The 56,438-nt window shown below is 64.8% G+C and carries 50 protein-coding genes, 1 tRNA gene, 1 other RNA gene and 1 pseudogene (1 of these 53 running past the window's edge); 16 read left to right on the top strand and 37 right to left on the bottom strand.

The features are described from left to right. On the bottom strand, nt 1-62 hold the start of the coding sequence (locus AB4074_RS07540; RefSeq protein WP_441412819.1) for an aspartate kinase. 1,285 nt of this gene lie to the left of the window's left edge; only the first 62 of its 1,347 coding nucleotides appear in the window; the start codon lies at nt 60-62; its stop codon lies beyond the left edge, outside the window. A gap of 251 nt (nt 63-313) precedes the next feature. On the opposite strand from AB4074_RS07540, the gene AB4074_RS07535 reads away from it, so the two are divergent. Both AB4074_RS07535 and AB4074_RS07530 read left to right on the top strand, forming a co-directional pair. Beyond that, nucleotides 314-1,270 (top strand): ABC transporter ATP-binding protein, encoded by a 957-nt coding sequence (locus tag AB4074_RS07535; RefSeq protein WP_441412818.1) that lies wholly within the window; start codon nt 314-316, stop codon nt 1,268-1,270. Next, on the top strand, nt 1,267-2,448 hold the full coding sequence (locus AB4074_RS07530; protein WP_441412817.1) for an ABC transporter permease: 1,182 nt from the start codon (nt 1,267-1,269) through the stop codon (nt 2,446-2,448). The genes AB4074_RS07535 and AB4074_RS07530 overlap by 4 nt, the downstream gene beginning before the upstream one ends. A gap of 60 nt (nt 2,449-2,508) precedes the next feature. On the opposite strand, the gene recR is transcribed toward AB4074_RS07530, so the two are convergent. The 4 genes from recR to AB4074_RS07510 all read right to left on the bottom strand — a co-directional run bounded on the left by recR (nt 2,509) and on the right by AB4074_RS07510 (nt 7,044). Then, the gene (gene recR, locus AB4074_RS07525; RefSeq protein WP_028265726.1) at nt 2,509-3,108 is read right to left on the bottom strand and encodes a recombination mediator RecR; all 600 of its coding nucleotides are present in this window, start codon (nt 3,106-3,108) and stop codon (nt 2,509-2,511) included. 162 nt (nt 3,109-3,270) lie between these two features. Beyond that, nucleotides 3,271-6,405 (bottom strand): DNA polymerase III subunit gamma and tau, encoded by a 3,135-nt coding sequence (locus tag AB4074_RS07520; protein ID WP_441412816.1) that lies wholly within the window; start codon nt 6,403-6,405, stop codon nt 3,271-3,273. A 33-nt stretch (nt 6,406-6,438) separates the two neighbouring features. After that, an RNA gene (gene ffs / locus AB4074_RS07515) (signal recognition particle sRNA small type) lies at nt 6,439-6,535 on the bottom strand. Nucleotides 6,536-6,720: 185 nt separating this feature from the next. After that, complete coding sequence (locus AB4074_RS07510) at nt 6,721-7,044, bottom strand: hypothetical protein (RefSeq protein ID WP_441412815.1); 324 nt, start codon at nt 7,042-7,044, stop codon at nt 6,721-6,723. A 310-nt stretch (nt 7,045-7,354) separates the two neighbouring features. Between AB4074_RS07510 and AB4074_RS07505 the strand changes: the two genes are divergently transcribed. Continuing rightward, nucleotides 7,355-7,439: transfer RNA gene (locus AB4074_RS07505), tRNA-Ser, on the top strand. 116 nt (nt 7,440-7,555) lie between these two features. Here AB4074_RS07505 and AB4074_RS07500 read toward each other — a convergent pair. Then, nucleotides 7,556-8,455 carry a LysR substrate-binding domain-containing protein gene (locus AB4074_RS07500; RefSeq protein ID WP_441412814.1) on the bottom strand — a complete coding sequence of 300 codons (900 nt, stop codon included), beginning with the start codon at nt 8,453-8,455 and terminating at the stop codon, nt 7,556-7,558. A 125-nt stretch (nt 8,456-8,580) separates the two neighbouring features. On the opposite strand from AB4074_RS07500, the gene AB4074_RS07495 reads away from it, so the two are divergent. Beyond that, nucleotides 8,581-12,072 carry a proline dehydrogenase family protein gene (locus AB4074_RS07495; RefSeq protein ID WP_441412813.1) on the top strand — a complete coding sequence of 1,164 codons (3,492 nt, stop codon included), beginning with the start codon at nt 8,581-8,583 and terminating at the stop codon, nt 12,070-12,072. A 60-nt stretch (nt 12,073-12,132) separates the two neighbouring features. On the opposite strand, the gene AB4074_RS07490 is transcribed toward AB4074_RS07495, so the two are convergent. Further along, entirely contained in the window at nt 12,133-13,044 is a 912-nt protein-coding gene (locus AB4074_RS07490; protein ID WP_441412812.1) for an oxygenase MpaB family protein, read from the bottom strand. A 108-nt stretch (nt 13,045-13,152) separates the two neighbouring features. Further along, the gene (locus tag AB4074_RS07485) at nt 13,153-14,619 is read right to left on the bottom strand and encodes an MFS transporter (protein WP_441412811.1); all 1,467 of its coding nucleotides are present in this window, start codon (nt 14,617-14,619) and stop codon (nt 13,153-13,155) included. A gap of 97 nt (nt 14,620-14,716) precedes the next feature. Between AB4074_RS07485 and AB4074_RS07480 the strand changes: the two genes are divergently transcribed. Together AB4074_RS07480 and AB4074_RS07475 are read left to right on the top strand one after the other, a co-directional pair. Then, a complete protein-coding gene (locus AB4074_RS07480) occupies nt 14,717-15,097 on the top strand; it encodes a MarR family winged helix-turn-helix transcriptional regulator (protein ID WP_441412810.1) in 381 nt (126 codons plus the stop codon). Nucleotides 15,098-15,408: 311 nt separating this feature from the next. Further along, nucleotides 15,409-15,909 (top strand): annotated as a pseudogene (locus AB4074_RS07475) (M23 family metallopeptidase); the annotation flags it as partial. 122 nt (nt 15,910-16,031) lie between these two features. On the opposite strand, the gene AB4074_RS07470 reads toward AB4074_RS07475, so the two are convergent. After that, complete coding sequence (locus AB4074_RS07470; RefSeq protein WP_441412902.1) at nt 16,032-16,310, bottom strand: hypothetical protein; 279 nt, start codon at nt 16,308-16,310, stop codon at nt 16,032-16,034. 66 nt (nt 16,311-16,376) lie between these two features. After that, nucleotides 16,377-16,664, bottom strand: a complete 288-nt coding sequence (locus AB4074_RS07465; protein ID WP_441412901.1) for a hypothetical protein — start codon at nt 16,662-16,664, stop codon at nt 16,377-16,379. A 125-nt stretch (nt 16,665-16,789) separates the two neighbouring features. Here AB4074_RS07465 and AB4074_RS07460 point away from each other — a divergent pair, with 125 nt between their 5' ends. Beyond that, nucleotides 16,790-17,275, top strand: a complete 486-nt coding sequence (locus AB4074_RS07460) for a glutathione peroxidase (protein WP_441412809.1) — start codon at nt 16,790-16,792, stop codon at nt 17,273-17,275. Here AB4074_RS07460 and AB4074_RS07455 read toward each other — a convergent pair. Genes AB4074_RS07455 through AB4074_RS07445 form a run of 3 tightly spaced genes read right to left on the bottom strand, consistent with a single transcriptional unit; the run spans nt 17,272 to nt 21,131 of the window. Next, a complete protein-coding gene (locus AB4074_RS07455; protein ID WP_441412808.1) occupies nt 17,272-18,948 on the bottom strand; it encodes an amidohydrolase in 1,677 nt (558 codons plus the stop codon). The two genes, AB4074_RS07460 and AB4074_RS07455, sit on opposite strands and share 4 nt — an antisense overlap. A gap of 49 nt (nt 18,949-18,997) precedes the next feature. After that, nucleotides 18,998-19,636: a TetR/AcrR family transcriptional regulator gene (locus AB4074_RS07450; protein WP_441412807.1), complete on the bottom strand. Its 639-nt coding sequence runs from the start codon at nt 19,634-19,636 to the stop codon at nt 18,998-19,000. A gap of 22 nt (nt 19,637-19,658) precedes the next feature. After that, on the bottom strand, nt 19,659-21,131 hold the full coding sequence (locus AB4074_RS07445; protein WP_441412806.1) for an APC family permease: 1,473 nt from the start codon (nt 21,129-21,131) through the stop codon (nt 19,659-19,661). Nucleotides 21,132-21,322: 191 nt separating this feature from the next. Between AB4074_RS07445 and AB4074_RS07440 the strand changes: the two genes are divergently transcribed. Further along, nucleotides 21,323-22,264, top strand: a complete 942-nt coding sequence (locus AB4074_RS07440) for a metallophosphoesterase (RefSeq protein ID WP_441412805.1) — start codon at nt 21,323-21,325, stop codon at nt 22,262-22,264. 4 nt (nt 22,265-22,268) lie between these two features. Here AB4074_RS07440 and AB4074_RS07435 read toward each other — a convergent pair whose 3' ends face one another. Then, nucleotides 22,269-23,852 carry a stealth family protein gene (locus tag AB4074_RS07435; protein WP_441412804.1) on the bottom strand — a complete coding sequence of 528 codons (1,584 nt, stop codon included), beginning with the start codon at nt 23,850-23,852 and terminating at the stop codon, nt 22,269-22,271. Between the two features lie 44 nt (nt 23,853-23,896). Beyond that, entirely contained in the window at nt 23,897-24,805 is a 909-nt protein-coding gene (locus AB4074_RS07430; RefSeq protein WP_441412803.1) for a hypothetical protein, read from the bottom strand. 170 nt (nt 24,806-24,975) lie between these two features. On the opposite strand from AB4074_RS07430, the gene AB4074_RS07425 reads away from it, so the two are divergent. Next, a complete protein-coding gene (locus AB4074_RS07425) occupies nt 24,976-25,275 on the top strand; it encodes a type II toxin-antitoxin system VapB family antitoxin (protein ID WP_059388531.1) in 300 nt (99 codons plus the stop codon). After that, nucleotides 25,268-26,002, top strand: coding sequence for a LytR C-terminal domain-containing protein (locus tag AB4074_RS07420; protein ID WP_441412802.1), 735 nt, complete (start codon nt 25,268-25,270; stop codon nt 26,000-26,002). Before AB4074_RS07425 ends, AB4074_RS07420 begins: the two co-directional genes overlap by 8 nt. Nucleotides 26,003-26,066: 64 nt before the next feature. Here AB4074_RS07420 and AB4074_RS07415 read toward each other — a convergent pair whose 3' ends face one another. From AB4074_RS07415 to AB4074_RS07345, 15 genes are all read right to left on the bottom strand, one after another. Further along, the gene (locus AB4074_RS07415) at nt 26,067-26,708 is read right to left on the bottom strand and encodes a TetR/AcrR family transcriptional regulator (protein WP_441412801.1); all 642 of its coding nucleotides are present in this window, start codon (nt 26,706-26,708) and stop codon (nt 26,067-26,069) included. A 114-nt stretch (nt 26,709-26,822) separates the two neighbouring features. Further along, nucleotides 26,823-27,521, bottom strand: a complete 699-nt coding sequence (locus AB4074_RS07410) for a DsbA family oxidoreductase (RefSeq protein WP_441412895.1) — start codon at nt 27,519-27,521, stop codon at nt 26,823-26,825. Between the two features lie 197 nt (nt 27,522-27,718). Beyond that, nucleotides 27,719-28,249, bottom strand: a complete 531-nt coding sequence (locus tag AB4074_RS07405) for a GNAT family N-acetyltransferase (protein WP_441412800.1) — start codon at nt 28,247-28,249, stop codon at nt 27,719-27,721. A 120-nt stretch (nt 28,250-28,369) separates the two neighbouring features. Further along, nucleotides 28,370-29,704 (bottom strand): MFS transporter, encoded by a 1,335-nt coding sequence (locus AB4074_RS07400; protein WP_441412799.1) that lies wholly within the window; start codon nt 29,702-29,704, stop codon nt 28,370-28,372. 123 nt (nt 29,705-29,827) lie between these two features. Continuing rightward, nucleotides 29,828-30,301, bottom strand: coding sequence for a heme-degrading domain-containing protein (locus AB4074_RS07395; protein ID WP_441412798.1), 474 nt, complete (start codon nt 30,299-30,301; stop codon nt 29,828-29,830). A 148-nt stretch (nt 30,302-30,449) separates the two neighbouring features. After that, nucleotides 30,450-31,316: a TolB family protein gene (locus AB4074_RS07390; protein ID WP_441412797.1), complete on the bottom strand. Its 867-nt coding sequence runs from the start codon at nt 31,314-31,316 to the stop codon at nt 30,450-30,452. A 162-nt stretch (nt 31,317-31,478) separates the two neighbouring features. Further along, entirely contained in the window at nt 31,479-32,477 is a 999-nt protein-coding gene (locus AB4074_RS07385; protein ID WP_441412796.1) for a sugar phosphate isomerase/epimerase family protein, read from the bottom strand. A 48-nt stretch (nt 32,478-32,525) separates the two neighbouring features. Continuing rightward, the gene (locus AB4074_RS07380; protein ID WP_441412795.1) at nt 32,526-33,710 is read right to left on the bottom strand and encodes a Gfo/Idh/MocA family protein; all 1,185 of its coding nucleotides are present in this window, start codon (nt 33,708-33,710) and stop codon (nt 32,526-32,528) included. Between the two features lie 9 nt (nt 33,711-33,719). Continuing rightward, nucleotides 33,720-34,856, bottom strand: a complete 1,137-nt coding sequence (locus AB4074_RS07375) for a Gfo/Idh/MocA family protein (protein ID WP_441412794.1) — start codon at nt 34,854-34,856, stop codon at nt 33,720-33,722. After that, the gene (locus AB4074_RS07370; RefSeq protein ID WP_441412793.1) at nt 34,853-35,614 is read right to left on the bottom strand and encodes a sugar phosphate isomerase/epimerase family protein; all 762 of its coding nucleotides are present in this window, start codon (nt 35,612-35,614) and stop codon (nt 34,853-34,855) included. The genes AB4074_RS07375 and AB4074_RS07370 overlap by 4 nt, the downstream gene beginning before the upstream one ends. 48 nt (nt 35,615-35,662) lie before the next feature. Then, nucleotides 35,663-36,556 carry a carbohydrate ABC transporter permease gene (locus AB4074_RS07365; RefSeq protein ID WP_441412792.1) on the bottom strand — a complete coding sequence of 298 codons (894 nt, stop codon included), beginning with the start codon at nt 36,554-36,556 and terminating at the stop codon, nt 35,663-35,665. After that, the gene (locus tag AB4074_RS07360; protein ID WP_236814834.1) at nt 36,556-37,518 is read right to left on the bottom strand and encodes a carbohydrate ABC transporter permease; all 963 of its coding nucleotides are present in this window, start codon (nt 37,516-37,518) and stop codon (nt 36,556-36,558) included. Before AB4074_RS07360 ends, AB4074_RS07365 begins: the two co-directional genes overlap by 1 nt. 10 nt (nt 37,519-37,528) lie before the next feature. Next, nucleotides 37,529-38,845, bottom strand: a complete 1,317-nt coding sequence (locus AB4074_RS07355; protein ID WP_441412791.1) for an ABC transporter substrate-binding protein — start codon at nt 38,843-38,845, stop codon at nt 37,529-37,531. Nucleotides 38,846-38,979: 134 nt separating this feature from the next. Next, nucleotides 38,980-39,780 (bottom strand): hypothetical protein, encoded by an 801-nt coding sequence (locus AB4074_RS07350; RefSeq protein ID WP_441412790.1) that lies wholly within the window; start codon nt 39,778-39,780, stop codon nt 38,980-38,982. Next, the gene (locus tag AB4074_RS07345) at nt 39,777-40,874 is read right to left on the bottom strand and encodes a Gfo/Idh/MocA family protein (protein WP_441412789.1); all 1,098 of its coding nucleotides are present in this window, start codon (nt 40,872-40,874) and stop codon (nt 39,777-39,779) included. Before AB4074_RS07345 ends, AB4074_RS07350 begins: the two co-directional genes overlap by 4 nt. Nucleotides 40,875-41,060: 186 nt before the next feature. Here AB4074_RS07345 and AB4074_RS07340 point away from each other — a divergent pair, with 186 nt between their 5' ends. Together AB4074_RS07340 and AB4074_RS07335 are read left to right on the top strand one after the other, a co-directional pair. After that, nucleotides 41,061-42,281 (top strand): ROK family transcriptional regulator, encoded by a 1,221-nt coding sequence (locus AB4074_RS07340; protein WP_441412788.1) that lies wholly within the window; start codon nt 41,061-41,063, stop codon nt 42,279-42,281. Between the two features lie 82 nt (nt 42,282-42,363). Beyond that, nucleotides 42,364-43,560 carry an MFS transporter gene (locus AB4074_RS07335; protein WP_441412787.1) on the top strand — a complete coding sequence of 399 codons (1,197 nt, stop codon included), beginning with the start codon at nt 42,364-42,366 and terminating at the stop codon, nt 43,558-43,560. A 211-nt stretch (nt 43,561-43,771) separates the two neighbouring features. On the opposite strand, the gene aceB is transcribed toward AB4074_RS07335, so the two are convergent. Beyond that, nucleotides 43,772-45,424 carry a malate synthase A gene (aceB, locus tag AB4074_RS07330; protein ID WP_441412786.1) on the bottom strand — a complete coding sequence of 551 codons (1,653 nt, stop codon included), beginning with the start codon at nt 45,422-45,424 and terminating at the stop codon, nt 43,772-43,774. 400 nt (nt 45,425-45,824) lie between these two features. Next, nucleotides 45,825-47,141 (bottom strand): isocitrate lyase, encoded by a 1,317-nt coding sequence (aceA, locus tag AB4074_RS07325; RefSeq protein WP_441412785.1) that lies wholly within the window; start codon nt 47,139-47,141, stop codon nt 45,825-45,827. 155 nt (nt 47,142-47,296) lie between these two features. Between aceA and AB4074_RS07320 the strand changes: the two genes are divergently transcribed. After that, nucleotides 47,297-48,808 (top strand): helix-turn-helix domain-containing protein, encoded by a 1,512-nt coding sequence (locus tag AB4074_RS07320; protein ID WP_441412784.1) that lies wholly within the window; start codon nt 47,297-47,299, stop codon nt 48,806-48,808. 114 nt (nt 48,809-48,922) lie between these two features. On the opposite strand, the gene AB4074_RS07315 is transcribed toward AB4074_RS07320, so the two are convergent. The 3 genes from AB4074_RS07315 to AB4074_RS07305 are packed head-to-tail and all read right to left on the bottom strand — an operon-like array spanning nt 48,923 to nt 50,482. Further along, nucleotides 48,923-49,513 (bottom strand): dihydrofolate reductase family protein, encoded by a 591-nt coding sequence (locus AB4074_RS07315; protein ID WP_441412783.1) that lies wholly within the window; start codon nt 49,511-49,513, stop codon nt 48,923-48,925. Between the two features lie 38 nt (nt 49,514-49,551). Further along, nucleotides 49,552-50,085 (bottom strand): DUF6036 family nucleotidyltransferase, encoded by a 534-nt coding sequence (locus AB4074_RS07310; protein WP_441412782.1) that lies wholly within the window; start codon nt 50,083-50,085, stop codon nt 49,552-49,554. A 31-nt stretch (nt 50,086-50,116) separates the two neighbouring features. Continuing rightward, nucleotides 50,117-50,482, bottom strand: a complete 366-nt coding sequence (locus AB4074_RS07305; RefSeq protein ID WP_441412781.1) for an iron chaperone — start codon at nt 50,480-50,482, stop codon at nt 50,117-50,119. Nucleotides 50,483-50,843: 361 nt separating this feature from the next. Between AB4074_RS07305 and AB4074_RS07300 the strand changes: the two genes are divergently transcribed. From AB4074_RS07300 to AB4074_RS07290, 3 genes are all read left to right on the top strand, one after another. Then, complete coding sequence (locus AB4074_RS07300; protein WP_059388549.1) at nt 50,844-51,545, top strand: queuosine precursor transporter; 702 nt, start codon at nt 50,844-50,846, stop codon at nt 51,543-51,545. 219 nt (nt 51,546-51,764) lie between these two features. Further along, nucleotides 51,765-52,451, top strand: a complete 687-nt coding sequence (locus AB4074_RS07295) for an ABC transporter ATP-binding protein (protein WP_441412780.1) — start codon at nt 51,765-51,767, stop codon at nt 52,449-52,451. A 2-nt stretch (nt 52,452-52,453) separates the two neighbouring features. After that, nucleotides 52,454-53,992: a DUF6297 family protein gene (locus tag AB4074_RS07290; RefSeq protein WP_441412894.1), complete on the top strand. Its 1,539-nt coding sequence runs from the start codon at nt 52,454-52,456 to the stop codon at nt 53,990-53,992. A gap of 124 nt (nt 53,993-54,116) precedes the next feature. Here AB4074_RS07290 and tgt read toward each other — a convergent pair whose 3' ends face one another. After that, the gene (gene tgt, locus AB4074_RS07285) at nt 54,117-55,451 is read right to left on the bottom strand and encodes a tRNA guanosine(34) transglycosylase Tgt (RefSeq protein ID WP_441412893.1); all 1,335 of its coding nucleotides are present in this window, start codon (nt 55,449-55,451) and stop codon (nt 54,117-54,119) included. Between the two features lie 51 nt (nt 55,452-55,502). Continuing rightward, nucleotides 55,503-56,228, bottom strand: a complete 726-nt coding sequence (locus tag AB4074_RS07280; RefSeq protein ID WP_441412779.1) for an SRPBCC domain-containing protein — start codon at nt 56,226-56,228, stop codon at nt 55,503-55,505. Nucleotides 56,229-56,438: the final 210 nt, after the last annotated feature.

The raw sequence follows: 56,438 nt of genomic DNA, 5'->3' as shown, positions 1-56,438 counted from the left end.
TTGGTCTTGGCAGTCTGCGCGGTCAGGTCTTCGGTTTTCACATCGGTAGTGGGCAAACTCATGCGCGCACCCTCACTGCTCAATTGGGGATCATACGTTGCGTGGCCAGATAGCGGCACGGCTACGTGGCTTATGTGGCCAGTTTATCGCCGGGCGCGGCGGGCGGGGGAATTGTGACCAAATCTCGGCCCTTGGGTGCGTGCCGGGCAGTTTCGGGTTGGCGTACGATCAAGAAATACGCAGCCTGGGGGCATGTGGGCTCACGGGAATTGAAGCGTACTTGTTCTGTTTGGGGGAAACAGGTGAGTAGAGGATGTCCATAGCTGAAAGTTCAAGCGTCCCGGTGAGCGGCGCCCTCGGAGTATCCGCGGAAGGCGTCTCACGCCGCTTCGGTACGGTCCACGCCGTCGAGCACATCGATTTCCATGCCGCGCCAGGGAAGGTCACGGCGCTCATCGGTCCCAACGGCGCAGGCAAAACGACGCTCCTTCTCATGCTTGCCTCGCTTCTGCGGCCCGACTCCGGGACCATCCGGATCAACGGCCTGGATCCCCTGCACGACAGCGCCGCCGCGCGGCTTCGGATCGGCTGGATGCCGGACACTTTGGGGGTGTGGGAGTCCTTGACCGCACGCGAAATCCTGGTCCAGATGGCGCGCTTCTACCGTCTGCCCAAGTCCGGTATCGCCCAGCGTGTTGCCGGGTTGCTCGAACTTGTCCGGCTGGACACCCTTGCCGACCAGCCGGCCCGGGTCCTCTCCAGAGGCCAGCAACAACGGCTCAGCCTGGCCAGGGCCCTCATCCACGACCCCTCCGTGCTTCTGCTCGACGAGCCGGCGTCCGGCCTCGACCCGGGATCCCGCGTGGAGCTCCGAAACCTGCTGCGCCGCCTGGCCGGGGAAGGGAAAGCCGTGGTGGTTTCCTCCCACGTGCTCAGTGAACTCGATGAAATCGCGGACGGAGCGGTGTTCGTCAGCCAGGGCCGCACCGTGAAACAGCAGACCCTCGAGGAGGCCGCCCTGCAGGGCCGACGCTACGCCATCACAGCCCTCGACAACGCGGCCCTCATAGCAAAGCTCAGCGAACTGGGGCTGGAACACCGCGTGGAGGCGGGCCGCCGCCCGTCGGTCACCTTGCTGCTGACGCACGACGACGGCGCTGCCGCCCTCTTGGCCGAACTCGTCCGGTCCGGCATCGGCGTGGTTTCCTTCGCCCCGGCAGCCGGTGCCCTCGAAGAGACGTACATGAACCTGGATACGGAGAGGCAATGAGCAACGTGAATGACACCGTGCCGGGCCCTGCGGGGCCGCGGGGAGCTACGGGCGGCGGGAACGCCGTCGTCGGCTATCTTGGCGGGATCCGCGACGTCGTGGTCCTTGAGATGAAACAGCGGTTGCGTTCCCGCGGCTGGTACATCATGTTGGGCATCTGGTTCTTTGTGATCGCGGTGGTGACGTGGCTGACCTGGCTCGCATGGAACGCCAGCATGGAAACGCGGCGTTCCACAATGCCGCCGTCGGCACTGGCGCAGCAGGATGGGGCCGGGTCCATGATCTTCGAGGTCGTCCTGGCTTTCGTGCTCCTGTTTGCCCTGCTCGTGGCGCCCGCGCTGTCCGCCAATGCCATCAACGGAGACCGGGCCGGAGGCACACTTGCCATCCTGCAGATCACTTTGCTGACTCCGGGCCAGATTCTCTGGGGCAAGGTCTGCGCGGGATGGCTCGCGGCACTCGCCTTCCTCGCAACGAGTGCCCCGTTCCTTGTCTTCGGAATGTTCCAAGGCGGGCTGACCCCGGGGCACGTCGTGGTTTCCTTGCTGATGCTGGCGGTGGAACTGGCCGTTGTCTGCGGGATCGGAGTGGGGATTTCCGCGCTCGCGGGGCGGCCCTTGTTCTCGATCGTGGTGACCTACTTGGTAGTCGCCGCACTGGTGGTCGGATCGTTGATTTCCTTCGGACTGGGAACGCAACTGGCGCAGGGCGCGGTATTGGCCAACTCTCCCGTTGGCCGTGGCGTCTTGTATGCGCCCGTGCAGCCGAATCAGCAGGGACAACCGCTTGAACCGGCGCAACCGGCCTACACCTGCGAGGGTCCCTTGGTTGAGCACCCGGCCGCCCGGACCGAACGCGTGGCGTGGATGCTCGCGTTGAACCCCTACGTGGTGGTGGCCGACGCCATTCCGTATCCGGACCGGAGCGGATCGGTGTTCTACTCGGTCGGCATGATCGAAGGCATCAGCCAGGGTGCCAGGTCCGCGCTCGCCGGGCCGGACCACTCCTACCTATGCGCAAACGGCGTGCCGCAGCCGCAGTACCTCAAGCAGACGACGCCCTTGTGGCCACTGGGACTCGGCCTGCAACTGGTCCTGACGGGGCTGCTCATGTGGCTCGGCTGGCGTTCGCTGCGGACGCCCGCAGGCCGGTTGGCCAGCGGGACGCGGATCGCGTAAGCCGGGCGGGTCGCCTAAGGGTCCGTAGCGGCGTCGGGGGCGTTCCGGGAAGCGGGGTGCCTACATGAGGGCGTTGCGGCGACCCTCGAAGGCCCTTCCCAGGGTAACTTCGTCCGCGTACTCCAGGTCTCCGCCCACCGGGAGGCCGGAGGCAAGCCTGGTGACGGTAATGCCGATCGACTTCAACATGCGGGCCAGGTAGGTGGCCGTCGCTTCGCCTTCAAGGTTGGGGTCGGTCGCGATGATGATTTCCTGGATGGCGCCGTCGTTGAGCCGGGTCAGAAGCTCGCGGATACGGAGTTGCTCGGGTCCGATTCCGGCGATCGGATTGATGGCGCCGCCGAGGACGTGGTACCGGCCGCGGAAGGACCGTGTGCGTTCCACCGCCAGGACATCCTTGGATTCTTCGACCACGCAGATCACGGAGGGGTCGCGGCGCGGATCGCGGCAGATGTTGCACAGCTCCTGCTCGGTGACATTGCCGCAGACCGTGCAGAACTTCACGCGTTCCTTGACTGTGGTGATGGCCGCGACCAGCCGCTTCATGTCCTCGGGATCGGCCTCAAGGATGTGGAAGGCCAGGCGCTGCGCTGACTTCGGCCCGACGCCGGGGAGCCGGCCGAGCTCGTCGATCAGCTCTTGTACTGCGCCTTCGTACACAATGTCCTCGTTCGTTTGGTGTGGACGCCGTCGCTGTTCGGCGGGCGTCGCGGTTTGGTGGCACCTTTCTGGGGCGCCGGCGGGCTCTTAGACAGGGTTCCTTGAGGTTCCCCGCCGAACACCTTGCGGGCCCACGCAGGGTGTTGGGACGGCGTCTCGTTGTTAGCGGCGCATGCTGTCCAGCGACCGTTCTTCCAGTAGCTTTCCGCCCAGAATACGCTCGACGGCTGCGCGTCCAAAGACTCCCGACTCCTCGATGGTTTCATCGTCGGCACTCGGAATGTCCTCCACCACGCTGCCAGGCGCGACGGTAGCCCGTGCCGGTGCTTTCTCACGGCCGGCCATGGCTTCCGGGCTGTTCGAAAGCCGTTGGTAGAGGCTCTGCTTCCCGGTTCCCGAAGGCACCGGCACTGTTGCGGGGGTTGATCCTTGGGCAGGCGCAGGCGAAGGCGCGGGGGCAGGCGGAGTGGGAGCGGCTTGTGCGAGTGCTACGACCGAAGGCGCGGGTTCGGGCGCCGGCGCGGTGGCCGGTGCCGGCACTGAAGCCTGCGGCCGGTTTGGAATCTGCGCGGCCGCAGGTTCATAGACAGGACTGGGTGTCGCCGGGGCGGATGAATTGGCCTGACCGTCAGAACCGGCAGAGATGCCCGAAGCCGCGGAGCCATCGTTGGACTCGGTGCCGACCACCCACGATCCCGGCGCGTGCTCGACAGCTCTGGACCATGGATCTTCCGGGACCTTGGACTTCTTCTCCGAAGATGCTTGGGTGGAGCGCTTGCTCTTGGGGGCAGAGGTGGCGGGGACGGAGCTGTTCTGCGCCGAATCAGCGCGGGGCGAAGCGGCTGGCGATGGTGCGGCTACCGGGGCTGCCGTGCTGGCCGACGATCGGGCGGCGGGGCCGGCCGTGGGCACGGCGGCGAAGCCCGGAGGAGCTGCCGGCTCCCAATCCATGGGCGGTTCTTCGTCAAGCGGGAGAGCGTCTTCGTCGCTCGGGGGACCCCAATCATCGTCCGAGTACGAGTAGTCCGCGGCCGGGTCTGTCGGTGCCGTTGGGGACGACGCAGCTGCTGCGGCGGACGACGTCGGGGCAACTGCCGAAGCGGAAGCCTGCGCAGGGGAAACGGTTTGGGTCGGAGCGGCCTCGGGGGCTGGTGCCGCGACGGCCTTTTCTGCTTCCGGGGCGGCAGGGCTTTGTGCCGCAGGGGCAAGTCCCCATGCGCTGTCCACGGCGGATGACACAACGGGAGAGGCGCCACCCCCTACAGCGGGCGTCGGGTCAGCCGGTGCTTTTGGGTTTGGTTCAGAGCTACCTGAGCTGTTGCCGCCGACTACCGAAGTGATCTGGCAGTCGATGCCGATCGTCTTGTGGATTGCCTGGCGAAGGTTCTCGGCATGGTCTGCTCGGCTGAAAGCGCTCGCAAGGCCGTCAGTGCTGAATGCCAGAGTCAGAAGTTGGCCGTCGAACTGCGCAACCTGTGCGTTCGCTCCGACCAGAGCCCAACTGCTGCGCTTGATCTTGGTCAGCGTCTGGAGGATCTCGGGCCAAGCCCGCCGGATCACCTCGACATCGGCGCCCCCGGCGGCGGGCCGGGAGGGCTGTGCGGGCGCTGGAGCTTGTGCGGGGGCTGACGCCTGGGCCCGGGCAGGCTCGGGCGTTTGGCGTGGCGCGGCCGTTTGAGCTGGTGCGGCCGAGGACTGGGTCCGGTCCTGATCTGCCGCTGGTTGAGCGGATGGCGCCTGGGCAACGGGGCGCGCCGCGGGAGCTTGAGCAGGAAGCTGACCAGGAGCTTGGGCAGCTTGTTCGGGAGCCGGACGGCTGGCCTGTTGCCTGGATTCATCCACGGGCCAGTCAGTAGTGGAGACCCGTGGCGGTGTCAGTTGTTCCCTGGACGGTTCGCCGGAGGCAGGCGAACGGCCGGGCGCGGGAGCCTCAGCGACCTCGGCTGGCAAGGGCGCCGGTGGCACGGGCGCTGGTGAGCCGGGCGCTGGTGAGGCGGGAGCGGGACTGGCGGCCGCCGTCGGGCGCTCCACTGCTTGATCCGCCGGGCGGGCGGTCGGCGCGGCGACAATCGAAGGAGCCGCGGCAGCTACCGGTGGCGTTTGGGCTTCCGCGGGAGGAAGTGCCCCGCCGTAGTTGAGGCGGCGTTCGACGCGGTCGATCCGGGCGGCGATGCCACGTTCGGTCTGCTCGGAACTGGGCAGCAGGATGCGGGCGCAGAGCAGTTCGAGATGCAGCCGGGGCGAGGTGGCGCCGGTCATCTCAGTTAGTGCGGTGTTAGTGACATCGGCGGCACGGGAGAGCTCGGCGGCACCGAGGTTGTTGGCCTGGCTCCGCATGCGGGCGATCTGGTCCGCCGGCATGCCGCGAAGGATAGCTTGGGCGCTTTCCGGCATGGCTTGGACAATAATGAGGTCGCGGAACCGCTCCAGCAGGTCCTCGACGAAGCGTCGGGGATCGTGTCCGGTTTGGATGACACGGTCCACGGCTCGGAAGACGGTGGCGGAATCGGACGCGGCGATTGCCTCGACGACGTCGTCGAGCAGTGAAGCGTGGGTGTATCCAAGCAGCGCGACAGCGAGTTCATAGTCCAGGCCGTTGGGTCCGGCGCCGGCCATGAGCTGGTCAAGTACGGAGAGGGAATCGCGCACCGACCCGCCGCCGGCCCGGATGACGAGGGAGAGCACGCCGGGAGCGACGGGCACGTTCTCCTGTTGGCAGAGAAGCTCGAGGTACTGCATCAGGGGCTCGGGCGGCACCAGCCGGAAGGGGTAGTGGTGCGTGCGTGAGCGGATGGTGCCGATGACCTTGTCCGGCTCCGTGGTGGCGAAGATGAATTTGATGTGTTCCGGCGGCTCTTCGACGATCTTCAGCAGCGCATTGAACCCGGCAGAGGTGACCATGTGGGCTTCGTCAATGATGAAGATCTTGTAGCGGTCCCGGACCGGGGCGAAGGTGGCGCGTTCGCGAAGATCTCTGGCGTCGTCCACGCCACCGTGGCTGGCGGCGTCGATCTCGATGACGTCGAGCGAGCCGGAGCCGCCTCGGGCCAGCTCAACGCAGCTGTTGCATTTGCCGCAAGGAGTGTCTGTGGGGCCTTCGGCGCAATTGAGGCAGCGGGCGAGGATGCGGGCGGAGGTGGTTTTTCCGCAGCCGCGCGGGCCGGAGAAGAGGTAGGCGTGGTTGACCCGGTTTTTGCGCAGGGCCGTCATGAGCGGCTCGGTGACGTGTTCCTGCCCGATAACGTCCGCGAAAGAATCGGGGCGATATCTGCGGTAAAGAGCAGTAGTAACAGTCACAGGGGAAACCTACCTATAGGGACTGACATTTAAATAAGAGACCCCTCATGCACCCGCCAGAGCCCATCTACCCTTGCTACCTTCCGGTCCTGGGGGAGTTCAACAGGATGACGCCACATGAGGGGCCGTCGACAAGCTTACCCGAAGTTTTCGAGCCCTCCGAATTTGCGGACATGTGCGTTGTGAGAGCCAAAAAATGGACATGTCCCCTTGATGCTCGGTGGTTCCAAGGGACATGCCCCTTGTGTGAGCCAAGGACTGGACATATTGGGATTATGTCCAGTGCTCGCGAGCAGGGGAGGGCATGTCCAGTGGTTAGCGCCAACCGTTCACTGGCCACGTCATGAATGCAGGCTCCTCATAAGGGTGGGCTGAGCGCAGGGCCTGCACTACGGCGTCGAGCATGTCCGCTTCAACGACGCACTCGACCCGGATTTCCGGTACGGTCTCGCCTTGCCCCACGGCTCCGACGAACGGCTGTGCCCCTGGCAGTGGAGTGAAACGTCCTGTGCCGGGAGTGGTGAAGGAGCAATGTGAATAGTCGCCGATTCTGCCCGCCCCGGCATTGCCGATCGCGGCCAACAAGGTCTCGCTGTGAGACGCCGGGACGTAGACGACGAGGGCGTGTAGCTGGCTCATGGCACCATCCTCCCAGCGGCCGCCCAAAAACAGGTCAAAGGATGGTTTCTAATCTCCATTGCCAAACCGCTGAACGCAGCGGACTATGGGTATGTACACCGATTGGGGCAATCTCAAGATTGTGAGCTGCAGGGCCTGGTTTCAGGGGCTGGACCCAGCAGCTCAACGGAGTGCCGGAGGAATGGACGCATTGGGGGCGTCCATTTTTACGTTTAAGCGCAGGGCGGGGCGGCTCGGCACCATGAAAGTCCCGATTGGGCGATGCTGAAATTCTCGGGTACAGTGGAGTCTGCTTTTGATTCAGAAGCATGGAGAATTCGCCTAGCGGCCTATGGCGCACGCCTGGAACGCGTGTTGGGTTAACGCCCTCGGGGGTTCAAATCCCCCATTCTCCGCGTTTGGCCCCGGTCTTTTGGACCGGGGCCTTTTTGCGTTCCGGCTTTATTCGAATTGTCCCTGCGAGCGGAATGATCGTGCAGAATCCGAGGGCACCAGCCAATCAACCCCGGCCCTACATCCGTTCCGCGGCCACCCGTTCCAGCACTTCCCGGCACGCCAGGATTGCGGGGTGAATCCGGCCAGCGGTGCGCGTTGAGGTGAAGACTGTCCGCTTCGGGAGTCCCGGCAGGTCAAGCAGTTGGACCGGCGTGGTCCGTCCCGTCCAGACGAGGTCCGGCATGAGGGCCACGGCATTGCCGGACTCGATGAGCCGGATTTGAGCTTGGAGGTCGGCGGTTTCGTAGCGGACATCGGGCTCGAAGCCGGCGGAGCGGCATGCTTGTTCCGCCCAGTGCCGGGACGCCGCGCCATGAGGTTCCATGACCCATGGCAGCGCAGCCGTATCCGCGAGTGAGGAGATCGATTCCCCGCCAAGGCCAATCGGGGGAGTGGCCAGCCTGATGGCGTCGCTGGTCAGGGTGGCCCGGTCCAAGCCGGGGTGGTGCGGTGCCGCGTGTCCGGGGTATTGCTCGGCCACCACGATGTCGAAGTCGCGGGCCCAGGTTTCATGGAGGGCAGTCTCCGGTTCGCGTTGGATCATCTCTACGCGCACTTCGGGATACTCGCCCTTCATGATGGTGAGGAAGTCCGGCATGAGGGCCAGTGCAGCGGTTTGGAACACGGCCAGCCGCACTGTTCCCGTCACTGTGGAGAGGGACGCCGCGAGATCCGTCTCTGCCCGCTCGAGGGTGGCCAGCAAGGACGCCGCGTGCTCCACAAGGATCTCGGCCTGCGGCGTCAGCTGCACGCGCCGGCCCGATTTTCGCAGCAGTTTCACGCCGGCTTCCTTCTCCAGCAAGGTCAGCTGTTGGGACACCGACGACGGGCTGTACTTCATCGCGTCGGCCACCTCTGCGAGCGTTCCGCGGATCTTCAATTCGTGAAGCAGGCGCAGCCTACGGACATCCAGCATTCGGCTCTCCAGAAGGGTCGAGAAATCTAATGAATATTCTTCAGAAAAGATCGCTTTTCCTAATCTGATTGTAGATCCATACTGATGGAAACAAAGCCCTCTCTGCACCAAAAGGAACGAAGCGCATGAGCACACCAACCCGGGATTCGAGCATCGACGCCAGGACGCAGTCCGCCCCGGAATCCGGACACCTCCAGGAGTTGGCCCACGAAGCCATCCAACTGGTTCGACACTGGCTCACCGAAGCTTCGAAGGTGCCCGTTGACGTTTCCGCCCAGCGCCTCGCCGGCGTCCTCAAAGACCCGAATGGCCTCGACTTCACGGTGGGATTCGTCGACGGCGTCATCCGCCCCGAGGATCTGACCGTCGCCGGCCGCAACTTGGCGAAGCTTGCCCCGAAGGTCCCGGCCTTCCTGCCCTGGTACATGCGTGCCGCCGTGCGTACCGGCGGTGTCATGGCTCCGGTTCTTCCGCAGGTAGTCATCCCGATCGCCCGCAAGGTCTTGCGCGACATGGTGGGCCACCTGATTGTGGACGCCACGGACGCCAAACTGGGCCCGGCCATCGCCAAGATTAAGCAGAACGGCGTCCACCTGAACGTGAACCTGCTGGGAGAGGCCGTCCTGGGCGAACGCGAAGCCAGCCGCAGGCTTGAGGGAACCCTCAAGCTCCTGGCGCGTGACGACGTCGACTACGTCTCCATCAAGGAGTCCTCCACGGTGGCCCCGCACTCGCTGTGGGCCTTCGATGAAGCAGTGGACCACGTGGTGGAGAAGCTCACGCCGCTCTACAAGCTGGCTGCATCGTTCCCCAAGCCCAAGTTCATCAACCTGGACATGGAGGAATACAAGGACCTCAGCCTGACCATGGCCGTGTTCACCCGGATCCTGGACAAGCCCGAATTCAAGAACCTCGAGGCCGGCATAGTGCTTCAGGCCTACCTCCCGGACGCGCTCTCGGCCATGCAGGAACTGCAGGAATGGGCTGCGGCACGCCGGGCAAACGGCGGCGCCCCCATCAAGGTGCGCGTCGTCAAGGGCGCCAACCTGCCCATGGAACAAGTCCAGGCGTCCATCCAGGGCTGGCCGCTCGCAACGTGGGGCACCAAGCAGGATTCGGACACCAACTACAAGCGCGTCCTCAACTACGCACTCACCCCAGGACACATCGACGCGGTCCGGATCGGCGTCGCTGGCCACAACCTCTTCGACGTTGCGTTCGCGTGGCTGCTGGCCAAGGAGCGCGGGGTCACCAAGGGCATTGAGTTCGAGATGCTCCTCGGCATGGCCACGGGCCAGGCCACTGCCGTCCGCAAGGACGTCGGCAGCCTCCTGTTGTACACGCCGGTGGTGCACCCGGGCGAGTTCGACGTCGCCATCGCGTACCTGATCCGCCGCCTCGAAGAAGGCGCCAGCCAGGATAACTTCATGTCCGCCGTGTTCGAGCTCGGGGGGAACTCCCCAGAAAGCAGAACCCTGTTCGAACGGGAGAAGCAGCGCTTCCTCGCCTCGCTCGCGGAGCTGGACGACGCCGTTCCGGCCCCCAACCGCACGCAGGACCGCAATGAGCCCGCCGTGTCGGCGCCCAACGATGGTTTCGCCAACACGCCGGACACCGATCCTGCCCTGCCCGCCAACCGGGCCTGGGGCCGCGCCATCCTGGAGCGCATTACGGGCTCCACCGCCGGCAACGCGATCGTTGAAGCCAGCAAGGTCAGGGACGCCCAGGAACTGGACCGCATTATTGCCACCGCCGTCGAACACGGCAAAGCTTGGGGTGCCATGCCGGCTGCCGAGCGCGCAGCCATCCTGCACCGCGCAGGCGACATCCTGGAATCCCGCCGCGCCGAACTCCTCGAGGTCATGGCCTCCGAGACCGGCAAGACGATCGAACAGGGCGACCCCGAAGTCAGCGAAGCAATCGACTTCGCGCACTACTACGCCGAGCGCGCCAAGGACCTGGAAACGGTCGACGGCGCAACGTTCGTCCCAGCCAACCTCACCGTCGTGACCCCGCCGTGGAACTTCCCGGTGGCGATTCCCGCGGGCTCCACGCTGGCGGCGCTCGCGGCGGGATCCGCCGTCGTGATCAAGCCGGCTAAGCAGGCCCGCCGCTCCGGTTCCGTCATGGTGGACGCGCTGTGGGAGGCCGGCGTGCCGCGCGAAGTGCTGGCGCTCGTGCAGCTCGAAGAACGCGAGCTGGGCACCCAGCTGGTCTCGCACCCCAGCGTTGACCGAGTGATCCTCACCGGCGGTTACGAGACCGCAGAGCTCTTCCGCTCCTTCCGGCAGGACCTCCCGCTGCTCGCGGAGACCTCGGGCAAGAACGCCATCATCGTCACTCCGCACGCGGACCTCGATCTTGCCGCCAAGGACGTCGTGTACTCGGCTTTCGGGCACGCCGGACAGAAGTGCTCCGCCGCTTCGCTCGTGATCCTGGTAGGTTCCGTTGCCACCTCCGAGCGCTTCCACAACCAACTCGTGGATGCAGCCCGCTCGCTCAAGGTGGGCTACCCGGAACAGGCAACCACCCAGATGGGCCCGATCATCGAGCCGGCCAACGGCAAGCTCCTCAACGCCCTGACAACCCTCGGCGACGGCGAGACCTGGGCCGTGAAGCCGGAGAAACTCGATGAGAGCGGCCGACTGTGGTCCCCGGGCATCCGGTTCGGCGTCAAGCCCGGATCCTACTTCCACCTGACCGAATTCTTCGGCCCGGTCCTCGGCGTGATGACCGCGTCCACCTTGGAAGAAGCCATCGCCATCCAGAATGAGATCGAATACGGCCTCACCGCCGGACTGCACTCGCTCGATTCCGATGAAATGGGCGTCTGGCTGGACACCATCCAGGCCGGCAACCTCTACGTGAACCGCGGCATCACGGGCGCCATCGTCCAGCGGCAGCCGTTCGGCGGCTGGAAGAAGTCGGCCGTGGGCGCAGGCACCAAGGCCGGCGGACCCAACTACCTGGTCGGACTTGGCAGCTGGCTCCCTGCCGAGCCCGCCGCGAAGCGCGGTGCAACGCTCAAGGGTGCGGCGGCTTCGATCCTGGCCGCGGCCAAGGCCGCAGGCCCGCTTGTTGAGGCCAGCGACGCGGAGGCCCTGCAGAAGGCGCTCTTCAGCGACGCCGCGGCATCGGCCACGGAATTCGGCACCCGCAAGGACGTCTCCGGCCTGAGTGCCGAGCGCAACGTATTCCGGTACCGGGCCTTCCCCGTGACCATCCGCTTGTCCGAGGGCGGGAAGCTCGTGGACTTGCTTCGCGTCGTAGCAGCCGGGGCAGTGGCGGGTTCGGCACTCACGGTGTCTTCCGCCGTCGAGCTTCCCGAAGCCGTTATCGCAGCGTTCGCGGGACTCGGGGTGAGCACGCGCATCCAGAACGACGCCGAATGGCTGGCTTCCGCGGCAGGCATCAACGGTGGCCGCATCCGCCTGATCGGCGGGGACAGCAGCGCGCTGAGCGCCGCCACCGGCGGTCGTCCCGACGTCGCGATCTACCACGGCACGGTGACCCCGGCTGGACGGATCGAGATGCTGCCGTTCCTGCACGAGCAGGCCATCAGCATCACGGCGCACCGCTTCGGCACGCCGAACCACCTGTCGGACGCGCTGATCTAGCGATTCCTCAGAGAAGCCCGGCGGGACGGCCACCAGCCGCTCCGCCGGGCTTCTTTGCGTCTAAGCCTCGTACCCCAAGCGCCGCAACCGCTGACGGGCGGCGTGCTCGCTGGGGCCGCTGCGTCCCAAAGTGAGGCGAACGACGGCGAGGACCACCCGCGCGGCAAGAATCGACGGCAGCGGGATGGGGCCAAAACGGGCCTTTTCCAGCCCCAACAGTTCCCGGTACCGGGGCTCCAGGCTGGCCACGGCCGCGGCGAACAAAATCCGGTAACCGGGTTGCAGCGACGCTTTCAACGGGGGATATCGGATGAAGTCGATGGTTTCCCTGAGCCGCTCGTCGGCGCGGAGATGTCCTGAGGCGTACCAGCGGTCCATTTCCGCCGTCACTTCCGCGAGGCTCAGGGGAGGGTCCTCGACTCCCATCAGGCGGCCGGCCTGGGCCCACTCGCGGATGTAGGCGTCGGCGCCGCCGGGGACCGCACCTCCCCAGATCCGGTGAGCGGCCACGAAGGAATCCGCGTAGGCAACGTGGACCCAGCGAAGAAGCTCGGGGTCGTTGGCTGAATACTCGCGGGTCTGTCCGTGCGCGTCAACGTAGCTGCCCTTGACGGAATCATGGACCCGTCGCACGAAATGGGTTGCCGTGTGGGCTGCGTCCATGGAGCCGTAGCTCACGGTGAATATCCAGCGGATGGTATTTGCCAGCCGGCCGAGGGGATCCCTCTTGAAGCCTGAATGGTCGTACACGCCCGCCAAAGCGCCGGGATGCAGGGACTGCATGAGCAGCACCCGGATTCCCGCGATGATCGTGGACATGGAACCGTGGATAGCCCAGACGGCCGAGCCGGGAAGGTGGTATCCGGGGTCGTTTCCCTCCGCAAGCCGCAGCACCCAGTCAGGCGTGGACTGCGGGTGACCCGTAAAAGTCATCCGCAGCTCCGCTTGCCACTTCTTCAGGAAGTTGACCATGGTCCATTGTTGCGCAGCATTCTGTTGGCGCAAGGGGCCGACTTGTTAATGCAAAAGGTGCCGGCCAGCTGTGGAAACAGCGGGCCGGCACCTTTTACGCGAGTCCGCTTAGGCCGCGGGTTGCTCGGCAAGTGCCCGACGGCGGCGTGCCGGGGACGCTGCCACCAGCAGCGCCGCGATTGCCACGGCAGCGCTCAAGACCAGGCCGGGCCGGTACTGATCGAGCATGGCCGCGGCGCTGAGCGTGCTGCCGGTGCCTGCGCCGGTGTCATGCCCGCTCACCAGGGCCGTCGTCACGGCAAGGACAAGGGCTGCACCAACCTGCGTGCTGGTCTGGATGAGTCCGGCGGCCAGCCCCTGCTCCGAATCCCGGATTCCAGCGGTGGCTTGGACGTTGATGGACGGGAAGGCCAAGGCGAACCCGATGCCCAGCAGGATCACCGAGGGCAGGATGTCCAGGGCGTAGTTGGGTGAGGTTCCGACGCGGAGGAACAGGACGTAGCCCAGTCCCATGGCGGTCAGGCCGGTGAGGATGAGCTTCGGGGCGCCGAATTTCTCGATGAACCTATCCGCGAAGGGTGCGCTCGTTGCCACCAGGAGCCCGGTGGGAAGCAAGGCAAGTGCCATGCCCAGGGGAGACCAGCCGAGCACCGACTGCAAGTACATGGTGAGGATGAACTGGAAGCTCAGATAGGAACCGAACAGTCCAACCGCACTCAGGTTGGCGCGCGCCACCCAGCCTTCACGAAGGATGCCGAAGCGGATGAGCGGGTGCTTGACGCGGTTTTCGATGACGGCGAAGGTTGCCAGCACGGCAGCAGAGATGGCGAATCCGGCGATTGTTGCCACAGATCCCCAGCCCTTCTCCGGAGCTGAAACCAAGGTGTACACGAGGCCAAGCATGCCGAGCGCGAGCGTGACTGCGCCCCAGACATCATGGCCGCTCTCTTCCGTGGACGGCTTGTCCCGGGGAATGAACAACATGCCAAGAAGCACGACGGCGACTGCGATCGGCACCGACACCAGGAAGGTCCAGCGCCAGCTCAAGCTGGTCATGAGCCCGCCAACAACCAGCCCGAGCGAAAAGCCGCTCGCGCCGAAAGTGGTGAAGATGGACAGAGCCTTGTTGCGCTCGCGGCCTTCAGCGAAATTGGTAGTGATGATGGAGAAACCGGTAGGGGCAGTGAATGCCGCGGCCAGGCCTTTGACGAAGCGCGTGGCGATCAAGAGGGTCGGATCATTCACGAGGCCGCCGAGGAGCGATGCCGCGGCGAACACGGTCAAGGCGATCAGGAAGATCCGACGCCGGCCCAGCAGGTCGGCGAGCCGCCCGCCCAGGAGCAACAGGCTCCCGTAACCCAGGACGTAGGCGGAAACGATCCACTGCAGGGAATCGGTTCCGAGGTGGAGCTCGTGGCCGATGGAGGGAAGGGCTACGCCCACCATGGAAACGTCCAGGCCGTCGAGGGCCAGGACTGTGCACACCACCATTAGCAGCAGCCACTGGGCCCGGGTCCAGCGGACGGCTGTATGGAGCTGCTCGGCAGATCTAGTGAGGGTGCTTGGTGAAGTCATGAAAATCAATCTATATGACACGTCATTCAATGACAAGGAATATGACCCGGAATCTTATGACGTGGACTTTATCTGGGTTTTCGACTAGAATTGGGCCATGGCAACAACGCAGGATCGCCAGCTGGTTGAGCAATGGCGCAGCATCCAGAACTCGTACTTCCGCACCGCGGCCGCCATCGACCGCGCCCTCGAAGCCAACTTCGACATCGGCCTGAACGAATTCGAAATCCTCGATCTCGTTGCCGAAAGCGTCGACTCTGCCTGCCGCATGAAGGCACTCGGGGAGCGGACTCCCATGACCCAGAGCGCCGTCTCCAAGGTTGTCGACCGCTTGGAGAAAGCCGGACTCGTCTCCCGCGTAACCTGCACGGATGACCGCCGCTCGCTGTACCTCGAGCTGACCGACGCCGGCCGCGCGCTGCATTCGGATGCCGCCGTCGAGCACCGCGCGCTGCTGAAAGAGAACCTCGGCGAGTAGCCCGCTGCGGTCCGGCGAGTGTTTCGCGGACCGGCCAAGTATGAAGTCGAGTGTTCCCATTCAATTTCATAGCGGCCACAATGGGACAAGCGCGCCCGTACTGGGGATGAGCGCCTGTCTCAGGAGCCGCTGTGGGAAAGCATCATGAGTCTGACCGGATTGTCGATCTGGTGCTCACAAGAAAATTTGGCCGGGTCCTTTCGGCCTGCTTCCTCGCTGTCGTGGTGATCCTCGCTTTTGGTTTCCAGGGCCCGGGTTTGGGCGGACCGGCAAGGGGCGGATCCTTGGCCACGGGCCAAGTCGAACCCGGCATGCTGCCCACGGATGGTGCCGCGTCCAGCGCGCAGGAGGCCGTGCCTCAAAGCGCGACATCGGCCCCAGTCCAGGCAGGTGACAAAGCCACGGTGTCTTTTGAACGTTCCCCGGTCCAAACCCTCGACAAGAACGGCGTCGGCACTTTGAACGTCTCGTCGAGTTCCCTCGACCGGCCCCCTGCCGGCAAACTCTACGCGCCGCTGGAAACGCTGCTTCCGAGCTCTCCCTTCGGGTTGAGGATCGATCCTTTCACCGGGTTACCGGGGGAGTTCCACTGGGGCCAGGACTTCGCCGCGGCTTGCGGCACGCTCGTCTACGCAGCCGACTCCGGCGTTGTCCGGGCCGTGGGTTGGCACCCGTGGGGTGGCGGCAACCGCGTGGAAATTGATCACGGCAACGGCCTTGTCACCACGTACAACCACCTGCAGGGAATTGCAGTGACCAAGGGGCAATCGGTCCGGGTAGGCGAGGTCATTGCCAGAGTGGGAACCACGGGTTCCTCGACCGGTTGCCACTTGCACTTCGAGACGATCCTCAAGGGCGTTTACACCAACCCTATGAACTGGACGTTCCTGCCAACCAAGCAGGTGGATCCCCTCGGCGATATCGCGATGGTCAGCTACCAGCCAGGTTCCGCCACCGCGACCTCGGCGGGGTCTGTCTGGTCCATCCCCGGGGCCGTGCCGACTGACCCGGGAGCCGTGCCCTCGAGAGAGGCGGTGACCGGCGGGGTGCAGGAAGCGAAGGTTGCGCCCCCGAGCCCGTCTGCTACAGGCACGCAAACGCCGACGGCGTCACCCACTAGTAGTCCGACGGCGAGCCCGGCTGGCACCCGAACGGGGACGCCGAGCCCGACCGCGACGCCGACTGCCACCCCGAGTGCGCCGCGGACTGGCACCCCGACCGCGACGCCTTCGCCAACTGCCGCCCCCACTCCAAGCAAGACGCCGAGCCCTACCGTGACTCAGGCTCCTACCGTGACCCACGCGCCCACGGCGACAGTCCCGCCCACCGTGACCGCACCGCCCTCGGTGACGGTACCGCCCTCGGTGACGGTACCGCCCACGGTGGCGCCGACGCCGAGCCTCCCCGCGCCGGTACCGACCGTGACGCACGCCCAGTCACCCCCGCCGGCGCCCACGACGCCGGCACCCACCAAGCCCACGCCGCCGGCGCCCACGACGCCGGCACCCACCAAGCCCACGACGTCAGCGCCCGCCAGCCCCAAGCCGTCGGCTACTGCAACTACCAAAACGACCCCTACGGCCCCTTAGCCGTAGAAGTCATCGCTTTCCTGGAGCCCGTCCAGCCGCCCTGCCACGCGTAGACTCGAATGCGGCAGTTTGCCAAGGTTCCACGTCGTAAGGAAGCGATTCAATGTCCCCGCTCTACAGCATCCCCTTGACGTTCAACGACGGCTCCCAAGCCGACTTTGGGCGTTTCGAGGGCAAAGCCGTACTGGTAGTCAACGTGGCTTCGAAGTGTGGTTTCACGCGCCAGTACTCGGGACTTGAGGAGCTCTACGGCAAATACCGCGACCGTGGGTTCGAGATTCTGGGTGTGCCGTGCAACCAGTTCGGCGGCCAGGAACGGGGTTCCGACGCCGAGATCGCCGAGTTCTGCCAGCGCAATTTCGGAGTCTCGTTCCCGCTTGCGAGCAAGTCAAAAGTCCGGGGCAAGGAGCAGCACCCCCTGTATGCCGAGCTGACCCGGACGGCCGACGGTTCCAAACCGCAGAAGGTGAAGTGGAACTTCGAAAAGTTCCTCGTGAGCCGCGAAGGCGAGGTGCTCGCCCGCTTCCCGTCCGCCGTCGAGCCCGATTCCGAAAAGTTCATCGAGGCACTCGAAGAGGCCCTCGCCTAAGCAGGCTGGAACGATTCCTCACTAAGGTCGGCGATTCCCTTCGCGAAGGCCCGACGGTTGTCAACAACGATTTCTCCGTCAACAACCGTCAGGATCACCGGCGTCTGCGCGAATTCGTCCGGCGCTGTGGTCAGGGGATTGTGCAGGACCACCGTCAGATCGGCGCGGGCTCCGCTCTCTACGATTCCGCCTTCCTCACCGACGGACCTCCAGTATTGGCTCGTGTAACCTTCGAGCGTGGCACGCGCTGACAGCGCCTGCTGGGGCTGGACTGGCTCGACGTCGGGCCGGCCGGCCGGTCGGCGCGTCTGGGCTGAGGCGATGATCGCCCGCGGGTCGAAAGGAGCGATAGGCCAGTCCGATCCGAGGGCGACGATTGCTCCGGCGTCGCGGAGATCGCGGGTCCGCCACGCCTGGTTGGCCCGTTCGCTGCCAAGCCTGCGGGACCAGTTGTCGGTGTGGTCGGCGCGGCTGTAGAGGGCGCAATGCGTCGGCTGCAAGCTCGTTGCGGCACCCGCGCTGATGATTTCCGCCAAGACCGAATCCGGGATGGACTCGATGTGCTCGATCCGGTGGACCGTGCCGTTCTTGGGAAGGGCGCCGATAGTCCGCGCGACGAAGGACACCGCTTTGTCGCCGATGGCATGCGTGGTGGTGGGGATGCCGTGTTCGTGGAAGAACTTCATGGCTGCGGCAAGGGCCTCCGGATCGTGCCAGAGCGGGTGGAGTGATTCTCCGTGGGTGTCGGGTTCAAAGAGCCACGCCGTGCCGTTGTCGATGGTTCCATCCATCATGAGCTTGATGCCGTGAACGTGCCAGCGCCTGCCGTGCCTGCCCTGCATCGCCAGCATGGCCTCCAGGTCATCCTCGGTGGCGCCCGGCATGACCCACGGCGAGATCCGCAGCCGGATGGCGAGCTCGCCTTTGCGCTCCAGGGCCTCCAGCACTTCAAGTGTGTCCGGGGCGCCGAAGTCAAGCATCTGGCCTGCTACCAGCCCGGATTCGGCCATGGAACGCAGGAGCTTCCCGAGCTCGTCGACGCGCTGCTCGAAGGAGGGCTGGGGAAGGACGCGGCGAACGAGCTCCTGGGCGGCCATTTCGTAGAGCATGCCGTTGGGCCTGCCGTGCTGGTCGAGGCCGACGTAGCCGGTGCTGGGCAGTTCTTCCGTTCCGGTGACGCCGGCGAGCTTGAGGGCGGCGTCGGAGACAAGCGAGGCATGGCCGTCGAACAGGGTGATGAACACGAGTTCGTCGTCGAGGATGCCGTCGAAGAGGGAGTTGTCGAAGACCGCATCCCCGAAGATGGCAGGGTCGAGGCCCCAAGCGAACAACCAATCGGAGCCGACGGCGTGCGGCGTGGAAGCGGCGTGCCGCGCAAGGGCGGCGCGGACGGCGTCGAGCTCGGTGATCCCGCCCAGGTCAAGGCCACGGGCGATTTCCGCTCCATGGATGGGGTGGATGTGGGCGTCGATCAGGCCGGGGCAGACAGTTGCGTCGGCGACGTCGATCACCTGTTTGGCTCGTGCGGTCCATTCATTGGCAGCCTCGGCGCGGCCGACGTGCGCAATGCGGCCCTCTGAGATGGCGACGAAACCGGCGGTCTCTGTGAGCGCCTCACCGTGGAGGATGCTGGACGAGAAGATGACGAGATCGATGGGCTCGGGCGTGGTCAAGATGTAACTCCTTGTTGTGTTCGGGTTTCCGACGCCGGCCCGGTGAGGATCAGTCGTCGTCGATGGCTGCCTTCAATCCTGCCGAGAGGACATCGGCCAGGAATGCGAAGCGGTCTACAGGGTGCTCTGCCACGGCTTTCTTTGCCGCGAACAGATGGGGATAAGTGCCTTCCTCCTCTTGGTTGATGCTCCATGCGGATTCCATCGTCATTGCGTCGAGGCTCGCGCCGATCGCTGCGCTGTCGAGGGCTTCCAACGCGGGAATGATGAGGTGCCGTGGCGCCCCCGCGATCTCGAACGCTTCGACAAACTGGTCGTACCGCTCCAAGGCTGCCGGGTGTGACACCGGCTGCGTGAGCAGGAGGGGAAGGAGTGCCGGCACCATGCTGTACGCCTTGCGGAGGGAGTCGAAGATCTCGCGGATGACGTCGTCGAGGCTGCCGGACGGCAACTCGGGCATCGGAGCTCTGTCTACGAGCGCGCCACGGGCCAGTTCGATGATCTCTTGGCGACCCGTGACGTGCTTGTAGAAAGATGACTGCCGGACGCCCAGGCGTTCCGCGAGCCGCGGGATGGAGAGGCTCTCTTCCTCTTCGAACATCTCAAGCGCCGCGCGGCCGATCGCCTTCCGCGAGAGCCTCGGTGTCCGGGGCCGTCCTAGCTGGCTGGTTTTGCTGGGAGTCTGCATTCCTCAAGACTAGGCTCCGGGATCACTCGGCGTGGCCGATCCGCTGGTAGGCGGCCGGGTTGACCTTGCGTAGCACGAGGGCCAGCACGGTTCCGGCCGCAAACAAGAGCGGTGCAAATACGAGCAGTGTGGTGTTGACGGGGTCCCCGGCCGGGAGGCCGGTGAGCAATTGGGCGTTGTTGGCCATCAGGTAGGTCACCGCACACATGATGATCGTGGCTGCTACGGCGGAAGGCATGACGTACCAGCGAAGGCCGTGGTCCTTGAGGCGGGTGAAGAAGACCACGACGCCGACGCCCGTGAGCGCCTGCAGGAGGAGGACGCCGATCACTCCCGGGGTGTTCGTCCAGATCAGGAACTGGGTGAACGGGTCCAGCTGGAGCAGGGCCGCGCCGATCACGAGGGCGAGCGCGAGGAGGGTCTGGTCGAAGCCGGCCACCGAGGGGGTGCGATATCGCGGGCTGATCCGGCCTGAGCGCTTCGGGAAGATGCCCTCGCGGCTCAGCGACAAGGTATAGCGGTTGATGGTGTTGTGGAAGGAGAGCTGGGCGGCGAAGATGCTGGTGACAATCAGCACGCTCATCACGTTCACGCACCAGCCGCCCGCGAAGTTGCCCGCTGCGATGTAGGCGGTGTCCCCGGCGTCGAGGTGGCCGGCGGCGAACGCCTGGACGGCGTCAGCTCCGAAGGCCTGGACGATGATCCAGACGGCGAAGGCGTAGAACGCGCCGATGAAGGCGACGGAGATGTAGGTGGCACGAGGGACGCTGCGGTCCGGGTCCCGGGCTTCTTCCCGGTACAGGGCTCCGGATTCAAATCCCATGAAGGCGGAGAAACCCAGGCCAAGGACCGCGGCGAACTGCGGGGAGAAGATGGCCTGCGGGCTGAATGATTCAAAACTGATGCCATGTGCGCCGCCTTGGGCCAGGACGAACGCGGCGACGATGGCAACGATCGCGGTTTCGAGGGTGAGCAGGACGGCGAGGACCCTGGCGCCGACGTCGATCCCGCGCCAGCCCAGGTACCAGACGGCCCCGATTGAGACGATCGCGTAGAGCCACCAGGGAAGTTCCACGCCGGTGAAGGATTTGACGGCGAGGTTGGCTTGGATACCGAGCAGTCCGTAGAGGCCGATTTGCAGGCCGTTGTAGCTCATCCAAGCGGTGAGGCCGGAGCCGAGGCCGACCACGCGGCCGAGGGTTTTCGAGATGTAGCCGTAGAAGCCGCTGTAGGAGCGGACGTGGCGGGTGAGCGCCATGAAACCGATGGCGAACAGGCCCAGGCCGATAGCCGCGGCGATGTAGATGGAGGGAGCGCCGACGCCGCCCACGGCGAGAGCGAGCGGGGCGATCCCGACGACGATGGTCAGCGGAGCGGCCGCTGACACCAACATGAACACAATGTCGCGAGTGCCGATTGCGTTCTTCTTCAATCCGCCGTCAACGCTGACGGTCGCGGACGGCATGAGGGCCGCCTCTTCTTTAGTGAAAGCCATTCGCTTATTGTGAGGGGCGGCACATGTTTCAGTCAAGAGAGCCTGAAAATAAGCGAGGATCGCGGGGGCAGCGCGAGTAATTATCCAACATTCCGACCGTAAGTTACCCTGCGTTAGCCTTTTGTCTGGTTGGATTGGGTTTATTGGGGCAGACACTGGAGGCGCCGTCTCCTACCGACCCGAAGGTAGTAATGGAGCTCATCGAGGCCGAGTACCCGCGGCCAGGACACGTACTTCTGCACCTTAGCGACTCCCATCTGTTGGGAGGGTCGGAACCCCTTTACGGCACAGTTGATAGTGAAGCCCACCTCAGGCAACTCTTTTCGGAAGTGCATGCGTCGAAGGTCCGCCCCGACGCCGTAATCTTCACCGGGGACCTCGCCGATCAGGGTGAGCCCGGTGCCTACGCCAAACTCCGGTCGATCGTCGAACCTGCCTGTCGGGAGATGGGAGCGCGGGTGATCTGGGCGATGGGAAACCACGACGATCGGGCGAATTTCCGTGCTGGCCTCTTCGACCAGAGCGACAATAACGCGCCGGTGGATCACAGCTACTTCGTCAACGGGCTGCGGATCATCACACTGGATACCTCTGTGCCCGGTTTCCATCACGGTGAGGTAAGCCAGAGCCAGCTCGACTGGTTGGGATCGGAGCTCGCGACGCCGGCTCCGGACGGCACGATCCTTGCCCTCCACCACCCTCCGGTCCCGAGCGTCCTCGATCTCTCGATCCTCGTGGAGCTGCGCGGCCAAGCCGCGCTGGCCGACGTCGTGCGCAATTCGGACGTCCGCTCCATCCTTGGCGGTCACCTGCATTACTCCACCACGGCCATGTTCGCCGGCGTCCCGGTATCGGTGGCTTCCGCGAGCTGCTACACCCAGGACCTCAACGTTCCGCAGGGTGGCACCCGCGGCCGCGACGGTGCCCAGGCATTCAACTTGGTCCACGTTTACGAGCAGACGATCGTGCATTCGGTGGTGCCATTGGGCAAATCGCCGACTGTCGGTGAGTACGTCAGCCCGGAAGCCACGAGGCGCCGGCTCGCCGAAGCAGGAATCCGGATTCCCCAGCGTCCTACCCACGAAAGCGGTTCGAGAGCCGACGCGAAGCGCCCGGAGATGACCCGCCGCTAGGAGCCTACTTCTCCCACGGCGCCTTGACCGGGAAGTACTTCTCCATGAAGTCCGTCACGAGTCCGGCCCTTTCGTCGGCAGCAACCTCGGGGAAGCTGCCGTCGTTGAGGCAGAAGAAGTCCACGTTGCGCTTGGCGAGCAACGTGGGCAGGTAGTGCAGCCCTGACCACAGGGTGGTATCCACGTACCTGACTTTTGCGGAGGTCTGCGTCACTGCCCGGCCCGTGAGCAACGAGTAGTAGTGGTAGAACGAGTTGGTCACGGAGATGTTGTCCGCCGCGCGGAACCTGCTGCCTGCCGTCTTGGCGAACTCGGCCGGAAACTCGCGCTCCATCTCCGCGATCACGCTACGGCGGAGGGGTGCGGCAGTGTGCTCCAAATGGCGTGTGGTGATCCGCCCGAAGCGTTCCCAGAGGAGCTTCCTGTTGACACGGGCAGCGTTCTCGAAACCGCTGCGTTCGGCGTCGTTCTCTCCCAGCCCGATCCGGGTGGAGGCTTCGATGAACTTGGTGATTCCACCGGGAGTGAAGAACATGTCCGGTGCTACAGGCCGGCCGAAGAACATGTCGTCGTTGGAATACAGGAAGTGCTCGGAGAGACCCTCAATGTGGTGCAACTGGGATTCCACAGCCTGGGAATTGTGGGTGGGCAGCACCGTGGGGTCCTTGAAGAACTCCTCGCTGCGCGTGATCCTGACGCTCGGGTGCTCGGCCAGCCACTCGGGCGCGGGAGAGTCCGTGGCGATGTAGACCCGGCGGATCCAGGGCGCATACATGTAGACGGAGCGCAGGGCATACTTGAGCTCGTTGATTTGCCGGAAGCGGGCCTCGTGGGCATCGCCCTCGCCCACGACTGCGTCTTTCATCTGCTCTCGGCGCGCCGCAATGTACGCGGGGTCATTGCCGTCCACCCATGAAAAGACAATGTCGACGTCGAAGTCGATGTCGCTCGCGTGGTCCGCGAACATGTTCTCGATGGTCGGCCAGCTCAGCCCGTGGCGTTCCACCGTGCCCCGGACAGCGTCCTGGCGCAGCATGGTTCGCCGGGTCAGGGAGTTCTCCACCGGCAACACGAGCTGATCGCCGTCGAACTCCCACAATTCCAGTTGCACGCCCAAGGAAGGACCGTAAGTCAGCCCGCCCCCGGGTTCCACGCGTGGACGGAAGAGCCGGAAGATCCTGGCCTTCCGGTTGCTCGAAAGCTCGCCGTCTGCCACAAGCAACGTGGATTTCTTCCGCGCATCGACGGTCATGGAGTAGAACGGCTCGTTCCGGAAAGCCGAGACCAAAGCCTGGCGCAGTTTCTTCCGGAGCTTCCAGTCGACGGCGATCACGGGCCGGTGGTCGTTGCCGCGGACCAGGATGAAGTCGAGCCCGGCCGCGTCGAGTGCGGCGCGGATCACGAGGAGGTCTTCGACCATCACCTGCTGCGGGGTGCGGTTCTGGTTCAGCAAGCTGTAACGGCCGCGATGGCGGACGACGTCGGCGCGGTGCTTGAGGCGCGCGTCGACTGCGGGCGATGTCGGTTCGGGAACGACCGCATCGTCGTCGGTGGCGGGGCTACCGAAGTAGATTGCTTGCTGGTCCATGTCTGTGATGGCTTTTCTCCGAAAAGTTGTGGTGACGGGCGGACTCAGCCCACCAAGGCTTCACGCCAACTGCGCAGGAATGCGCCTCCGGCGTCGTCGTGAATGACGTCGTCGCCCAGGCCAAGGTCGGTGGCTGTAAGAACATCGTAGGGCTTGTTGGGCACGCCGTCCGCGGGCCGGACGTCGACGTGCTTGACGCTGTGGTCGTTGTGGTGGAGCCAATCCGCCATGGCGTAGTCCGTGCGCGAATCGCCCACTGTCCGCCAGGCCTGCGGGGTGATCCCCTGGGCGGCGAGGAGTTCCACTGCGCGGCTGGCGCCGAGATCCTTGCCGAGCCGGATGGACTCGATGTCCGTGGAGATGATGGTGGGATCCAGGCGGTAGTCGGCGGCGTCGTCGGACTCTGGCGCGTGGTGATCCAGGAGGGCGGCGGAGAGGCCGTGCCTGCCCATGAGCTCCAGGGCATCGGCGTCGAAGAGCTTCTGCTCGGCCAGGTAATCGTCATTTGAGACGTCCAGATGCTGCTCCACCGACACCATGGCGCGCTTTGTCTCGTCGAAGAACATGTGCGTCGCGTAGTCCTCTGCCACCATGCGGCGGACGTCCTCGCCGTAGGCCTTCGGAACGGCGAGGTCATGGTCCACATGGATGGGTCCCGGGCCGCCCGAGGTGTAGCTGAACCACACAGCGCCCTTCTCGCAGATCGCGTGGACCACCGTTCCCGCAGGCATCCCGGCGGCAATCATGGGTGCCATGACTTGCTCGCGGATGAAAGTGTCTGAGCGGCCGGTGTTGAAAATGACAGGGATGCCTGCGGAGGCCAAGCCCACAAGGTCGGCGATGATTTCCGGCTTCACATCGCGCGTCACGGGACTCGCGACAGGGCCGTCGACGTCGAGGAGGAGTGCGAGGGCAGGAGCAGCCGGGTGCGTGCCTGGCATTGAAGCAGTCATGATCCCATTCTGTCAGTCCGGCGTGATGGCGGCAGCGGTGTGACGGACGACGGCGGCAGGAGGCAACGTTTCGGCGCACACCGTCCGTCAACGGTTACCTTTTGGCCACAACCTTGGTGGCCGACTTCTCACAAGTTCCCTTGGACGCCTTACTTCTTTAGGCTTGCAAAGTGATATTCAAAGCTGTGGGCGAGGGACGCCCGTACCCCGACCATGGTTTTTCCACGCCCAAGGACTGGGCCTCGCTGCCCCCGCGTCCGGTCCGGCTCGACGAACTTGTCACCACTAAGCGCACCCTTGACCTGGAAGCACTGTTGGCCGAGGATTCAACGTTCTTCGGCGACCTCTTCCCGCATGTGGTGCAGTACCAAGGCCTGCTGTATCTCGAAGACGGGCTGCACCGTGCAGTCCGTACTGCGCTCCACCAGCGGACGGCCATCCACGCCCGGGTGCTCGTGATAGATGGTTAACGAAACAATTCCGGAAGAGCAGGTGGCAGTGGCCGAGAATGCGGATCCGAGGAAGCGCCGGAAGCGTCCCGGTCGTCAGAAAGACCCGACGATTCTGCACGGGCATCGGGTTGTCACTGGTCCGGAACTCCGGGCAACTTTTGCTGAGGCTCCTGGGCCTGACAGCCATCGCGGGTGGTTCAGCCGACGCCTCTTGCATGGGATCGTTCTCGCGCTGCTCGTGGGACTGGTCGTTGCCGGACTCGTGGGCGCCTGGGCAGTGATGAACGGCGTGATCCGTTTCCCCTCCGCCGTTGCGAGCCAGGCCCCGGCGGCCGTATGCCCCGCCACTGTTTTCGACTACACGCCCAACAACAAAATCAGCGTCAATGTCTACAATGCTGCCGGCAAGGCCGGTCTGGCCAAGAGCGTGGCGGACCAATTGAAAGCCCGGGGATACAACGTTGGCACCGTCGACAACTCGACCACCAGCTACACCGGCCCGGCCATGGTTGTTTCGGGATCCGGTGGCCAAGCGGCAGCGTTCAACATCCAGAGGAACATCGCCGGCACCGACTACTTCCAGGACCAACGCACCGATGCCTCCGTGGACCTCATCCTCGCGCCCGGCTTCTCGGCACTCGTCCCACCTGAACTCGTGGACAACACCCCGGGCAAGCTCAGTTGTCCTCGCCTTGAGCAGCGGATCGCCGACAACGCGAAGCTGCCGGTAATGCCGACGCCGTAGCGTGGGCCTTCCACGGACTGAGCCAGCGGCTGCGCCGGCCCCGCGGCAAGGTCATGCGGCAAGGTCACGCCAAGCGCGCCGGCCGGCCGTCGTCGTCGAACCTTGCTCCTGCGCCCAACTGGATGAACCGCACGGTCTGGACCAACCGCTCCTCAAGCTCGTCCAGCTCCGTTCCGATCGCGGCATTGCCGCGTGCCGCGCTGGAGGAAAGAGTTCCGTGGATGAGCCTCGCCAGCTGGCCGACGTCCGTGGGCGGGAGGTAGCCGGCTGCGATTCCGTCGCGCAGGATGTCCTGGAGCAGCAGGTTGAGTTCGCCGACGTGATCTGCCAATTTCGCAAAGGAAGCGGGAGAGAGGACAGCCCCCATCGCAGGGCCTGGCGGGAGGTGCCGGCGGCTCAGATCTTCCACCTGGGCGCGCACGTAAAGGGCCAGGCGGTCCACCGGGTTCTGCAGTGCGGCGAGGGATTCGCGCAGATCGCCCAGGAATCGCTCGGTCTCGTCGAGCGCGTACGCAATGAGGAGCTGTTCCATGTCGGCGTAGTAGTTGTATACCGCCGTCCGGCCGACGCCGGCGTGCCGCGCGACGTCGGTCATGGTCAAGCCGGGCAGGCCGTGGGTGAAGAGTAGTTCCCCGAAAGCTGTCAGGACCCGGCGTCGGGTTTCAGCGCGTTGCGCCGCATTGCTGGCGGCCGTAATCCTAGGCATACGGACACTTTACAGGGATCTGTCAGCAAATTTGGGTGCGTGCGGCGCGAGCTGGCAGCAGATGACCTTGCAACGCGCCGTTGGGGTCATCTGCTGCCAGCTCGCGCAAAGGTTCTAGATCGCGCAGCCGTCCGGGCCGCAGGCGTCGGCGTCGGGGCCGCCGACGGCGACCAGGGGATTCGCTTCCTGCCATGCCTGCGCGAGGGCTTGCGTGAAGACCTCTGAGGGCTGCGCGCCGGAGAGTCCGTACTTGCGGTCGATGACAAAGAACGGCACGCCGGTGACACCAAGCATCCGGGCTTCGGCGATATCGCCACGTACGTCCTCTGCGTACTTGTCGGTGCTGAACAGCTCCGCGACCTCGGCTTGCGGCAGGCCCAACTCGCTGCCGAGCTTGGCCAGGTATTCCTGGCTTCCGATGTCCTCGCCGTGTTCAAAATGGCCGCTCAGGAGCTGCTCTTTGGCTTCGTCCTGCTTGCCGTGGGCGGCAGCCAAGTGGATGAGGCGGTGTGCCGTGAAGCTGTTGGCCACCACGACGTCGTCGAAACGGTAGTTGAGGCCCTCGCCCTTTGCCTGCAACGCCACGTGCTCGAACATCTGGCTGACCTGCGCGGGGTCCATGCCCTTGCGCTTGCTCAGGTAATCGAGCTCTGTGCCGTCGTAGTGTTCCGGGATGCTCGGATCCAACTGGTAGCTGCGCCACTGGATCTCGACCGAGTCGCGGTGCGGGAATTCAGCAAGGGCCGTTTCGAACCGGCGCTTTCCGATGTAGCACCACGGGCAAGCGACGTCTGACCAGATCTCAACCTTCATGGTGGCGACAACCGGAAGCGGGGGCCGGGCATTCCCGGAATGGGCTGTTGGACTGGTCACAGCCCGGCGTTCACGACACGCAAAATGGTGTGCGACGCAGAAACGGGCAGGCGCTACGGGTATCCGTATCCGAGCCGCGTGAGACTGTTTGCGCGTCGCAGGCCCATTTCCGCATCGCTAATGCGCGTGCAGGCGTCCTAGACCGCCCTCTCCATCACGAAATCGTGCTCCACGGTATCGCCCAGGCGGAACGACTTGGTCCCGACCTTCTTGAACCCGCTCTTCTCATAGAAGCGGATGGCCTTGGCGTTCTGGCTGTTGACGCCTAGCCACACCCCGGCCGCACCCGAGCCGGCAGCGCGGTCCAACGTGGTTTTCATGAGCTCCGCGGCAGCGCCCAGTCCGTGGTGTTCCGGATGCACATAGCACTTGCTCAGTTCCGTGGATGGGTTGAGCGTCAGGGCCGAAGCGACGTCGGTATCGCTCGTGGGTCGGGCTACCAGCATGCTGTAGCCGCGGAGTTCCCCGGCGGCGTCGATGGCCAGGATGGTGACGTCCGGATCGGCAAGGTATTCCGTGAACTTCTCCGCACTGAGCGTCCTGCGCAGGTGCGCGGCGATGTCATCGGGCGAGGAGTCCGGCGGGCAGGCGAGCGGAAAGGTGACGGCGGCAAGCTCCGCCAGCCGTCCGGCGTCGTCCGCTGTTGCTTCGCGGATTGTCTGGCTCATGCGGTCCTCTCTGGCAATCGGGCGCAGAAATGCCCCTCAAGACTGATCTTAAGGGGCATTTCAGGAAAGACTACGACGGCGGTGGCCCGCCCGAGCTTTCCGCTCGCGGAGCCGGGCTGCTTAGGCGCGGGCTTCCGCAAGCAGGCGAAGATCCTCGTCCGGCTCGGGATCCCGGCCCAAAGCGAGGCCGACAATGGTGACGACGGCCGTGGCGAGCAAGTACGCGGCGATCAGGAGCCAGTTACCGGTGGCGGCGTAGAGGGCCGTGAAGATCAACGGTGCCACAGCTCCGCCCACTACGCCCGCCACCGTGTATGCGAGGGAACTGCCGGCATAGCGGAGCCGGGCCGGGAACTGTTCCGTGATGAAGGCCGCCTGCGGACCGTACATGAAGGCGTGCAGCCCGAGGCCGATCACGACGCCGACAGTCAACAGGAGGACGGAGCGGGACTGGATCATGAGGAAGAACAACGGGATGTACACGGCTGTGGCAGCAGCGGTGATGCCGTAGACGAGCCGGCGGTTGAACCGGTCCGTGACAGCTCCTGCGGCCGGGATCAGGAACAGCTGGAATGCTGAACCGACCAGGACTGCACCCAGGACGTTGCCGGTGGTCATCCCCAGTTCCTTGGTGGCGTAGACCGCGACAAAGACGGTGAACAAGGCGTATAAGACGTCGGGGCAGATCCGGCACAACGCGGCGGCGAGGAGGGGACGGAACTGGGTGGTGAGGACTTCCTTGATGGGAGCCTTGGGCCGTTCGCCGGTGGCTTCGATGGCCTTGAAGACCGGGGTTTCCTCGAGCTTGAGCCGGATGACCAGGCCGAAGGCAACCAGGATGGCCGAACTGAGGAAGGCCACGCGCCAACCCCAAGCGATGAAGGCATCGTTGCTCATGACTGCGGCGAGGACGGCCAGTGCGCCGTTGGCCAGCAGGTTGCCCGCGGGCGGCCCGATCTGGGCTGCGGACGACCAGAATCCGCGCTTGCTGGGATTGGCGTACTCGCTGGACAGCAACACCGCGCCGCCCCATTCGCCGCCGACGCCGATGCCCTGGGCCAAGCGAAGGAGGACCAGGATGATCGTGGCTCCAATGCCGATCGTGTGGTAGTCCGGCAACGCGCCGATGAGGACCGTGGCCGCGCCAATGAGGATGAGGGTGATGACCAGGACGTTCTTGCGTCCGATCTTGTCTCCGAGCCGGCCAAAGACAACGCCGCCAATGGGCCGGGCGAAGTAACCCACCGCGAAGGCCGAGAAGGAGAGCAGGAGGCCCGTGGTTTCGTCGTTCGTGGGGAAGAAGATCTTGGGGAAGACGAGCGCGGAGGCGACGGAGTAGATGGCGAAGTCGTAGTACTCCAGGGAGGTGCCTGTGACGCTGGCAATGAAGGCCTTGATGGCGCCTGCCGAGGGTTTGCTGCGCCTTGTTGGACTTGGCGAAGTGGTCGCGGACATGGTTCCTCCATGGAACGTTGGGCGGGCTTTGTGATCCCGATCTCAATCGGGGTCTACAACCAATGATGCATCACATGGAAGAATTGTTCAACAATTTTTTGGCGGGAGTTCTTGCTGAGGTTCTTAGGCGGTGAGATGTTGGCGGATCCCTTCGACAATGAGGTCATGATCCTCCTGCGATGAAAGGCCTGACGCAGTGACGGCCGCGACCACGCCGACCCCACGGACCCGCACGGGAAACGAGCCGCCTGTCACGGCATAGTCGGCACCGAGCCACCCGCTGGCTACCGGATCGATACCGGCGGAGGACAGCCGGGCTTCGACAAGTGCGCTGCTTGTTTCCATTCGCAAGACGAGTGCGGATTTCCGTGCGATCCACGATTCCTGGTCCGGTGTGATTCCGGGCAATGCAGCGCGGAAAAGAATGAGCCCGGGTCGCCGGATATCGATGCCGATCGCGTGACCGGCATCCTGGGCCATGCTGGTCAACAGTGAGCCGAGCCTCCAGGCGTCTCCGTGATCGAAGGAGGTGAAAATCAGCTCCTCTTCTTGGCGCTTGAGCGCATCCAATGCTTCAAGAGCGGCGATGTGGGCCATGGAGCTACCGCCCTTCCGGGCCGTAGGGTTCGAAATCCAACTTCTGAAAGTCGGGCACTTCGGGCTCGTGGATGAGGGAGAAAGTAGCCGTGTGACGGATCATGGCATTCCAATCGAAGTCGGCGGCGTGGCTTCCGCAAGAAGCACTTCAGTTTTCCGGATAGGCAACATAAGCGAACCGCTCGGAGTCGGGTGACCAACTGTTGACATTGAGGGTTCCCTGGCCGCCGAAGAGGGGCCACGTGTGGAGCGGAGTGGCCCAGTCGCTCGTGGAAACAACGACGACGTCGACCCGCAAGTCCGGGGGGTGGCCTACCGTGCCGCCGGGGAAACGGATGTAGCTGGCCAGGCGCCCGTCGGGCGAGAGGTGCGGGAACCAGTCAACGGTGCCGCTTTCAAGCAGGCGCTCTGGCGTGCCGCGGTGACTGGCCCGCACCCTGGCAAGTTGGGCGTGGCCCGGCCGATCCGTGAAGGCCTCGGTATTGAAGTACAGCCATTCGCCGTCGGGCGAGTACTCGGGGCCGTCGCAGTGGCCGTCGACGTCGATTGCGGTCGCTGGTCCGCCCCCTGCTGGAATCGTGATGAGCCGGCCCGGCTGCGTGAAGTCGCCGGCTTCTATTCCTACGTAGGCGAGGGTCTGTCCGTCGGGGCTGATGCCGTGCAGGAAATGGAACCACCCGTCGTTGTTCGTGATCTTGGTGGCCTCACCGCCGTCGAGGGTTGCGCTGTAGATGTGGCCGTCATTCGCCGAGAGGTAAATGGTGGTGCCGTCGGGCGCGAGGACGTGGTCGTTGTTGAGGTCCGGGATGCCGGTGATGGCTACCTTTTCGAGTCCGCCGGAAAGATCCAGCCGCCACAGGGCGCCGTCACCATTGAGGATGAGGGCCTGGCCATCGAGCGTCCAGTTGGGTGCCTCCAGGAGCAAATTGTCCGTGCTGAAGGCCAGCTCGGAAGTGCCGGTGGCAGAGGCGATCCATACTTCGCAGCGCTGGCCGGGTTGGAGGGTTCGTATCACAGTGCTTCCTCGACGAACCCATTCTCATGGGGTGCTGTGGTCCCAGACATGCGGATGACCTTTCGTTGTGTGGGAGAGCTCGGGGCGCGAGTTGGCAGCAGATGCCCGCAAAATCGGATTTTGGGGTCATCTGCTGCCAACTCGCGCTAACCGCGGGGGTGGTTAGTCCTGGCTGAAGGCGGCGTCGAAGCTGGTTTGGGAGGCGGGGTAGTCGTATTTTTTGAGGTTGGCGAGGGCTTCGGGGGCGCCGTGGAGGCGGTCCATGCCGGCGTCTTCCCATTCGATGCTGATGGGTCCGGTGTAGCCGATGGCGGTGAGGGCGCGGAAGGAGGATTCCCAGGGCACGTCGCCGCGTCCGGCGGAGACGAAGTCCCAGCCGCGGCGGGGGTCGCCCCAGGGCAGGTGGGAACCCAGGACGGTGTTCCGGCCGGTGGGGCGCAGCTTGGTGTCCTTGCAGTCCACGTGGTAGATCCGGTCCTTGAAGTCCCAGATGAAGGAAACGGGGTCGATGCCTTGCCACATGAAGTGGGAGGGGTCCCAGTTCAGGCCGAATGCTTCGCGGTGCCCGATCGCTTCCAGGGTCCGCACGGTGGTCCAGTAGTCGTAGGCGATTTCGGAGGGGTGGACTTCGTGGGCGAACCGGACCCCGCATTCGTCGAAGACGTCCAGGATGGGGTTCCAGCGGTCGGCGAAGTCCTGGTAGCCGGCCTCGATGACTTTCTCGGGGACGGGCGGGAACATGGCGACGTACTGCCAGATGGAGGAGCCGGTGAACCCGACGACGGTGTCCACGCCGAGCGCTTGGGCGAGGCGGGCGGTGTGTTTCATTTCCTCGGCGGCGCGTTGGCGGACGCCTTCGGGGTCCCCGTCGCCCCAGACCTTGGCGCCGACGATTCCCTGGTGGCGGAAGTCGATGGGGTCATCACACACGGCCTGGCCCTTGAGGTGGTTGGAAATGGCCCAGACCTTGAGGTTGTACTTGTCCAGGATGGCGAGCTTGGATTCGACGTAGCCGGGTTCGTCCCAGCGCCAGGCGTCCAGGTGGTCCCCGGACACGGCGATTTCCAGGCCGTCATAGCCCCAGCCGGAGGCCAGGCGCGCGACTTCCTCGAAGGGCAGGTCGGCCCACTGGCCGGTGAACAGGGTATACGGGCGGGGCATGGGTTCTCCTTGGGAAAAGTTTCGGGGCGTGCAACAGGTGCAGGGCTGTCAGTGGCCGGCGACCTGGATGATCGCGGACTTGGCATCGGCGGATTCTTCGATGGCGGCCAGGACCTGTTGGACGGCGAGCCCGTCCTCGAACGACGGCGACGGCGGGGTCCCGGCGTCGATGGCTGCCAGGAAGTCACGGATTTCGTGGGTGAAGGTGTGTTCCCAGCCGATGACGTGGCCCTGGGGCCACCAGGCGTCCATGTAGGGGTGTTCGGGTTCGTTGACCAGGATCCGGCGGAAGCCCTGCTCCCGGACGGGCACCGTAGCGTCCATGAAACCCAGTTCGTTGATGGATTCCAGGTCGAACAGGAGCGAGCCCTTGTCGCCGTAGATTTCCATCGTGAGCGAGTTCTTCTTGCCCGTGGCCATGCGGGAGACTTCCACCGAGGCGACCGCCCCGGAGGCGAGGGTCAGCGTGGCCCAGGCGGCGTCGTCGACCGTTACTTGTTCCGGACCGTCCGCGCCGGGGCGGCTGTCCACGAAGGTGTGCAGCCGGCCGGAGACCTCGGTGACTATGTCCCCGAGGAGGAAGAGGACCTGGTCGATGGCGTGGGAGGCGATGTCGCCCAACGCGCCGGATCCGGCGGTTTCCTTGTTCAACCGCCAGGTCATGGGGGAGTCCGGGTCCACGAGCCAGTCCTGCAGGTAGGCGGCGCGGACGTGCCTGACCGTGCCCAGTCGGCCCTCGGCGATCAATTCCTTCGCCAAGGCGAGGGCAGGGACGCGGCGGTAGTTGAAGCCGATCATGGACTGGATGCCGCGCGCGCGGGCGGCGCGCGCGGCTTCCGTCATGGTTTCGGCCTCGGCCAGGGTGTTCGCGAGGGGTTTTTCCACGAGCACGTGCTTGCCCGCTTCCAGCGCCGCGATGGCGATCTCGGCGTGCATCCAGCCCGGGGCGCAGATATCCACGATGTGGATGTCATCGCGTTCCAAGACCGAACGCCAGTCCGTGGCGGACTCGCTCCACCCATACCTGGCCGCGGCCTCGGCAACCTGTTCCGCGTCCCGGCCCACGAGCACTTTCTGCTCGAAGGCCGGAACATCGAAGAAGCTGGCCACGTTCCGCCACGCGTTCGAATGGGCTTTGCCCATGAACGCGTAACCGATCGCGGCAACACCCAGGGTTTTCTTGCCCGGTTCGCCGTCGTGAAGGGTGGTGGGGGTAGGGGCGGAGCTAGTCATGAGTGATTCCTAGAGGGTGGCGGCCATCGGGTCCCAGTCCTCGGGGAGGGCCTGGGAGGTCACGGCGGAGCTGTCGACGCCTACAAAGGTGCCGGTTTCGGCGGACTCGGAAATGGAAACCAGGGTATCGACCACATGATAGGCGAGGGCTCCCTGGGCGCGGTGCGGAACACCGGCGCGCAGGGACCGGGCCATGTCCAGCACGCCCATACCGCGGCCGTTGGCCGGTCCCGTGGCGGGAATGATTTCGGCTTCCTCGGCTCCCGCGCGCCAAAGCTTGAGGTCGCCGTCGAAGTAGTTCGGATCCGGCAACTCCAGGGTGCCCTCGGTGCCGGTGATCTCCACGAAACCCATCCGCAGGCGGGGGGACTCGAAGCTGAAGACGCTGTGCGAGGAGGCGCCGCCCTCGAACTGGAGCATCGCGGAGACATGGGTGGGGACCTCGACGGGGAATTCCTCCCCTGCCTTGGGCCCGGAACCGACCACGCGGACGTCTTTGGCCTTGGACCCGACGGCGGCGACCTTGCGGACCGAACCGAAGGCCTGCACGAGCGCGGTGATGTAGTACGGGCCCATGTCGAAGAGCGGACCCGCGCCGTGGGCGAAGAGGAACGCCGGGTTCGGGTGCCAGGACTCCGGGCCGGGGGTCTGGAACATGGTCAGGGCGGTCAGCGGGGTGCCGATGTCACCGCGTTCGATGATCCGGCGGGCTGTCTGCAGCCCCGCGCCCAGGAAGGTGTCCGGTGCGCAGCCCAGGCGGATGCCGGCGGCGTCGGCCGTCTTCAATAGCGCCAGCCCGGATTCGCGGTCCAGGGAGAACGGCTTCTCGGTCCAGACGTGCTTGCCGGCGTTCACGGCAGCCGTTGCCACCTCGACGTGCGCGGCCGGGATGGTCAGGTTGACGATGATCTCGACGTCGGGATGGTTCAGGGCCGCGTCCACCCCGCCCCACCCGGGGACGCCGTATTCCTTGGCCCGTGCCTCCGCGGCTTCCTCGAACAGGTCGGCAATGACGTGGACCTTCAAGTCCGGGAAGACCGTCAGGTTGTCCAGGTAGGCCTTGCTGATGTTGCCCGCGCCGATGACGGCGACGCCCACGGGCCCCCGGCGGGTGGAAGGTGTGGTCTGGTGCGTTGCGGCGCTCATGCGTTCACTTCCTGTGCTCCTGCTGTTGCAGCGGAGTCCCGCAGGAATGCGAGGCTTTCGGCGATGCCTTCGAAGGTGTCTCCGGCGTAGTCGTCGAACTCCACGACGCCCACTTCCAGGGACTTGGCGGCGGCAACGACGTCGAGCACCGGAATGGTGCCCTGGCCCGCCGGCAGCTGGGCCTTCGTGTCTGTGGTGCCGGGGCCGTCCTTGATGTGGATGAACTTCACGCGGTCACCGAGGCGGGCGAGCAGTTCCACGGGGTTCTGGCCGCCGACGGATACCCAGTAGGTGTCCACTTCCAGGACCAGCTCCGGGTCAAGGAGGCCTTCGAAGTACTCCAGGGCTGTCTGTCCCTCGATGGTGGACTCAAGCTCCCAGGCATGGTTGTGGTAGCCGACGCGGATGCCGTATTCGGCGCCCTTCTTCGCGGCGGCGTTGAGCTTGGCCGCGGTCGCCTGGATGTCTTCGGCGTTCTGCCAGTGCTCGGCGGGCAGGTACGGGTCGATGACCGTGCTGATGCCCAGTTCTTTGGCGGCCGCGAAGATCTCGTCCTGGTCCTGGCTCAGCAGCGGCGCGTGACCGGATGGGGCCTGGAGCCCGTTCTCCTTCAACGCAGCGCCGAGTTCCTTGGCCGTGGCCACGAAATTGTAGGGTTCAACCTGCGTGTAACCGATCTCGGCAACGCGTCTGATGGTGCCCGGCAGGTCTTCCTGCATGGCATTGCGCAGGGTGTACAGCTGGATGGAGTAAGACATGGTTTTCCTTTGCGTTGTCAGTTGCGTGAAAAGTTCGGGTACCGGCTGTTAGCGGCCGGCGAGGGATCCGCCGATGCCGCCGACGCTGAAGTACTTGTTCAGGGTGGCGAAGACGATGATCGGCGGGAGCATCATGATGACCGCGAGGGCCATGACGCCGGACCAGTCGGTCTGGTTTTGCTGGAAGAACGACTGGACGCCCATGGGGAGGGTGAAGATTTCGTTAGAGCGCAGGAACACGATCGCTACGAGGTAGTCGTTCCAGGCCAGGAGGAAGGCGAAGATGGCCGTGGACAGGATGCCGGGCAGGGAGTTGCGCAGCACCACCTTCGTGAACGATCCGAAGACCGAGCAGCCGTCGATCCAGGATGCTTCCTCGAGGCTGACCGGGATGGAGTCGAAGTAGGCCGCCATCATCCAGGTGGCGACTGTCATTGTCGAGCCGACGTAGATGATGATCAGTCCCATGAGGTTGTCCACGAGCCCCAGGTTTGCGAACAGGATGAACAGCGGCACCACGGACGTGATGATCGGCAGAGACTGCATGACGAACAGCAGCAGGGAGTAGCCGGAGACGGCCCTGGATCGGCCGCGTGAGAGGACATAGCCGGCAGGTGCGGCCACGGCGACGGCGACGATCACGGTGCTGACGGTGGTAATGAGGCTGTTCTTGAGCCAGGTGGCGGCCAGGGTCTCGGAGAAGACGTTGCTGAGGTTCTCAAAAGTGAGGCCGGTGGCGGTGCTGTTGGGCCCCGGGGTCAGGGCCAGGACCACGGTGACCATGATGGGGACCAGGACGATGGCGGTGATGGCCAGGATCAGGACGAACCGCCACCAGCGGCCGCGGATGCCTGCTTCGGAGAGGACGCGGCGGGATTTCTCGGGTCCCGCGACACCGAGCGCGGGTCCGGATTCGGGGTGGGCGTGGAGTACTGCGCTCATTATTCGACGCTCGACTTTCGGATCTGGCGGTACAGGAAGACCGACACTACGACGAGGGTGAGGGTCATGAGGAAGGCGATGGCAACGCCGGGACCGGTCTGGAAGTCCTGGAAGACCGTGCGGTAGGCCAGGACCACGAGGGAGGTAGTAGCGTCAACGGGGCCGCCGCCGGTAAGGAGGTAGATCGTGGGGAAGTCGTTGACGCAGAAGATCGTCATCAGGATCCAGCTGATGTAGGTGGAGCGGGCGATCAGCGGCAGGGTGATCTGGGTGAACTGCTGCCATTTGCTGGCACCGTCCATGCTGGCGGCTTCATAGACGGTTGTGTCTACCGAGGCCAGTGCTGCCGAAATCATCATCATCATGAAAGGGAAGCTGACCCAGACCTTGAACACCATGACCATGACCGCGGCCAAGTGGGGGTCCGCCAGGAACAGCGGCGTGCCCAGTCCGAGGTTCCGGAAGATGGAGGGGATCAGGCTGTCCGGAGTCGCGACGAGCCAGTTCCAGGCCGTCGAGGAGACCACGATCGGAACCACCCAGGGAAGCAGGAGCAGGACCTTGAAGGTCCCGCCCGCCGGGATTTTGGTGCGCAGCAGCAGTGCCAGGCCCAAGCCAACCAGCCAGGAGCCGAAGACGCCGACGATAGTGAACCACAGGGTGAACTGGGCGGCCTTCCAGAAAGCCGGGGAGGTCAGGACATGGCCGAAGTTGTCGACTCCGACGAAGTTGCCGGTGTCGATCAGGGAGCCGTCGTGGGTGGCCTGGACGCCGGCATAGACCAGCGGGTAGCCGTGGATCAGGACGAGCAGGATGACCGAGGGCAGCAGGAGCCAGAAGAACGTCCGCTTGGTCTGCCCCGAAAGTTTGCTCTTGCGGTTCAGGGACCCGCCGCCGGACCCGCCGGGAGCGAGCCCCCGGCGGGCCCGGGCGAGGCCGGACTGTGTTGTGGTGGTTGACATGGCGACGGCTTTACTTCTTCATGACGGACTCGAGGCCGGTCTTGAAGGCCGTGAGCGCCGTCTTGGCGTCGGTCTTGCCGGTCAGGATGGTCTGGGTGAACTGGTTGAGTGCCTGGCCACCGTCGAGGACAGCGAGGTTGGCATTGAGCGAGGTTCCCTGCGCGGCGAAGGTCTTGGCGATGGGCTGCCATTCCTTGACGATCTTGACGTTGTTGGCGTCGCTCGTGAATTCGGGCATCTCCGTGATGGATTTGAAAACCGGCAGGGCGTTCATGAGCTTCTGGCGCCACAGCTCCTTGAGCTGTCCCATGTAGTAGGTCAGGAAGGCCTCGGAGGATTCCTGGGACGGGGTGTTCTTGTACATCATGATGTTGTTCGGGAAAACGAGTCCGTGCTTGTCGCCGTGCGGGCCTGCAATCGGGCTGGCCACCATGATGTCGCCGGAGGTGTCGCCGACGCGAGCCGGCACGCCCAGGACGTACGGGCCGAAGGCGGCTTTCTTGTCCTTCCACTGCGCGTTGAGGTTGTCCGTGGTGTAGCTGACTGCAGCAGGGTCGATGATGCCGTTGGAGACCAGTTCCAGAAGGTACTCCGTGGCTTCGACATTGCGGTCGTTCATGACGTCCAGCTGGCCGTCCTTGGTGAAGACGCCACCGCCGTTGTTGACCATCATCATGATCATCGAGTGGTTGCCGATGTTGTTGCCGGCGCCGGACCCGGTGGCGAAGCCGAAGGCGCCGATCTTCTTCAGTGCCTTGCCTGCGTCAAGCAGGGAGGCCCAGTCGGTGGGCAGCGCGACGCCGGCCTGGTCGAAGAGGGACTTGCGGTACCAGAAGACGCGCATGTCCAGCTGCCACGGAACGGCGACGTAGCCCTTGTCGGACTTGAACGGGTCCAGCACGCCGGGCAGGAAGTCGTCGAACTGGCCGTTCTTCTTGAGCGCGTCGATGACCTTGTCCGCGTACGCGATCTGACCCTGCTGGTCGAACTGGAAGGCCTGGAAACCGCCACCGGTGGACACCGCGGGACCGGTCTTGGACGCAATGGCCGAGGAGAAGGTCTGGTAGAAGTTGTTCCACTGAATGATCTGGTAACCGGCCTTGCTGTTGCTGCCAGCCGGGACATAGGACTCGGTGATCTTCTTCGCGGCATCGTTATAGGCCGGGGTGGCCCACGGCATGTCCCAGAACTTGATGGCGCCGCCAGCGGAGCTCGAGCTGGAACCGCCTCCGCAGGCTGCGAGCAGGGGGACAGCCGCTGCCGCCGCCGTGAGGCCGAGGAAACCCCTGCGGGAGAAATTGCGGCTGGCTTCGGACTGAACATTCATGATGATTCCTTTCGGGACCGCTGCGTGGTCTTCGCGTTCGGTGCGGTCCGGCTCGTCGTCGAGAAGGCTAATGATTGCTTTTGGTGCTGTTTTGCTCGATGGTGCTGGTTGCGTAGTTGAGGAGAAGTGCGGGTTCAGGTCAGGTGCGCTATGGATTCCGTCAGCCGCGCAAAGCCAGCCAGATCGGAGGTGAGAGTACCGGCGTCGAGGTGTTCCTTGAGGCGGCGCCAGGTGGTGCGGTGGGCGGATTCGTAAAGAGTGGGCAGGAGGATTTCTCCTTGGGGCCCGGTGGCCCGGACTTCCGCTGGCCAGGCAGCAAGCGGTTCCGGGACCGCGATGCTGACACCGCCGTCGTCGGTGTAGAGGCGGAAGTCGACGCCGGCGGGCCGGGAGTTGCTCAGTACGCCCTGGATCGAAACCGGAGCGCCGTTGGCGAGGCGCCCGGAAACCGCGTAGCCGTGCGTGCCGCGGCGGAGGACGCGAAGCGCGTCCAGCTGACCGGTGACGCGTACAACAGCGGCGAGATGCTCGGTCAGCAGCCGTTCCGGATCCGTGCCTGCCGCGGCCGTCGCGACCGTGTCCAGCATGGCGGCACGGCCTGCTACCGAGCGGACGGCGTCTTCTGCTCCGGCGAGACCGGGATTGGAGGCCCAGCGCTGGTCCAGGACAACCGCGACGCCGGCTGCCCCAACGGCGTTGAGCAGGGCGGCGGTGCTTTCCGGAACCGGGTTGACGACGACGATGCCCGACGCGCCGCCGGCGATCGCCTTGACTGCCTCAGTAGTCCAGCCAGGAGCGCCGTCGATCGCGGATACCCGTGCGGCCTCCCCGGCTGCCACCGGGCCGAAGCTCGCCGGAAGCGAAGCGACCGCGAGTGCCACGGCGCCGCTCTCTTCTGCCTGCGGGGTGGCAGTGACCGTGTACTGGGGGCTCATGAGCGGGCTCCTGCATGGCTGTTTGCGTGCTCGGCCGCGGCGATGTCCACTGTGGCGTCGGCGATCGCTATCGCGAAGGTGAGGTCATTGATGAGGCTTTCGGCGGACGGCGGTTGCTTGGTTCCGAGGGCCAGTTGGGCGAGTTCGCGCCATTCACCCTCATAGCCGTTGTGCTCGAACGGTCCGTACGTTGTGCTTGTGGTGCCGCGGGTGATGGTTGCGACGGCGGAACCCGCCTGCACGTAGGAAGGAGTGAAGTCCACGCGAAGGGCTGCGTCGTCCGAGATCGCCTCGAAGGCCCATTCCGGTTTCCACGTCTTGTTCATCGCTGCCCTGAGCTCGATAATCCGGTCACCGGCTCGCAGGGAGATCACATACCCGAAGGGGCGTACGTGGCGTGCCTGCAGCACCTCGAGGTCTTCGAAATCCGGGGTGAAGCGGCGGACGAGGGGAAGGTCGTGGATGGCGAGTCCCATGATGCCGCCGCGGAGGGCGTTCTTGATGACCTCGACGTCGCTGTAGTCAGGGGTACAGCCTGCGGGCCGGGTGATGATTTCGGTGGCGAAGTCTTCGAAGCGGGCGTTGGGCGGAAGGACGATGGAGGAACGGATGGTGTGGACGTTCTCGGGGAGATCGTCCCAATTGGCTTCGGCTGCGAGCCAGCCTGGATCGAAAGTGTGCATGGCGCCCACGATGATCGGCACGCCGGTTTCCTCGCTGACCGCCGAAATCCGGGCCGCTTCCTCGCCGCTCATGGCGAAGGGCTTTTCGCAGAGGACGGCTTTCTTTCCTGCACGGCATGCGGCGATGACCTGGTCCGCGTGGAACTGGTGGGGGCTGCAGATGGCCACGATGTCGACGTCGGGATCGCCCAGGAGCGCGTCCATGCTGGTGCTGTAGTTGGCGCCGACGCGGGCTGCGACCGATTCGGCGACAGCGGCGTCGACGTCCATGATGTGGCGGACTTCCAGGATATTCCGGAGCCGGGCGAGGGAAGGAAGGTGGATTGCTTGGGTGACCGGGCCGGCGCCAAGGATGCCGACACCGAGGGGCTGTGGTGATCCTAAAGGTGTTGCCTGTGACTGGCTGGACAAGATCAGTTACCTCTTCGTAAACGGAGTCTCTGAGTGTCAGCGTGGCTTTGTGGGCTACGTGACCCTTCTCACAACTGACTGAGAACAACATATGCCGACTTTTGACGATGAGCAAGCAAAAGTTGAAAATCAGTCGACAATCTTTTGCTGCGTGACACCCATAAGCAATCGTGCTATCACTGATGCATGACCTCAGCACCCGGAAAAGACCCCGGCAAGGACGGCGCCGTACAGGACGCCGGGAGCCTTTCGCGTGCAGGAGATCTGTTTCAGCTTCTTCGCGACGGCCAGGCACGGACCCGGGCCGAACTCGCCCTCACTACCGGACTGGCCCGTTCCACGGTCGCCTCGCGCATCGACGCCCTCATGAATTCGGGACTGGTGGGCCCTGCCGGTGAGGCGAGTTCCAGTGGCGGCAGGCCGCCGTCGCGCTTTGCCTTTAACCCTGCGGCCCGGGTTGTCTTGGCAGTCGACGTCGGAGCGACGCACGTGATCGTCGCGGTCACCGATCTCGGCGGAACAGTCCTGGCCGAGCGGCGCCTCGCGCAGGAAGTCGCAGACGGTCCCGACGTGGTGCTCGGCAGGGTGGTGGCGGCAGGGCGGGAGCTTCTCGCCGAAGCCGACCGCAACCTTGAAGACCTAGCCGGGATCGGCATCGGACTGCCCGGCCCCGTGGAACACGACACCGGCAGGCCGATCAAACCGCCGATCATGCCTGGCTGGGACGGATTCGATGTAGTCCGTTACATGCAGCGCTCACTGCCCGTTCCCGTCCTGGTGGACAACGACGTCAACATCATGGCCCTGGGCGAACGCACGGCGTATTGGCCGGACCACGACAATTTGCTCTTCATCAAAATCGCCACGGGCATCGGCGCGGGCATCATCAGCAGCGGTGAACTGCAGCGCGGCGCCAACGGCACTGCCGGGGACCTCGGCCATGTCCGGGTTCCCCGCGGCGACGACGTCCTGTGCCGATGCGGGAACTACGGCTGCCTCGAGGCACTCGCCTCCGGACCCGCCGTCGCGCGCCAGCTTCAAGCCCAAGGCCTGGCGGCTACCAACGGCGGCGACGTGCTGCGGCTTGTAGCAGAGGGGAACCTCCAGGCCATCCAGGCACTCCGGCAGGCGGGACGCGACGTCGGCGATGTCCTGGCAACCGTGGTCAACCTGCTTAACCCCTCCATGATTGTCATCGGCGGCAGCGTGGGGGAGGCCGGCGAGCACCTCGTGGCCGGCATCCGCGAAGTTGTCTACCGGCGCTCCCTTCCCTTGGCCACCTCGCATCTGCGCATCGGCATCTCGATGGCGGGCGACCAGGCCGCGATCCTCGGTGCGAGCCAGATGGTCACCCAACACGTTTTGTCCCCGGCCGTGATTGAAGCCACGCTCCAAGCAACGGGATGACGGGCCACTATGGCGTTCGGCCGCGGCATGCCGTGATAGCAATGAAGGTGATGCCTACTTTCCCTGCCCTTCACTGCGCCCCATGACCGGCCAATTCCTCGCCAAGGTCCCGCGAGGCTGGCTGATCCTCGCCTGCATCGGCCTCATCGCCCTCAACATGCGAGGACCGTTCGTCGCGGTGGCGCCGGTGGTGGATTCCCTGAAACGGGATCTTGGATTCTCTCCCGTGGAACTCGGGCTGCTGACGGGGATTCCCGTGCTCTGCTTCTCGCTCGCCGCGCCCTTGGCCTCAATGGCCGGACGCCGGTTCGGCGCCGAGTTCGCGGTGATGCTCACGCTGGTTGGTGTCCTGGCCGGCGTCGTGATCCGCTCCAGCGGCGGAGGTGTTCCGGTCATGCTGGGCACCGTCCTCATCGGCCTCGCCATCACCATCGGCAACATCGCAGTGCCGCTCATCATCCGCCGGGACTTCGCGCCGCGCCGCCAGGCAACCGCGATGGGTGTGTACACGGCGGCGCTGAACATCGGGTCCTTCCTGACTTCGGTGGCCACTGCCCCGCTCGCCGAACTCGTAGGCTGGCGGCTTGCCCTCGCGGCGAGTGCCCTACTGGCCTTGGCGGCCATCATGTTCTGGATCCCTACTGTCGGTGCCCGCAGTGCGTTCGTTCCGGCTGCGGTGCCGGCCGCTAGCGGCTCGCGAGCCGCCGGCGCCTCCGGGGTTGGCTGGCTGACGGTTGGCCTGACGCTCGGCTTCGCCGGCCAGGCGTTTTCGTACTACGGCGTGACGGCGTGGCTCCCAAGCTTCCTGGCCGATGAGCTTGGCATGGGTACAGCGCAAGCCGGCGCGGGATCGTCGCTCTTCCAGATTTTCGCGATTGTGGGTGGCCTCGGTGTACCGCTGCTCGCCCGTTTCGCGAGTACGACGGCGGTGGCGGCCACCTTGGGTGCCTTGTGGCTCACGGTGCCCCTGGGTTTGTTGTTGGCCCCGGGCTGGTGGTGGCTGTGGTCGTCCCTCGGTGGAGTAGCGCAGGGTGGCGGCATCACGGTCATCTTCATCGCCATCATCAAGTTCGCCCGCGACCAAGCCTCGGCAGGCAAGATGTCCGCCGTCGTGCAAGGGGTGGGTTACTGCTTCGCGGCCCTGGCGCCAACCATCATCGGCTACGTGCACGGCATCTCCGGCAGCTGGACCGTGCCGCTCCTAGTGATCCTTGGCTCGGTCGCCGCGTTCTGCGTCTGCACCACCCTCTCGGTGCGCTGGGTGGCCCGGCAACGCTAGGTGCGCTGCGCCGGTAGGCGAGTCCCGCCGTCGTCCCTTAACCCCGCGCGAACTGGCAGCAGATGCCCCTTCCGGAGCGTTTTGAGGTCATCTGCTGCCAGCTCGCGCGTGTGAGTGAAGGGTTCCGTCGCTGGGCTGCCTCCCCGGCCATCGGGGTCACTTGTTGCGAAGAGTGCAGGCAGCCCAGCGGCGGGGGCTTTTATCTACGGGTTCAGGCGGCCACGAGTTCTTCCTTGGTCGCTTCCTCGCGGGCTTCCGTGAGGTACCGGGCGTAGGCCGGGATGGTCAGGAAGGTGGGGAACTCCTCGGCCAGGGTGACTTCTTCGAAGATGCTGCGGGCATCGTTGAAGCGGTCGTCGTCGAAGCGTTCCAGGCGCGCGAACTCTTCGTCCAGGAGGTCGTTGATCCACTCGCGGGTGATAACTTCACCGGTGTCCGTGATGGCGTGGGAGTAGATCCACTGCCACAGCTGCGAACGGGAGATCTCCGCCGTTGCCGCGTCTTCCATGAGGTTGTGGATGGCCACGGCGCCGTTGCCGCGCAGCCAGGACTCGATGTAGCGGATGCCCACTTCGATGTTGTTCCGGATGCCGGTCTCGGTGATGGTTCCCTCGGTGGAGGCGACGTCGATCAGCGCACGGTCGTCCGGGGTGACATCCTCGCGCGAGCGGTCCAGTTGGTTCGGACGCTCGCCGAGTACGCCGTCGAACACTTCGCGGCACACCGGAACCAGGTCCGGGTGCGCGACCCAGGAACCGTCGAAGCCGTCGCCGGCCTCGCGGGTCTTGTCCGCGCGGACCTTCTCGAACGCTGCCGTGTTGGCGGCCTCGTCCTTGCGGTTGGGAACGGCCGCGGCCATGCCGCCGATCGCCATGGCACCGCGGCGGTGGCAGGCCCGGACCAGCTGCTCGGTGTAGGAGCGCATGAACGGGGCGGTCATGGACACCTGGGCGCGGTCCGGCAACACGAAGCGGGGGCCGCGGGTGCGGAAGTTCTTGATCACGGAGAAGATGTAGTCCCAGCGGCCGGCGTTCAGGCCCGAGGCGTGATCGCGCAGCTCGTAGAGGATCTCCTCCATTTCGAATGCCGCGGTGATGGTCTCGATCAGCACCGTGGCGCGGATGGTGCCCTGCGGGATGCCGAGCAGGTCCTGGGCCAGGATGAAGATGTCGTTCCAGAGGCGCGCCTCGAGGCGGTTCTCGATCTTGGGCAGGTAGAAGTACGGGCCCTTGCCCTGGGCCAGCAGGCGGCGGGCGTTGTGGAAGAAGAACAAACCGAAGTCGACCACGCCACCGGCAACGGGCTTCCCGTCGATGAGCATGTGCTTCTCGGGCAGGTGCCAGCCGCGGGGCCGCACAACGATGGTCGGCAGCTCCTCGGCGGCACGGAGCTTGTATTCCTTGCCTTCCGGTGAGGTGAAGTCGATCCGGCGTTCCAGGGCGTCCGTGAGGTTCAGCTGGCCCTGGACGACGTTGCGCCAGGTGGGGGTGGAGGAGTCTTCCATGTCCGCGAGCCACACCTTGGCGCCGGAGTTCAATGCGTTGATGGTCATCTTCCTGTCAACCGGCCCGGTGATCTCCACACGGCGGTCTTCCAGGCCCGGCGCCGGGGGAGCGACCCGCCAGTTCGGATCATTCCGGATGTCCGCCGTCTCCGGGAGGAACCGCGGATCCTGTCCGCTCGCGATCTGGCCGCGGCGGGCGTGCCGCGCCTGCATCAGCTCCTGGCGGCGCTCCGCCGTCGCGCGGTGCAGGGTTGCCACGAACTCGAGGGCGTCCGGGGTAAGAACCTCGTTCTGCCGGTGGATGGGCTGGGCGGTCAGCGTGATGCCGTTGATCGTGTAATTGTCAGTGAAGCTGTTCATTTCAATCTCTCCTCAGAGAAGCAAATGTTCGACGGCGGGTGCTGGGCTGGGTGCGTGGCTGGGTCCGTGTGACCCGGTCCGGCCTTCGGACCGGCATTGCTCTGCCTGCTATTCCCCGTTTCCGGGTCCGACCTCGCTGAGCGAGGACGGACCCGGAAACGGGGCCCCTTTTACGCAGGCTGCCGCAATACCGGACTCTTCGGCCCGGTGCGCCAGTCGCCAAGAGCCGCAAGGCCGGCGAAGGTGATCCGGAAGCGTGCGTAAAAGGGGCCCTGTCCCAGTCCTCGGCCGAGCTTTGCGAGGCCATAGGACGGGGATGGGGAAGAGCACGCGGAGGATTGCCTTTGTCGGCCCCACCGCAGGCTGGAAGTGGGGCAGGCCCGCCGTCGAACGGGAAGTTTTAGTGGAACTGGCCTTCTTCGGTGGATCCCACCAGGGCCAGGGTTGATGCGTTCGGGTTGAGCGCAGTTGCGATGTCGTCGAAGTAGCCGGTGCCGACTTCGCGCTGGTGCTTGGTTGCGGTGTAGCCGCGGGACTCGGAGGCGAATTCCTTTTCCTGGAGTTCGACGTAGGCGCTCATGCCTTCGCGGGCGTAGCCGTGGGCGAGGTCGAACATCGAGTAGTTCAGGGCGTGGAAGCCGGCCAGGGTAATGAACTGGAAGGTGAAGCCCATGGCGCCGAGTTCGCGCTGGAACTTCGCGATGGTGGCGTCGTCCAGGTGCTTGCGCCAGTTGAACGACGGCGAGCAGTTGTAGGAGAGCATCTGATCCGGGAACTCGGCCTTGACGGACTCGGCGAACTTGCGGGCGAGCTCGAGGTCCGGGGTGCCCGTTTCCATCCAGATGAGGTCCGAATACGGGGCGTATGCCTTGGCGCGGGCGATGCAGGGTTCGATGCCGTTGCGGACCTTGTAGAAGCCCTCCGCCGTGCGTTCGCCGGTGATGAATTCCTGGTCGCGCTCGTCGACGTCGGAGGTGATCAGAGTGGCTGCCTCGGCGTCAGTGCGGGCGATGATCACCGAAGGGGTGCCCGCGACGTCGGCCGCGAGGCGGGCGGCGTTCAGGGTCCGGACGTGCTGCTGGGTGGGGATGAGCACCTTGCCGCCGAGGTGGCCGCACTTCTTCTCGGAAGCGAGCTGGTCTTCCCAGTGCACTCCCGAGGCGCCGGCCTGGATCATGGATTTCATGAGTTCGTAGGCGTTCAGCGGGCCACCGAAACCGGCTTCGGCGTCGGCGACGATCGGGACCAGCCAGTCCTCGACGGTCTGGATGCCCTCGGAGAATTCGATCTGGTCGGCGCGGAGCAGGGCGTTGTTGATGCGGCGGACCACGGTGGGGACCGAGTTCGCCGGATACAGCGACTGGTCCGGGTAGGTGTGGCCGGAATTGTTGGCGTCGGCGGCGACCTGCCAACCGGAAAGGTAGATCGCCCGCAGCCCGGCTTTGACCTGCTGGACGGCCTGGTTACCGGTCAGGGCACCGAGGGCGTTGGTGTACTTGCCTTCCTTGTGCTCTTCCGTGAGTTGCTTCCACAACTTCTCGGAGCCGCGCCTGGCCAGGGTGTGTTCTTCGGAGACGCGGCCGCGAAGGCGGACGACGTCGGTGGCCGAGTAATCGCGGGTGACGCCTTCCCAACGCGGGTTGGCAGCCCATTCGAGCTCCAGTGCGGCGGCCTGCTGAGCGGAGGTGGGCTGCTCTGGTTCAAATGCTGCGGTCATTGTCTGTCTCCTTTGACGCTACTTTGGCGTGTTGCTGTGTATGTAGCCCCGGCCGGTCTTCGCTGCGCCTTTGCAGTTCAGGCCGGCCGGGGTTTCCGTAGTTCTTACTTTTCAGCACTTCCAAGGGGCTTGCTAGATAAAAAGCATGGAAAGAAATGCACTTCTTCGCGTATCCTCAAGAAATGTCACCTGTGAGCTGGAACCGCGAAGTAACGCCGCCGTCGTCGTCCGCCTCTGACCCCGAACTGGACGTCATCAGCCTCGGCCGCCGCGTGCGGTATCTGCGCAAGCAGGCCGGACTGACCCTCGACGACGTGAGCGCCGCCGTCGGGACCGCCCCCAGCCAGCTGAGCCTCATCGAGAACGGTAAGCGGGAACCCAAACTGGGCTTGTTGAAGCAGCTTGCCGCGGCCCTGAATGTCGGCATCGAACAGTTGCTCGGATCGGAACCCCCCAGCCGCCGCGCGGCCCTGGAAATCGAGCTGGAACGGTACCAGCGCGGGCCCTTGTATGAGTCGCTGAACCTGCCGAAAATCCGCGTCAGCTCGCGGCTTCCGCTGGATGTACTGGAGTCGCAAGTGGGCCTCCTGCAGGAGCTTGAGCGTAGGCTCAACGAGCAGGTCGCGACGCCGGAAGAGGCCCGCCGCGCGAACGGTGAACTGCGTGCCATGATGCGCGAGCGCGGCAACTATTTTCCGGAGTACGAAGCCGAAGCGCAGAAGGTCCTCAAAGGGGTTGGGTACACGACGGGTCCGTTGAGCCAGCACGTCATTGCAGACATCGCGGACCACCTCGGATTCACGCTGCACCACGTGGGCGACCTGCCCCATTCCACCCGTTCGGTGACCGATCTTAAGAATCACCGAATTTATCTCACGCAGAGCCAGCGGCAGGACCACGATCCCCGTTCGGTCCTCCTGCAGGCCCTGGGCCACTACGTGCTCGGCCACGAAACGCCCAAGAACTACGGCGACTTCCTTGCGCAGCGCGTCGCGACCAACTACTTCGCCGCGGCGCTCCTCCTGCCCGAACACGCCACCCTGGAGTTCCTCCAAAAGGCGAAAGCCGCCAAGGAGATCGCGGTCGAGGACATCCGCGACGCCTTTGCCGTCTCCTACGAAACCGCGGCGCACCGCTTCACCAACCTCGCCACGAAACACCTGGGCATCACGACGCACTTCCAGAAGACCCACCAGAGCGGCATCATCTACAAGGCCTACGAGAACGACGGCGTGGCCTTCCCCCAGGACCATACCGGCGCCATCGAAGGCCAACCGGCGTGCAAAGCGTGGACTTCGCGTGCCGTGTTCGACGTTCCGGACAAGTTCAGCGCCTACAGCCAGTACACCGACACCGTCTCCGGCACGTATTGGTGCACGGCCCGCACCGAGCGCTCGGCGGCGGGGGAGTTTTCGCTCAGCATCGGCGTGCCGTACCAGCACGTGAAGTGGTTCCGCGGAAGGGAGACGACGGCGCGGGCTACTTCGACGTGTCCGGACCCGAACTGCTGCAAGCGCCCGCCAGCGTCGTTGGCTTCATCCTGGGCAGGCAACGCCTGGCCGTCCGCCCGCGCCCACTCGCACCTCCTGGCCGCCATGCCTCCTGGTGCGTTCCCCGGCGTCGACGAGACCGAGGTGTACGCATTTCTGGAGGCGCACTCGGGGTAGTTTCGTGCGAGGCGTGTCACGCTACGCAACTTTTGGATTCCCGCAGCTTGGACAGCCCCGGAATTCCGCGGCTTGGCCAACCGCACGGACCCAAAAACCTGCCCTGCGTGACGCCTACTTGAGGACCGGGTAGCTCAAGTGCGTGACGCCGACACCCTCGACGACGGTCGGGTTGCCCAAAGTGACCGGCGCGTTCTCAACGCGATCGAACAGCCGGATACCGGATCCGAGCAGCAGCGGAACCAGGTCGACGCGGATCTCGTCGAGTAGGCCGGCGTCGAGGCACTGCCGAATGGTGTCCGGCCCGTGCATGACGACGATTTTGTCGCCGGCCGCGGCCTTTGCCTGCGCGACAGCGCTTTCCAGCCCGTCGGTGACGAAATGGACGGCGGAGTCGGAACGGGGCCACCCCTCGGGCATCCGATGAGTCACGACGTACGCGGGCACGCCGAACGGGTGCTGGCCGCCCCAGGCGTCGGCCCGGTCGGAGGTGCGTCTCCCGGTGAGCATCGCGCCCACATCGCCTATTAGGGCACGCAGGTATTGGGCACTCGCTTCAGAAACATGGAATGTGAAACCCGGGTTGAAGGTAGGGACGTCGACGTCGCCTGCGAAGTACCAGTCGAAGACCTCGTCGACGCCGTCCTCGAGATCCGCCACATAGCCGTCGAGGGACATCGACATGAACGCCACCACCTTGGTCATTACCTTGCTCCTTCGGTTTCGGACGGGTTTGGGCCGGGTCAGACGGACATGGCCCAAGACAAAGCCGCAGCGCGGCGAGGCTCGGAGGGGTCTATCAGCCTGATTCTGTCGACGAGCCGGACGCAGTCGATGAGGGATGACTCGATGAGTGCCAGAACGAACGCGTGGTCCTTGGGGCGTGCCGCAATGAGCTTCGCCGCGCAGAGATCGTAGGGATCCAGGCAGAGCCCCGTGCTGTTCCGGGTCCGCTCATTGCGCACACCGACAAGGCGGTACTCCCAGTCCTCCGGGAGCACAGCAGTCTCCCTTTCGGCTGCCTGGACATAGAACCCGAACTCCTTGTGGAAGGGTGACCACTCACCAAGGGCGGAGTCGATGCTGTCAGCAAGTGTGCCGGCGTCGTCGTCGGAAAACGGGGCGATGTCGACGGCATCCGACATGGTGATCGACGCAGGCAACTGGTCCTCCGTGAAGGATCCCAGAATTGACTGGCTGCCGATCACGATCACCCGGTCGCCGTGGATGATATCCGTAGCGGCCCGGATGGCGTGCTCGAGCTCATCGCGGCGCATGGCTGTACCGTACCCCCGCACCGGCCGATTGTCAGTAGCCGCCACGCTGCCGCTCGCGCTCAGCCAGCAGCGTTGCTACTTTTTCGATGAGCTCATACGGCATCGGCTTCCCTAGGGGGAACTTCAATGTGCCCTTGGCCGCCCGGAATGGGGCGATTTCCCGCTCGAAGTCCTCGTCGCCGACGGGCACTGGATAGACGGAAATGTGGTGCTTCCACGCCGCGAAATACACCACATAGTGGCCGTCGAGCGTGATGGTGGGGATACCGTAACTGATCCTGTCCCCGGCTCCGGGCACCGCTGCCAGGGCCCGCCGTCGGATCTCCTGAAGGATGGGTCGAACCTCGTCTGGACGCGACGCGATGTACTCGTCCACCGTGTCAAAGTGCTCCGCCATGCGCGTCCCTCGTTCCGTTCCGTATCCCGCCGGTCAGCCCGTCTTGGACCAAGCTTGCCCTAGCCCGCGCCGCCCCGCTAGAGGGGGTCGAACGGGTCCGGGGCGACTCCGACGCCCGCTCACTTATATCGGGTTTTGGCCCGACGCTCGCTCGCTTATGTCGGGTTTTGGCCCGACGCTCGCTCGCTTGGGGTGACGAGCGTCGTGGGCGGTGGCGAGTTTGCCTGACAATTCTCGATTCCTCGATGCGAGAATAGGGGAGGCTACGCAGTTTTGCTGGCGGGGCCACCACCAGTGCTAATACAGCGGGGCGCCGTGCTAACTCCGGTCGTCTGCGCGAACCACTATGAACGGACAAGCGATGACGTCAGCACCAGAATCCCAGACCCTGAGTAAACCCGCGCCGCGCTTCGCGTCGATAGGCTCCCCGTACTTTGGCATCATGCTCGCATGCATGGCCGTCGTGCTGATCCTGTCCAACATCGGCGCTGCCAAAGGCGTCGTCTTCGGTCCGATCATCACCGACGGCGGATTCTTCCTCTTCCCGCTTGCGTACATTCTCGGCGATGTGATGAGCGAGATTTATGGATTCAAAGTTGCCCGCAAAGCGATCATCACCTCGTTCGCACTGTCAGCATTCGCATCGCTCTGCTACTGGATCATCATCGCGCTGCCCGGTTTCAATGACGATTACGGCAACGCCAAGCAGGCTGCCATCGAAGGCGCACTGGGACCGGTTCCCCAGATCGTCCTTGCTTCCCTTCTCGCGTTCCTGGCCGGCCAGACCATCAACTCCCTGATCCTGGTCAAGATGAAAGCCCGTTCGGGTGAGAGAACCCTCTGGGCTCGGCTCATGGGTTCGTCCGGGGTGGGCGAATTCGTGGACACGCTCATCTTCTGCAGCATCGCGGCCTCGGTCATTGGCATCACGGACTTCGGAAGCTTCGTCAACTATGTCCTGGTTGGCTTCGTATATAAGGTTGGCGTCCAATACATCCTCGTTCCCGTGACGTCGTTGGTCATCGGCTGGATCAAGAAGCGAGAGCCCAGCTACTGGGCCTGAGCAGGAAATCGGGCCCGGGACGCCATATATGTGAGCGGGCGTCGGCCGAGGACGCCATATAGGTGAGCGGGCGTCGGCCGAGGACGCCATATATGTGAGCGGGCGTCGGGCCCGGGACGCCATATATGTGAGCGGGCGTTGGGTCGGGACGGGGTATATGCGAGCGGGCATTGGCCGTCGGCTCAGGGGAACCGCAGGGAAGTCCGGTAGTTTCAGAGGATGAAGCTGGGAATCGCCGTGCTCACGGCCGAGAATCTTGTTGCAGGCTATGGCGAGCATGCAGTGTGCGGGCCGCTCGACGTCGAGGTTTTCTCCGGGCAAGTGCTCGGGATGGTGGGCGAAAACGGTGCCGGCAAGTCCACTCTGTTGCGGACGATGATAGGCGCGCAGGCCGCCATTGAGGGCGATGCCCACGTTCTTGGCTTGATGCCGGACGACCGCTCGGCCCTCTTTCGCAGCAAGGTCTCGGTCCTGCTGGACGAGGATGCCTACTTTGATTCACTCACGGTCCGCGAGCACCTTTCCTTGGTGGCCCGGGGGCATGGCCTCGCCAACCCCGATCCTGCCGTGGAGGGAGAGATCGACTTCTTCGAGCTCCAAACGGTGGCGGATGCGTTTCCCGATCAGCTTTCCTCGGGACAGCGCCGCAAGCTCCTGCTGGCCTCGGCATTCATCCGCCCCTTCGAGCTGCTGGTCCTGGACGAACCGGAGCAGCGGCTCGATACCCGCATGCGCGGCCTGCTCGCGCAGCGGATCGCCAGAACTGCCAAGAAGAGTGCCGCCGTCGTCATGGTCACTCACGATGCGGACGTCGCCCAGACCGCGTGTACCAGAGCGGTAATAGTCGACGACGGCGGGGCGCGCGTGGTTAGCACCGACGAGGCTGTGGCGAGGATCCGCAGGTGAGCATGTCCACTGATGCCGTAGCGCAGCCGGAGTTCGTGGACTTCGACCCCGAGAGTGCCACGCGCAAGGTCATTCGCCCGCGCGGTCAGTCCTTGCTTTCCAGGCTCAACGAGCTGTACATCCAGTTCCTGACGTTCGGCGTCGGCCTGATCTACGCGACAGGCCTCCTCAACGGGCTCACTGCCGCAGCGGAGCATGGCTTCGGCGGTCACCTGATTTCGGCTAGCTACGGTGTCATCTCTGTTGAATACGGCCTAGTGGCCGGGTTCGGGCTCTTGGGCCTCGCGGCCTATTGGGTGGCGGGCAGGCTCGGGCCACTGGCCATCACGGCGAATCAGCGGCACTGGTGGTACTCACTGGCTATCGACCGCGAGCCGCTTCTAGCCCGAGGCTTGCGCCGCGCAGTCTGGGCTGCCGCCGTCGTCGGGGCCCTCGCCACCATTCCGGTGGCAGTCCTCAGCGGCTCGAACGCGGTGGTATTCGCCGGGCGGGTCCTGGCAGGGGCACTGACCGGTGCGGCTATTCTCGCGCTGGCCGCGTTTGCCCAGACCCGCTTGGCAGCGCCGGCCCGGCCCCAGAGACCGGCCCAGAGGCCGGCGCGGCCGCAAGGCCGGGCAACCTCGTGGCTGTTGGCTGCCGCTTCGGCCGCAATCGGAGCAATGCTTTTCGGGACGCTGCAAGGAAACTGGATCTTCGCCGTCGCCCCTGCAATCGCTTTGATTGCCGCGGCGCTCGGCATGCGCAACAAGCTCTCCAGCGTCCGCACGACATCGCTGCTCAAGGCAGGGTCCGCCAGGGGACATGTCCAGGCTGCGCTGACGCTAATGGACACGGGGGAGCTCAGTGCCTCGCTGTCCAGCGGCGGCAAACGGAGCCGGGTGAAGCTCCGGGGGACGCCGCGCACGGCAGCGGGCGCGCTCTTCCACGCGGAGGCAACCGTGCTCGCCCGGCAGCCCGGCCGGCTGTGGCGCTGGGGGCTGGGTCTCGCCGTCGTTCCCTTGACCGGGCTGGTCCGGACGTTCGATTCACCTATCATCCTGCTTCCTGTGCTGCTTGCCGCGGCGATCTTCTCTTCCACCGCGGCGGCCGGGCCGCTTTGGCAATTGCGCATGGCTCCCAGCCTCGATGCCCTCCTCCCCATTTCCAGGACGGCCTCGCGCTGGGTCCACGTCGCGCTGCCGGTCATGCTGATGGGGTTGTGGACGACGGCGGCTGCCGGATTCTTCGTGCTGGCTGGCGGCTTCCGGGTGGAGCTTCTCGTCCTGGGCGCGGCGGCGGGCGGTGGTTTGGGCGCGGGGATGCTGCGACGAGCCTTTCGCCAGCAGGAAGACCTGACCAAACTGGTGTACCTGATGCAGCTTGGACGGAGCGGACCCGCCATGCTCGGAACCAGGATCCGAGGCTACGTACTGTGCCTCTTCGCCCTGGTGCCTTTGGCTTTGGGCATGCTGTTCAACGCCCCAGAAGTGCTGGTGGTGCCCGCCGTCGTGCTCAATGCGGTTCTCCTGGTGATCGGCGTGACGACGGCGGACCGCCCCTGAGGGGCTCCCGGCGCGAGTTCGCCGGAACGGTGCCGGCTCGCCGGAGAGTTTCGGCGAACCGGCACCGTTCCAGCGATCTCGACGTCGGGAGGCGACGGCGAGCGCGGCGGGAAGCGACCGAGAGCTACGAGTAGTACCGCCCCAGGGTCTCGGCCTTGAACTCGAAGAAATCCCCGGATTCGATCGCCAGACGGGCATCGTCCACCATCTTCACCACGAAGCGCTCGTTGTGGATAGAGATCAGCGTGTGCGAAACCATCTCATGCGCCTTGTACAGGTGGTGGATGTACGCCCGCGAATAGTTTGCGCAGGTGTAGCAGTCGCAACCATCCTGCAAGGGTCCGAAATCCGATTTGTAGCGTGCCCCGGAGAGGTTGTACCGACCGGACAGGGTGTAAAAGGCCGAGTTGCGGGCCACTCGGGTGGGGGAGACGCAATCGAAGGTGTCGGCGCCGTTTTCGATGGCTGTGAAGATGTCATCCGGCTCGGAGATGCCAAGGAGATGCCGTGGCTTGTTCTCGGGAAGTTCCTCGTTGCACCAACGCACAATGGTGCCGAGGTTCTCCTTCTCCAAGGCACCGCCGATGCCGAAACCATCGAAGGGCATCCCGCCAAGATCCCGGCAGGCCTTGCGGCGGAGGTCCTCGTACTGCGCACCCTGGATGACGCCGAATAGGGCTTGGTAGGGTTTGCCCACCCGGGAAGCCGTCAGCCGCTCATGCTCCACGACGCAGCGCTCGGCCCAGCGACGCGTCCGCTCCAGGGATTCCTCCTGGTAGGCACGGGAGTTCTGCAGTGTGGTCAGCTCGTCGAAGGCGAACATGATGTCGGCGCCGATCTGGTGCTGCACCCGCATGGAGATCTCCGGGGAGAAACGGTGCCGGTCCCCGTTCAAGTGCGACTTGAACCAGACGCCGTCCTCGTCCACGTGGGCCAGCCGCTCCTTGCCCGGGGCCACAGCGTCGTCAGGCCCGGACGCATCCACGGAGGTCATGTCGATGACCTTCTTGAACCCCGAGCCGAGGCTCATCACCTGGAATCCACCAGAGTCCGTGAACGTCGGCCCGTCCCAGTTCATGAACGCGCCGAGACCTCCGGCCGCGTCCAGAATCTCCGGTCCAGGCTGCAGATATAGGTGGTAGGCGTTGGCCAGCAAAGCCTGCGCGCCGAGCTCCTTCATGGATTCGGGCAGCACGGCTTTGACCGTGGCTTTGGTCCCGACGGCGATGAATGCGGGCGTCTGGATCTGGCCGTGCGGTGTGGTGATGGTTCCGGTGCGGCCCAGGAACTCCCCGCGCTTGCCGCCGCCGTGCCAGCTGCCGCCGTCGGCGTTCAAAAGGCCCGACGACGGCGGGCGCGTTTCGCTGAGCCACGCACCTACCTCGAAGGAAAATGCGGACTGACGGGCAGCCCCGAGCGCGGAAGGATCGGACTTGGAGTGAGACCCGGAAGCAGGCAGTGAAGAATCGGCTGGCACCGTTACAGTCTGCCAGCCCCGGAGCGTGAATCGTCAGTGCGAATGCACCTCTGTGGGGTAGTTCTCAGCCTTCCAGCCGTCCCAGTGGGAGCGGATCGAGTCCAGGCTGGCCGCGCCCAGGTCGTAGGTCGAAGCGATCACGATAGTGCCGCCGTCGGGCCTCTTCTCCGGAATCACCGGCTGGTCAGCCACAATCAGCAGCCCGTCCCCGTGTTCCGCATAACCGTGCACGGTGAGGCCCACCTGGTGGTTGCTCCGGAACCAGACCTTGCCGGAAAGGGCCTCGCCCGTGGGGAGCGTGAGCGAGTATTCCTCCCCGGGAGCCGGGACGTCGGCCAGGCCAAGTTTCTGGATTCCGGAGCCGCTACCGCCGGGCAGGGAGACAAAATGCGTACGCCGGTGCCCGTGTGGATGGCGTTCCAGGGCGAATCGGAGCTGGTGCAGGAAGGTCAGCCAGCCTTGGGTGATGTCCTCGTCCCACGCTGCCCATTCGGAATCGTGGTCCAAGGCGGCCCGCGTCACGCGGACTTCGGTGCCTCCGCTGACCGGGGTGAGTTCGAAGACGTCCCCGCCGTTCACCGTGAGGCTTGTGTGGTCAGGCCCCTCGACCACGGCGGTGCTGAAGTAGATCTGGTTGATTTCGTCGCCAAGCTCATCGGCCTCCCAGCCGTGCCATTGAGCCACGAGCGACGGTTCGCGCAGCGAAGTCCAAACTTGCTGCGCGTCGGCATTAACAACAACGCTCAGATTGTTCGTCATGGCCCGAATCTACCGCCGTTGGAGCGAACGCGACAGGTCTTGCGGAATCCTCCGATAGCGCCTAAGCCTTGATCCACCGATGATGATCGAGACGCGGGCGGCGGTTTAAACCGAGAATGCCCGTCTTTTCGAGGAAAATGGAGCTTGTCTAGAGCACATTGACCACCGAAAAGAGAGGCATCTCGTAGATGAAAGTTTCCCACAAGCCTG

This window comes from Arthrobacter sp. 2MCAF14 (assembly GCF_052115645.1).
GTDB lineage: Bacteria > Actinomycetota > Actinomycetes > Actinomycetales > Micrococcaceae > Arthrobacter.
Note: the sequence above shows the minus strand (reverse complement) of the source record. Positions and strands in the feature narration are given on the sequence as shown.

Excerpts from the sequence above, each read along its gene's own strand:
- AB4074_RS07535 (WP_441412818.1), top strand. The coding sequence starts at position 314 with ATGTCCATAGCTGAAAGTTCAAGCGTCCCGGTGAGCGGCGCCCTCGGA.
- AB4074_RS07530 (WP_441412817.1), top strand. The coding sequence starts at position 1,267 with ATGAGCAACGTGAATGACACCGTGCCGGGCCCTGCGGGGCCGCGGGGA.
- AB4074_RS07510 (WP_441412815.1), bottom strand. The coding sequence starts at position 7,044 with ATGAGCCAGCTACACGCCCTCGTCGTCTACGTCCCGGCGTCTCACAGC.
- AB4074_RS07500 (WP_441412814.1), bottom strand. The coding sequence starts at position 8,455 with ATGCTGGATGTCCGTAGGCTGCGCCTGCTTCACGAATTGAAGATCCGC.
- AB4074_RS07495 (WP_441412813.1), top strand. The coding sequence starts at position 8,581 with ATGAGCACACCAACCCGGGATTCGAGCATCGACGCCAGGACGCAGTCC.
- AB4074_RS07490 (WP_441412812.1), bottom strand. The coding sequence starts at position 13,044 with ATGGTCAACTTCCTGAAGAAGTGGCAAGCGGAGCTGCGGATGACTTTT.
- AB4074_RS07485 (WP_441412811.1), bottom strand. The coding sequence starts at position 14,619 with ATGACTTCACCAAGCACCCTCACTAGATCTGCCGAGCAGCTCCATACA.
- AB4074_RS07480 (WP_441412810.1), top strand. The coding sequence starts at position 14,717 with ATGGCAACAACGCAGGATCGCCAGCTGGTTGAGCAATGGCGCAGCATC.
- AB4074_RS07460 (WP_441412809.1), top strand. The coding sequence starts at position 16,790 with ATGTCCCCGCTCTACAGCATCCCCTTGACGTTCAACGACGGCTCCCAA.
- AB4074_RS07450 (WP_441412807.1), bottom strand. The coding sequence starts at position 19,636 with ATGCAGACTCCCAGCAAAACCAGCCAGCTAGGACGGCCCCGGACACCG.
- AB4074_RS07445 (WP_441412806.1), bottom strand. The coding sequence starts at position 21,131 with ATGGCTTTCACTAAAGAAGAGGCGGCCCTCATGCCGTCCGCGACCGTC.
- AB4074_RS07440 (WP_441412805.1), top strand. The coding sequence starts at position 21,323 with ATGGAGCTCATCGAGGCCGAGTACCCGCGGCCAGGACACGTACTTCTG.
- AB4074_RS07435 (WP_441412804.1), bottom strand. The coding sequence starts at position 23,852 with ATGGACCAGCAAGCAATCTACTTCGGTAGCCCCGCCACCGACGACGAT.
- AB4074_RS07430 (WP_441412803.1), bottom strand. The coding sequence starts at position 24,805 with ATGACTGCTTCAATGCCAGGCACGCACCCGGCTGCTCCTGCCCTCGCA.
- AB4074_RS07420 (WP_441412802.1), top strand. The coding sequence starts at position 25,268 with ATGGTTAACGAAACAATTCCGGAAGAGCAGGTGGCAGTGGCCGAGAAT.
- AB4074_RS07415 (WP_441412801.1), bottom strand. The coding sequence starts at position 26,708 with ATGCCTAGGATTACGGCCGCCAGCAATGCGGCGCAACGCGCTGAAACC.
- AB4074_RS07410 (WP_441412895.1), bottom strand. The coding sequence starts at position 27,521 with ATGAAGGTTGAGATCTGGTCAGACGTCGCTTGCCCGTGGTGCTACATC.
- AB4074_RS07405 (WP_441412800.1), bottom strand. The coding sequence starts at position 28,249 with ATGAGCCAGACAATCCGCGAAGCAACAGCGGACGACGCCGGACGGCTG.
- AB4074_RS07400 (WP_441412799.1), bottom strand. The coding sequence starts at position 29,704 with ATGTCCGCGACCACTTCGCCAAGTCCAACAAGGCGCAGCAAACCCTCG.
- AB4074_RS07395 (WP_441412798.1), bottom strand. The coding sequence starts at position 30,301 with ATGGCCCACATCGCCGCTCTTGAAGCATTGGATGCGCTCAAGCGCCAA.
- AB4074_RS07385 (WP_441412796.1), bottom strand. The coding sequence starts at position 32,477 with ATGCCCCGCCCGTATACCCTGTTCACCGGCCAGTGGGCCGACCTGCCC.
- AB4074_RS07380 (WP_441412795.1), bottom strand. The coding sequence starts at position 33,710 with ATGACTAGCTCCGCCCCTACCCCCACCACCCTTCACGACGGCGAACCG.
- AB4074_RS07375 (WP_441412794.1), bottom strand. The coding sequence starts at position 34,856 with ATGAGCGCCGCAACGCACCAGACCACACCTTCCACCCGCCGGGGGCCC.
- AB4074_RS07370 (WP_441412793.1), bottom strand. The coding sequence starts at position 35,614 with ATGTCTTACTCCATCCAGCTGTACACCCTGCGCAATGCCATGCAGGAA.
- AB4074_RS07365 (WP_441412792.1), bottom strand. The coding sequence starts at position 36,556 with ATGAGCGCAGTACTCCACGCCCACCCCGAATCCGGACCCGCGCTCGGT.
- AB4074_RS07360 (WP_236814834.1), bottom strand. The coding sequence starts at position 37,518 with ATGTCAACCACCACAACACAGTCCGGCCTCGCCCGGGCCCGCCGGGGG.
- AB4074_RS07355 (WP_441412791.1), bottom strand. The coding sequence starts at position 38,845 with ATGAATGTTCAGTCCGAAGCCAGCCGCAATTTCTCCCGCAGGGGTTTC.
- AB4074_RS07350 (WP_441412790.1), bottom strand. The coding sequence starts at position 39,780 with ATGAGCCCCCAGTACACGGTCACTGCCACCCCGCAGGCAGAAGAGAGC.
- AB4074_RS07340 (WP_441412788.1), top strand. The coding sequence starts at position 41,061 with ATGACCTCAGCACCCGGAAAAGACCCCGGCAAGGACGGCGCCGTACAG.
- AB4074_RS07335 (WP_441412787.1), top strand. The coding sequence starts at position 42,364 with ATGACCGGCCAATTCCTCGCCAAGGTCCCGCGAGGCTGGCTGATCCTC.
- aceB (WP_441412786.1), bottom strand. The coding sequence starts at position 45,424 with ATGAACAGCTTCACTGACAATTACACGATCAACGGCATCACGCTGACC.
- aceA (WP_441412785.1), bottom strand. The coding sequence starts at position 47,141 with ATGACCGCAGCATTTGAACCAGAGCAGCCCACCTCCGCTCAGCAGGCC.
- AB4074_RS07320 (WP_441412784.1), top strand. The coding sequence starts at position 47,297 with ATGCACTTCTTCGCGTATCCTCAAGAAATGTCACCTGTGAGCTGGAAC.
- AB4074_RS07315 (WP_441412783.1), bottom strand. The coding sequence starts at position 49,513 with ATGACCAAGGTGGTGGCGTTCATGTCGATGTCCCTCGACGGCTATGTG.
- AB4074_RS07310 (WP_441412782.1), bottom strand. The coding sequence starts at position 50,085 with ATGCGCCGCGATGAGCTCGAGCACGCCATCCGGGCCGCTACGGATATC.
- AB4074_RS07305 (WP_441412781.1), bottom strand. The coding sequence starts at position 50,482 with ATGGCGGAGCACTTTGACACGGTGGACGAGTACATCGCGTCGCGTCCA.
- AB4074_RS07300 (WP_059388549.1), top strand. The coding sequence starts at position 50,844 with ATGACGTCAGCACCAGAATCCCAGACCCTGAGTAAACCCGCGCCGCGC.
- AB4074_RS07295 (WP_441412780.1), top strand. The coding sequence starts at position 51,765 with ATGAAGCTGGGAATCGCCGTGCTCACGGCCGAGAATCTTGTTGCAGGC.
- AB4074_RS07290 (WP_441412894.1), top strand. The coding sequence starts at position 52,454 with ATGTCCACTGATGCCGTAGCGCAGCCGGAGTTCGTGGACTTCGACCCC.
- AB4074_RS07280 (WP_441412779.1), bottom strand. The coding sequence starts at position 56,228 with ATGACGAACAATCTGAGCGTTGTTGTTAATGCCGACGCGCAGCAAGTT.